Source organism: Pseudomonas sp. (assembly GCF_028293835.1).
In the GTDB taxonomy this organism is placed as follows: Bacteria; Pseudomonadota; Gammaproteobacteria; order Pseudomonadales; family Pseudomonadaceae; genus Aquipseudomonas.
In genome coordinates, this window is record NZ_JAQGNX010000110.1 from 1 (window position 1) to 55,743 (window position 55,743).

Consider the following 55,743-nt stretch of genomic DNA (forward strand, 5'->3'; position numbering starts at 1 on the left):
AAACAGCATCAAGGACCTGTCCGAGCGTTCCGAAACTATTCGGGGGTATCTTTGACTACGATCAAAAGCATGAGCGCCTGACCGAAGTCAATCGCGAGCTTGAAGATCCTGCTGTCTGGAACAACCCTGAATACGCACAGAACCTTGGCCGCGAGCGTGCCTTGCTGGCACAGATCGTCGACACCCTGGACGAAATGTCCTCGGGGCTGAACGACGCCAAAGACCTGCTGCTGATGTCCGCTGAAGAAGAAGACCAGGCCGCCGTGGATGACGTGGCTGCTGAAGTCGAGCGCCTGCGCGAGTCCCTGGAGAAGCTTGAATTCCGCCGGATGTTCAGCGGCGAAATGGACGCCAACAACGCTTATCTCGATATCCAGGCCGGTTCCGGCGGGACCGAGGCCCAGGACTGGGCCAACATCCTGCTGCGCATGTACCTGCGCTGGGCGGATAAACGCGGTTTCGACGCAACCATCATGGAGTTGTCGGCCGGTGAAGTCGCCGGTATCAAAGGCGCGACCCTGCACATCAAAGGCGAATACGTGTTTGGTTGGTTGCGCACCGAGATCGGCGTCCACCGCCTGGTGCGCAAAAGCCCGTTCGACTCCGGCAACCGTCGTCACACCTCGTTCTCAGCCGTGTTCGTGTCGCCGGAAATCGATGACAACATCGAGATCGACATCAACCCGTCGGACCTGCGGATCGACACCTATCGTTCGTCCGGTGCCGGTGGTCAGCACGTAAACACCACTGACTCGGCGGTGCGGATTACCCACGTTCCGACCAATACCGTGGTCAGCTGCCAGAACGAGCGTTCCCAGCACTCCAACAAAGACACCGCGATGAAGATGTTGCGGGCGCGTTTGTATGAGCAGGAAGTGCAGAAGCGCAACGCCGCTTCGCAAGCCCTGGAAGACACCAAGTCGGACATCGGCTGGGGTCATCAGATCCGCTCGTACGTGCTCGACCAGTCGCGGATCAAGGATTTGCGCACCAACATCGAACGAAGCGACTGCAACAACGTACTGGACGGCGATATCGACGAGTACCTTGAAGCCAGCTTGAAGCAAGGGCTGTAAGCAGTTCGTGCAGTCAGAGTCAAGAACAAGCGGCGCAGATCAATAGCCCGATTCAAGTCCCTCGCCCGTGGCGAGGGCACCGAACCTGTGATGGAAATCCAAGACATGAGCGACCAACAACTCGACCCGCAAGACTTGCAACAGGAAGAAAACAGCCTGATCGCCCTGCGCAAGGAAAAACTTGCCGTCGAGCGCGCGAAAGGCCAGGCCTTCCCCAACGACTTCCGCCGCGACAGCTACTGCAATGACCTGCAGAAGCAGTACGCCGACAAGACCAAGGAAGAGCTGTTGGCTGCAGCGATTCCGGTCAAGGTTGCGGGTCGCCTCATGCTTAACCGTGGCTCGTTCATGGTAATCCAAGACATGACCGGTCGGATTCAGGTCTACGTCAACCGCAAGACCCTGTCGGAAGACACCCTGGCCTCGGTCAAAACCTGGGACCTGGGCGACATTATTGCCGCCGAAGGCACCTTGGCCCGTTCTGGCAAAGGCGACCTGTACGTTGAAATGACCACCGTGCGCCTGCTGACGAAATCCTTGCGCCCGCTACCGGACAAGCACCACGGCCTGACCGATACCGAAACCCGTTATCGCCAGCGCTACGTCGACCTGATCGTCAACGAAGAAGTGCGTGACACCTTCCGTATCCGCTCGCAAGTCATCGCGCACATTCGTGCCTTCTTCATGAAGCGCGATTTCCTTGAAGTGGAAACGCCGATGCTGCAGACCATTCCCGGTGGCGCCGCAGCCAAGCCGTTCGAAACGCACCACAACGCCCTCGACCTGGACATGTTCCTGCGTATCGCACCGGAACTGTTCCTCAAGCGTCTGGTTGTGGGTGGCTTTGAGCGCGTGTTCGAGATCAACCGAAACTTCCGCAACGAAGGCGTTTCGACTCGGCACAACCCTGAATTCACCATGCTTGAGTTCTACCAGGCGTACGCCGATTACGAAGACAACATGGACCTCACCGAGGAACTGTTCCGTGAGCTGGCGCAATTAGTGTTGAACAGCACTGACGTGCCGTATCAAGGCAAAGTGTTCCACTTCGGCGAACCGTTCCAACGTATTTCGGTGTTTGCTTCGATTCTCAAGTACAACCCGGACATCACTGCGGCTGACCTTGAAGATATCGATAAGGCACGCGCTATCGCCGAGAAAGCCGGTGCCAAAGTCATTGGCTTCGAAGGCCTGGGCAAACTGCAAACCATGATTTTCGAAGAGCTGGTCGAACATCAGTTGGAGCAACCAACGTTCATCACCGAATACCCGTTCGAAGTGTCGCCGCTTGCACGTCGCAACAATAACAACCCGAACGTCACGGATCGCTTCGAGTTGTTCATCGGTGGTCGTGAAATCGCCAACGCCTATTCCGAGTTGAACGACGCGGAAGACCAGGCCGAGCGCTTCCAGGCCCAGGTTCGCGACAAGGATTCTGGCGATGACGAAGCCATGCATTACGATGCTGACTTCGTACGCGCTCTGGAATACGGCATGCCGCCCACCGCCGGTGAAGGTATCGGCATCGACCGTCTGGTGATGCTACTGACCGATGCACCGTCGATTCGCGACGTGATCCTGTTCCCGCACATGCGGCCTCAGGCGTAAAAAACGATGAAGAAGCCGCCCGATGAGGCGGTTTTTTTATAACTACTGTTTAACGTTAAAGGGGAAACCCGTTGTGAACCGTGGGATCGCTCAGAATTAGTCAGCGCACACCAGCCGATATTGTTGCGGGGAACGTGTCAGTTTCTGCAAGTCATGGGGTCATCTCAGCCGCAACAGGACGCCCAAGTGTTGACGGGGATTATCGGTCGGATGGAGTATCAAGGCCTGCTGGAAGGTCCGCAGCCAAATGCGGACGAAGCAATGCTTGGAATTCTGACCCGCTACATGCATCTGGTATTGGGCTACCCGACACTGACCACACCCTGAGCGAGTGAATATGCGCGTAATCGTGAAAAGCACATGAGGCTATGGCAAGTCCTTATCGTCACGTCGTTTGTTCTATTGAGCGGCTGCCTGGTGACGTTCAAGGACCCTATTCCAGCCAATGAAACAGCGCCTGCTGGCCTACTCGGCACGTGGACGAGTAAAAACGCCTGGGGCGAAGCGCTGGAACTGGAGATAACCCGCTCGGGCGCCCATGCCTACAAGGCCGTCAGCTACCGTAAGGGTGACCGTAAAAATCGCGATGAATACACCTTCACCGTGTCGCGCCATGGCAGCCGCTGGTATTTGTCGGCGGGTTTGCCGGAGAAGTACGGGTCTAATTTTGTTATTGCCGGTTTCGAATTGACCGAAACCAACGAGTTGGTGGTCTACCCCCTCGATATTGATCGAATTAACCAGTTGATCGACCAGAAAATCCTCGCAGGCGACACGCTGGAAACCGAGAAGGGCGACGGTGTACTGGTCACCAGCACGCTGGATCAAGTGTTTAGCTACATCGACGATCCGGCGAATTCCGACGTATTCATCGAAATGGCGCGTTACCAGCGTCTGGCTCCATAGCGGTGCCGTGCAAGCAGTGAGCAGTATTAACCAAGGAGTATCGGGTGGACGATTACCAGCAGACTATTCGCGCCTTGTCAGACCGTATTGTCGTCGCTCAGACGCCGATCCGTGTGCTCGACGCAGTGAAGTGGGACGAAAACGTGCGCAGGGGCTTCCTCGAAGCCAAGGGCAAGAAACTGCCCGCCGTGGACCGTGCCTACTATGACAGCCGGCCGCTGGCTTTCGACTCCAACGCGGTGAAGCTGGAATTCCAGAACATCGAACGCGACATCACCCGTCAACTCGGCCAGTTCAACCCGGTCGGGCAGATTATGCGGCGCATGTGCAAAGAATACCGCATGGTCATTCGCATGCTCGAAGCCCGTGGCACACCGGATTTCGGCCTGATCTCCCAAGAGCTATATGGCGCCGCTTCCGACGCGTTCCATGCTGGCGATCCAACCTTGGCCGATCTGGGCATGATGCTGTCGGATTACCTGGATAACATCGCCGGCCGTGGCGATCTTAAAGACGAGCCCAAAACCCTCACTGCAAAAGATGCAGTGGATATGTTGCAGTCGCGACTGAACAAAACCTTCGGCGAGGCGGAATCGACCATTCGCGTGTTCGAGTCTGATGGCATCGTGGCGGACGCAGCCGCAGGCGCGGATTACATCAAGATCCGCAGCGACGCGATGTTTAACGAGCGGGATGTGCGGGCGCTGGAAGTGCATGAGGGGTTGGTGCATGTAGGGACCACGCTCAATGGACTAAACCAGCCGATCTGCACGTTTCTGTCCAAGGGGCCGCCATCGTCCACCGTGACCCAGGAAGGCTTGGCGATTCTGATGGAAGTCATCGCGTTCGCGTCTTACCCCAGTCGCCTGCGCAAGCTGACCAACCGCACTCGCGCCATCCACATGGCCGAGGAGGGCGCCGATTTCCTCCAGGTGTTTGACTTTTACCGTGAGCAGGGCTTCGAAATGGCCGAAAGCTATGGCAACGCCAGTCGCGTTTTCCGTGGCTCGGTGCCCAATGGCCTGCCTTTCACTAAAGACTTGTCCTACCTCAAGGGCTTCATCATGGTTTACAACTATATTCAGTTGGCCGTGCGTAAGGGCAAGCTTGAGCAAGTACCGTTGTTGTTCTGCGGCAAGACCACGTTGGAAGACATGCGCACAATGCGGCAGTTGGTGGATGAAGGGCTGGTCGTAGCGCCCAAGTACCTGCCCGAGCAGTTCCGCGACATGAATGCACTGTCAGCCTGGATGTGTTTCTCAAACTTCCTCAACCACCTGAGCCTGGATCGGATCGAAGCGGATTATTCGAATATTCTCTAGCCACTGACTTGTAGGAGCGCGCGTGCCCGCGATCGACTGCGCAGCAGTCGTAAACCAGACAATTCAATTCTTGCTGTAGGAATTGAGCTCAGCATTTAGGACCGCTTCGGTCGAGCGCGACCCCGGGCCCATCGCGGGCAAGCGCGCTCCTACAAATATCAAACAATGTAGGGATATCAGGTGAAGATTTTTGCTGCATTGGCCCTGATGCTGGCTCTCATGGGTTGCAGTTCCCTGTTGTTTTATCCTGAGCCGGGCCAACCTTTTACCCCGGAAAAAGCCCACGTTGAATTCCGGGATATCACCCTGGTCGCCGCAGACGGTACGCAATTGCATGCCTGGTGGATGCCGGCCAAAGCCGGGGTGCCGGTCAAAGGTACAGTTCTGCATTTACACGGAAACGGCGGCAATCTGGCGTGGCATCTGGGCGGCAGTTATTGGTTGCCCGCTGAGGGTTATCAGGTACTGCTGCTGGATTATCGTGGCTACGGTTTGTCCCGGGGCGAACCGAGCCTGCCGGCCATTTATCAAGATATCGATGCAGCGTTTGACTGGCTGGACAAGGCGCCAGAAGTGCAAGGCAAACCGTTGGTGGTGCTTGGACAAAGCATCGGTGGTGCATTGGCCGTGCATTACCTGGCGCAACACCCGCACCAACGGGCACGGCTCAAAGCGTTGGTGCTGGACGGCGCGCCCGCCAGCTACCGTGACGCTGCGCGCTATGCCCTGGGCACGTCGTGGCTGTTGTGGCCGTTGCAGACGCCGTTGTCGTGGTTGATTCCAGACTCAGAAAGCGCCATTAAAGGCATGCCGCAGTTGACCGGGACGCCAATTTTAATGTTTCAAAGCATTGACGACCCGGTGATACCGCTTTCCAACGGCATCAGCTTGTATAAAGCTGCGCCACCGCCGCGGGTGCTGCAACTCACCCGCGGTGGGCACGTACAGACGTTTTTTGACCCAACCTGGCGTCAGGTTTTTCTGCATTACCTGCAAGACCCGCGACATTTCAATGGCCTGCGTCGCTTGGCCGAAGTGCCGAACTACCCCGAAGCAAAGCATCCCGAAGCAAACAATCCTGAAGCAAAGCCCGCACCACCGCATTCAGAAAATGAACAATCAGAGAGCCCGCAATGAGCGAAGAACGTAACGCAATCCCCCTGATCCTGACCGGCATCGGCTGCATCCTCGGCACCGTCGGTTGCCTCTGGTATTACGGCTATTTGCACTTTGCCAAGCCTGAGGATGCGCTGTTGTTGAGTGAATTCACGATGCTCAAGACCGTGCCTGGGGAAGATTACAAAATCGCCCTGGAACCCGCGGCCGAAGTGGCGCAGTGCATCGACGGGGTATTAGTGCTGTTCGACACCGAGCAAAAAGGCCTGAGCGGCGTGTTGGTCAATGGTAGCAAGCAAGCCGTGCATTGCATGGGCCAGGAAACCCCGCAGCAGCTACAGCCTTGATTTAGCGGTGGTCTAAGATCCTCTGTAGGAGCCAACTGGTTGGCGAAGCAGGCGACGCGGCGCCTTCTTTAAAGCGGATTTCACCCAATAAAAAGCCCCGCCGTGCTCATCGCAAGGCGAGGCTTTTTGCTGTGGATCAGTTAGTCGATTGCATCGACGAACGTGGCGCCACCGGCTGGTTGTCATTGGAAATGGTCACTTCCACACGACGGTTCTGCGCGCGGCCCGAGTTGCTGGTGTTGTCGGCAACCGGGTATTCCTTGCCGTAACCCTGAGTGACGATACGGGTTGGATCAACGCCCATTTTTACCAGCGCCGCCCGTACCGAGTTGGCCCTGCGGTCAGACAATGACTGGTTGTAGGCGGTAGAACCGCTGGAGTCGGTGTAGCCCTCGACGACTACCTTGCGATCCGGATTCTCTTGCAGGAACTGCGCGAGTTTGTTGACGTCATTCATGCCAGCCGGCTTCAATTCGGCCTTGTTCAGGTCGAACAACACGTCGCCAAAGGTCACCAGCGTGCCGCGGCTAGTTTGCTTGGCGTTAAGGCTGTCCTGAAGCTTTTTGATCTGAGCGTCACGGGCAGCAAGACGTGCTTGGGCGCGCAGGGCGTCGGCGTTCTTCAGTTGATCTTCAGCCGTACGCAAATTGATAGTCTGCTTGGCCAGTTCAATACGTTGAATGGTCAAGTAAGACAACTGATCAACCTTTTTCGCGTCTTCCTTGTTGCGATAGGCCGCATCAGCCTTGTCCATCCAGTCACTGGCGTCTTTGGTTTCCAGCGCCGCCACTTGGCTGGCTTGCGGGTTGGCTTGCAACGCCGCGAAATTGGTCCGGGCTTGTTCCAGACTAGGGTTCGGTGGAGTTGCACAGGCCGCCAAGCCAATGCTCAGGGCCAGAAGAGCAGGGACCATCAATTGTTTGCGCATAATAGTTTAGTCCTTCAATTCAATATCGATCGGCAATACGAGTACACGGTAGAGGAGGCTGCCTGCATTTATTGCAAGGTCTTCATGCCGTCCTGCCGTAACTCATCAGCACCTTTGCGAGCGTCTTGGGCTGCTTTTTGCGCTTTCGCGGCCTGAGCGGTGCGCTCAGCTACGCGGGCGTCCCATTCGGACTGCTCGGCAAGCATCCGGGCTTCGTCGTATTTTTTGTCGTGCATCGCCAGTTCGGCGGCTTTCAACTTATCTTGGGCCGACTTCATTTGCACGGCTGCGTACTCAGTGCCACCGGCACTGACCGCGCTGTTCACTGCCGATTGAGTCACCGCGTATTGCTCGGTCGGTGGGTTGCCCGCGCAACCGGCCAGTACAAAACTGCTGCCGAGGGCCAAGGCAGCCAATTTCAACCCGCGAAGGTGGTTAAAAGAGGTTTTGGCAGTACTGATCTTCATGGTGTCGAACTCCATTGGAAATTTCCTGAATCTAAAGTTTTCCATGACAGTCAGGCCTGAAACAGGACGGCGCTTCACGTCAACAGAGTCAGGGTTTCTTGTGATGGCTAATTTCTGTGACCTGTGGCTTTTTTGAATAGTTCAGTCAGGTTTTTCAAGCGGTTAAAAAAATTTAATCCACGGGAGAAGGCTCTAGGGCGCGACTTAGCGGTCACGCAGAGTGTGCTGGCCGCTGAAAGCGGCCAACCATAGGTCTTAGGAAAGGATTAAACAGCGCGGGGTAAAGCCATACTTTCAGGCGTCAGACTTTTCATCAGAATCGTGCAGATGTTGCCGTGACAGAGCAAGGAAACGCGGGGTGGGGCCGATGTCTTCATACAGCGGATCGCCTTCTTCGTCAGTGGCCACCACATGGCTGCCTTTGACATATGGAAAGCTGGCTTCGAGTTCTTCCAACGCGGCGCCAATCAATTCGCCGAGTAGCTCTTCGGGATGACGTTTGGGGTACATCTCGGCAATCGCCGCCAGGCGTGCAGCGGCTTCGACGTCCAAATGAATCGTATAGCCGGTTTTGCTCAAGCGGCCCTTGGCATTCTGTTCCCAGTGTCTGGCAAGTTCACGAATCTTCATACGGACGGACCTCAGGGTTAGCCCGCGTTGACGGGCGAATCGGGGTGACAAGGCGCGATACGGCTCAATTCACAGGTTAGCTCATGAACGGTAAGCCGCAGTGGCACAGCAAGCGGTTGCGTGCTTGTCATAACTGAGCAGGCTGTGCACTCTTATGGATCAGATTTTTGCGCGCTTGTTCAGTCGTGTCCGTGGAATGACTGAGCGGAGCACCCGTCGAGAAACACTGGAGGGCAGGGTTATGGCCGATATCGATGCACGTTTGCGCGAAGATGTTCACTTGTTGGGTGAGCTGTTGGGCAACACCATTCGTGATCAGCGAGGACCGCAATTCCTCGAAAAGATCGAGCGCATTCGCAAGGGCGCCAAAGCTGGGCGTCGCGGGTCGGCGGCGGGTACTGAGCAGTTGAGTACCAGCCTGGATGAGCTGAGTGAGGACGAGTTGCTGCCAGTGACGCGCGCGTTCAATCAATTCTTGAACCTGGCCAATATCGCTGAGCAATACCAACTTATTCATCGCCGCGAAGATCCTCAGCCGCAACCGTTTGAATCCCGTGTCCTCCCTGAATTACTCGAACGTTTGAAAAAGGCCGGCCATTCGCCTGAAGCATTGGCCAGACAGTTGGGCAAACTGGAAATCGAACTGGTGTTGACAGCGCACCCCACTGAGGTGGCGCGCCGTACGCTGATTCAAAAATACGACGCTATTGCCGCGCAACTGGCGGCCCTGGACCATCGCGACCTCAGCGCCGCCGAGCGCGAAACCATCACCGTACGCTTGCAGCGGCTGATTGCCGAAGCCTGGCACACCGAAGAAATTCGTCGCACCCGTCCGACACCTGTCGACGAGGCTAAATGGGGCTTCGCGGTGATCGAGCATTCACTGTGGCAGGCGATTCCCAACTACCTGCGCAAAGCCGATCATGCCCTGCACGCCGCAACCGGGCTGCACTTGCCCCTGGAGGCGGCGCCGATCCGCTTCGCCTCCTGGATGGGTGGCGACCGCGACGGCAACCCGAATGTGACGGCAGCAATCACCCGCGAAGTGTTGCTGCTGGCGCGGTGGATGGCGGCTGATCTTTATCTGCGCGATGTCGATCAACTGGCGGCTGAACTGTCGATGCAAGAGGCCAGTGACGCGTTGCGCGCCGCTGCCGGTGACAGCGCCGAGCCCTACCGCGCGGTACTCAAACAATTGCGCGAACGCCTGCGAGCGACACGCAACTGGGCACAGTCCTCACTTGCAGTCACGCAACCGGCCCCGGACGCTGTGCTGCAAAATAATCGCGACTTGTTTGAACCGTTGCACCTGTGTTTTCAGTCGCTGCACGACTGTGGGATGGGCGTCATTGCCGATGGGCCGTTACTGGACTGCCTGCGCCGAGCGGTTACGTTTGGTCTGTTTCTGGTGCGTCTGGACGTGCGTCAGGACTCCAGCCGCCACACGGCAGCGATGACCGAGATCACTGATTATCTCGGTGTGGGCCGTTATGAGGAATGGGACGAAGAAACCCGCATTGCCTTCTTGCAGCGTGAGCTGAAAAATCGTCGCCCGTTATTACCCAGCCACTTCAAACCGGCTGCGGACACTGCTGAAGTCCTGGCGACATGCCGCGAAATATCAGCAGCGCCAGCCGCATCTCTGGGTTCCTATGTGATCTCCATGGCGGGCGCGGCTTCGGATGTGCTGGCGGTGCAATTGCTACTCAAGGAAACCGGCCTGCAACGACCTATGCGCGTGGTGCCGTTGTTTGAAACCTTGTCCGATCTGGACAATGCCGGTCCGGCCATCGAACAATTGCTGAGCCTGCCGGGCTACCGTTTGAGTCTGCATGGTCCACAGGAAGTCATGATCGGCTATTCCGATTCTGCCAAAGACGCCGGCACCACAGCCGCCGCCTGGGCGCAATACCGGGCTCAGGAAAGGTTGGTGGATATCTGCCGCGAACAGCAAGTCGAACTGCTGTTGTTTCATGGTCGCGGCGGTACTGTCGGCCGTGGTGGCGGCCCAGCCCACGCGGCCATTCTGTCGCAGCCGCCGGGGTCCGTGGCGGGGCGTTTCAGGACGACTGAGCAAGGCGAGATGATTCGTTTCAAGTTTGGCCTGCCAGACATCGCCGAGCAGAACCTCAACCTGTACCTGGCCGCTGTGCTGGAAGCGACGCTGCAACCGCCGCCGCGTCCTGAACCGGCCTGGCGGGAAATGATGGATCACCTGGCTGCCGACGGGGTCAAGGCTTACCGCGCCGTGGTTCGCGAGCATCCGGAGTTCGTTGAGTATTTCCGTCAGGCTACGCCCGAGCAGGAGCTGGGTCGTTTGCCGTTGGGCAGCCGACCGGCCAAGCGCCGCGAGGGCGGGGTTGAAAGTCTGCGGGCGATCCCGTGGATTTTCGCCTGGACCCAGACGCGCTTGATGTTGCCCGCCTGGCTCGGTTGGGAGGCCGCACTTACCAAAGCACTGGAGCGTGGCGAAGGCGATCTGTTAGGGCAGATGCGCGAGCAGTGGCCGTTCTTTCGCACGCGAATCGACATGCTGGAAATGGTCTTGGCCAAGGCTGATAGCGATATCGCCCGGATGTACGACGAGCGGCTGGTTGAGCCACGTTTGCAACATTTAGGCACGCACTTGCGCGACCTATTGTCGCAGGCATGCAACGTAGTGCTGGGTCTGACGGGACAATCGCAGCTACTGGCACATAGCCCGGAGACGTTGGAATTCATTAGCTTGCGCAACACCTACCTCGATCCGCTGCACTTGTTGCAGGCCGAGCTTCTGGCCCGGTCGCGCAAGCGCGAAGGAACCCTGGACAGTCCTCTGGAACAGGCGTTGTTGGTGTCTGTGGCAGGCATAGCAGCGGGGTTACGTAACACCGGCTGACCGTTTGATTCAGGTGCGGTGCTGCCAGAAAAGGCAACGCCGCGCCATAAATGGCCCTCTTTTGATTGTTAAAGACGCATCCCTGTAAGGTTGCACCAAGTCGAACCTGCCGATCTCCGTTTATTTAAGCGCCGGTGCCTCTTCGGTTACTGCGACTTTTGGCGGCTTGTGTGGGGATAGCCTGCTGTGTATCTTGATCAGCCTTTGGCCGATTGGCTGAATTATTTTTTTGAGATTGGCCCAACGAGGCGAGTCCGACGATTCCATATAAAAATTGAGGAGCACATCGATGCGCGTGATTCTGCTGGGAGCTCCCGGGGCCGGTAAAGGTACTCAGGCAAAATTCATCACCGAGAAATTCGGCATCCCGCAAATCTCCACCGGTGACATGCTGCGCGCAGCCGTCAAAGCCGGCACAGACCTTGGCCTGAAAGCCAAAAGTGTCATGGACAGCGGCGGTCTGGTCTCCGACGACCTGATCATCGGCCTGATCAAAGACCGCCTTGCGGAACCTGACTGCGCCAACGGCGTGCTGTTCGACGGCTTCCCGCGCACCATTCCTCAAGCTGAAGCACTGTTGAACGCCGGTCTGGAAATTGACAACGTAGTGGAGATCGCAGTCGACGACGAAGAAATCGTCAAGCGTATTTCCGGTCGTCGTGTGCACGAGGGTTCTGGCCGCGTTTATCACTTGATCTACAATCCGCCCAAGGTTACGGGTCTGGACGATGTTACTGGCGAGCCACTGGTTCAGCGTAAAGATGACGTGGAGGCCACTGTTCGTCACCGTCTGGAGGTTTACCACGCTCAGACCAAGCCGTTGGTAGCGTTCTACCAGAACCTGGCTACTAAGAACGGCAAACCGAAATTCAGCCACATCGAAGGCGTCGGTTCTGTCGATGACATCACCGCCAAGGTGCTGGCTGCTTTTAGCTGACACGCCTTGCAGTGATGAACTACGGCCCGCTTGCGGGCCGTAGTTGTTTATAATGTGACACTTTTTTCGCTCCCTCGCCTATGGAACCCCCGATGACCACCTTGTTGGCCCTGGATACCGCCACTGAAGCTTGCTCTGTCGCTCTGCTGCACGATGGCAAAGTACTGAGCCACTACGAGGTGATCCCACGCCTGCATGCTCAGCGTGTGTTGCCAATGATCAGGGATTTGCTGGCCGAAGCCGGACTTGCCTTGTCTGCCATTGATGCCATTGCCTTTGGCCGCGGACCGGGGGCGTTCACCGGGGTGCGCATCGCCATTGGTGTGGTGCAAGGCCTGGCGTTTGCCCTGGAGCGCCCGGTATTGCCGGTGTCCAACCTGGCGGTGCTGGCGCAACGTGCCTTTCGTGAGCATGGCGCGAGCCAGGTCGCCTCGGCCATTGATGCGCGAATGGACGAGGTGTATTGGGGCTGCTACCGGGAAGTTGCGGGTGAAATGCGACTGGCCGGTGTTGAAGCCGTGCTGCCCCCCGAACGGGCTGCGTTGCCTGCGGATGCGTCAGGAGAATGGTTTGGTTCCGGCACCGGTTGGGGCTACGCCGACCGCATCGCGGTCAAACTCACCGGGCACGACGCGTTGATGCTGCCCCATGCACAAGACTTGCTGACCTTGGCCACGTTCGCCTGGCAGCGCGGCGAAGCGGTTGTTGCTGACCAAGCGCAGCCGGTTTATCTGCGCGATAAAGTCGCCGTAGCAAAAGCCCGCCCGGTTTAAGGTATTGCCACAGAGATGTCTTGGGTTACCGCAGACTCAGCGAAAAGAGCACATTCCGGTAGGAGATTCCGCCACGTCTCCGACGCCGTGCTGTCGCGCAGCTAACACAAAACCAGTAGGAGCGAACGTGTTCGCGAAGCATGCGCCGCGGTCTGTCTGGAATGCTGCGGTGTCGCCCTCAACACGTTGGCCCCTACACGTCTAAACGCGACAGTTCATCGGGGGTTTTAAACCTTTTGCGTAAACTGTGGTCTAGTTATCGTTCGCACATTTGTGAAGCGTTATCCGTACTGTTAGATTGCCACTACACGATCCTGAGTATGCATTGATGCGCATAGACGGCCCCTCACCACGCTCATACCCCATAAAGCGCAAGGCTCGCAAAGGCCCTGCGACGGTTGATGGCGCGTTTGAGGAAGTCGACAGCGATATCGAAGTACCGCCTCAAGTGTCTGCCAATAGCTCCCGACCGCAAAACGCCCAGGTAGATCCGACGGCGAATGTTCCGGCCCGTCAACAAGACATGATTTTCCCTCGTTCCGTCAGCACCCGCGTTGCCCATGCGTTGGCCAGTTATCTCACCACGGCCAGTTTCGTTGAGTGGGACATGGAAGTGCTGGGCCTCGACCTTCACATTTGAATTCCCAGCGTCCGCCTTATTACCTCGGTTGCCCATCCTGGAGTGACAACGCCTGGCGTGAATCCCTGTATCCGGAGAATGCGCGGTCCAATGAATACCTCGGGCTTTACGCGCGAGTTTTCAACGCGGTCGAAGGCAACACTACGTTCTACGCACGGCCTTCACCTGCAATCGTTGAGCGTTGGGCGCACACCCTTCCTGAGCAGTTCCGCATCACCGCTAAATTTCACCGCGACATCAGCCACGGCGGCGACCTTCGTCAGAAACTGCAAGCGGCTGAGGACTTTATTCAGCTGTTGGCACCCTTGGGCGCTCGGGTGACGCCGTTGTGGCTGCAGTTACCCGCCAGTTTTGGACCCTCCCGGCTGGCTGAGCTGGTCAGTTTTATCGATGCCCTCGACCGGCCAATGGCGGTCGAGGTTCGGAACTCGACTTTTTTTGCCAAAGGTGAAGAAGAGCGCACGCTCAATCGATTGCTGCTAGACCGGGGCGTGGAGCGTATTTGCCTTGATCCGCGAGCGTTGTTCAGCTGCGTATCGACTGATCCCGCCGTGTTGCACGCACAATCGAAAAAACCTAAAGTCCCGCCGCGCCCTGCAGCGCTGACGCAATTTCCCCAAGTGCGTTTTATTGGTCATCCGCTGCTGGAGGCTAACGACCCTTTTCTTGCACCCTGGGTAGAGAAAGTTGCAGGTTGGATCGAGGAAGGGCGCACGCCTTATGTGTTTATGCACACGCCTGACAACCTCCAGGCGCCTGAGTTGGCGTGGCGTTTCCACGGGCAGTTGATGGCGCGGCTGCCGGGTTTGCCAGCATTGGTGGTACTTGAGAGGGAGCCTGCAGCGCAACAGCAATTGGGTTTGTTGTGAAAATCGGCAGCGCTTAAGCAGCCATACGCAGGTTTTGCAGAATGATTGGCCGGGCCCAGCCGTTGTCGTAGTTCAGATGCCGTTGTTGAGCATCAACCGTTTCGGCGTCGTACGGGACGGCGGCTTTGTCAGCCAAGTCCCATTCGAACTCGGCAATCGGCAGGTGCAACGGACGGGGTTGTGGGCCTGGACCCGGGTTTGCATCGGGCTGGTGGGGGTCCAGAACCAAGGGCCGAACCCAGCCGCTGTCGAAATCCAAATGCCGCTGCTGTTCGATCATGTCGCTGATGCTGAACGGCTCGGCAAGCTTGGGCAGCAGGTGCAGTTCGAATTCCGCAATCGGCAAGAACAAGGGCACGGAGGGTTTGCGCGGGACATCGGCAACCGGCAGTTCGCGCTGGTCGACGATTTGCCCCAGTGCGTTGATGCCGCCCAGTGGTTCGCCAGTCGCCGGGTTGGTAGTAGCCACTGCCGGTGCAGCCGAAACATCAGTTTTGTCCGCGGTTTGCTCGGCCATTGCGCGAGCGAACGCATCCGTCCAGAGCTGGGCGACACCGCTCAGGGTTCTGGAGTTGCGAAGACTAAAGTCGCCTGCGTGGGACAAATAGCCTATCGGTGCGGATTCAATGTCAGACATAGCGCTCGTTGGTCGTCCGGCTCTGGCAAAATGCTGGATATTCTCGTTATCGGCCAATTGCGCCGATCATTAACAAAATAGTTGAGCGTGTGGGCAAATGAGTGAGCAACAGACAGGCAGTCGCATTCGAGTCGAAACCCTGATCAGCAACGGACAGGCGCAAGCAGAGCAGTGGTCCCGGCGCCTCGGGTTGCCGTTGGAAGATTCCCAGGCTGAGTTTGCCCTGCAAGTGACCGACGATGGTTTGCAGTTGCAGCAGCTGGGCACCGACACCTCAGGGCCGGTCCGGGTGGATTTTGTTGAAGGTTCTGCAGCGCATCGGCGTCTGTTCGGTGGCGGTAGCGGGCAAATGATTGCCAAGGCCGTGGGTATTCAGCCAGGTGTGCGGCCCCAGGTATTGGACGCCACGGCGGGATTGGGCAAGGACGCCTTTGTGCTGGCCAGCCTTGGTTGCGAAATAAGCTTGATCGAACGTCAGCCGATTATTGCTGCCTTGCTCGAAGACGGCTTGGCCCGCGGACTCAGGGACCGCGAAATCGGCCCCATTATTGCCAGGATGCGCTTGCTGACGGGCAACTCCATCGAGCTGATTCGTGCTTGGGAAGGCGAGCCGCCGCAGGTCATCTACCTGGATCCGATGTTTCCACACCGAGAAAAAACCGCCCTGGTGAAGAAAGAAATGCGCCTGTTCCGTCCTCTGGTAGGAAATGACATGGACGCCCCAGCGTTGCTCGAAGCCGCCCTGGCCCTGGCCACGCACCGGGTAGTGGTCAAGCGTCCGCGCAAAGCGCCGAGTATCGATGGCCCAAAACCTGGCTATGCATTGGATGGGAAATCCAGCCGCTACGATATCTATCCAAAGAAAGCCCTGAAATCCTAGCCTTCTGTAGGGCCCAGCATTGGCTCTTACAGGTTTTGCTTTTCCTGATTGGGCCGGTACGCGCGCATAAACAGGTTCACTACTTCCTTGACATGCTGTTCGTCCGCTACGGGGTCGGGTGAGTCGTCGCAGCCGATCAGCAGGCGGAAGTTGCAGGTGCCCTTAAGCAGACACAGAAAGTGCTCAGCGGCGATACGCGGCTTGTCGATGACCAGGCTGCCGTTACTGTTGATCTGAACCAGCAGCCGTTCCATTTCCTGCAGAATTCTCTCCGGGCCAGCCTCAAAAAATATCAGTGACATCTTCGGGTCCTGAGCGCCCAGGGCCGTCATGAGCCGGTGCAGTTCAATGGAATCCGGGCTGTTGATCAGGGCATGGAAGCCACGGCCAATGGTGGTCAACACGGTTTCAACCGGCGTGCCCACAGGCATTTCGAAAAACAATTCAGGTAACTGCTCTTCGCATCGTGCGATCACGGCCGCCGAGAATAACGTCTCTTTGTCAGTGAAGTGACTGTAGACCGTCAGTTTAGAGACCCCCGCTGCAGCGGCGACAGCGTCCATGCTGGTGCCGGCATAGCCCTTGCTCACGAACAGATTTTTCGCGGCGTCGAGGATGGCCTGGCGTTTTGCCAGGTCCTTGGGTCGGCCCGGGCCGGAAGTGATCAATGAATTATCAGGCATCTTCGTTTTAATAGTGGACTGATGAGTTTGGTATTTCTTACTATACCCAGCGGTACAACAATTAAAACACCCTTTGTCGAAGGTCCGTCACCATGTTTCGCGATGCCTTGTCGTTAACCCTGCCCATCAGTCTGGTTTTGTTGCTGACAGGCTGTGGTCATGAAGAGCCGGTTCAGGCTGTTGTGCGCCCTGCCATGGTGGTTCAGCCGCAGTTGGCGTCACTGTCGATGGACAGCTATCCCGGTGAAGTACGTGCGCGGTTCGAACCAGACCTGGCGTTTCGAATCCCCGGCAAAGTCATCAAACGCCTGGTGGAAGAGGGTGAGCGGGTCAAAGCCAACCAGCCACTGGCCGAACTGGATCCGCAGGATGTCCGCCTGCAACTGGAGGCGAGCCGTGCCCAGGTGACCGCTGCTGAAGCCAATTTGCAGCTGGTGCGTGCCGAGCGTGATCGCTACAAGACCTTGATGGACCGGCAAATGGTCAGCAAGTCCCAGTTCGACAATGCGGAAAACCTGTTCCGCGCCGGTGAGGCGCGGGTCAAACAAATCAAGGCCGAATTTACCGTAGCCGATAATCAGGCGGGTTACTCCGTGCTGCGCGCTTCGCAGGACGGTGTGATTGCCCGGCGTTTGGTGGAAGTCGGTCAAGTGGTGGCTGCGGGGCAAACCGTCTTTACCCTGGCCACCGATGGCGAGCGTGAGGTATTGATCAGCGTACCTGAGCAAAGCATCGGTAGCGTCAAGATCGGCCAGGCAGTTGCCGTCGAATTGTGGGCGCAACCCGATCAGCGTTTTCCTGGGCGCATCCGGGAATTGTCTCCTGCCGCCGATCCGCGCTCGCGAACCTTCGCCGCGAAAGTTACCTTTGCCGCTGGCAAAGTCCCGCCCGTTTTGGGCCAAAGCGCACGGGTATTTGTTCAGGCCGGGGAAACCAGTGCGATGTCGGTGCCTCTGTCGGCATTGACCGCTGAAAACGGCGCCACATACGTCTGGCGCATCGACACGGACAACACGTTAAAACGCACCCCGGTACGCGTCTCGGCGTACGGCCAAGACACCGTTCCAGTCCTGGAAGGCCTCAGCGCCACGGATTGGATCGTCGCTGCCGGTGTGCACGTGCTGCACGAGGGCGAAAAAGTGCGCCCCGTGGATCGCAGTAATCGAGAAGTGAAGCTGGCGGCCAAGGAGTAAGCACGGATGCGTTTCAACCTTTCCGAATGGGCCCTGCATAACCGTCAGATCGTCCTGTTTTTGATGCTGTTATTGGCCATCGTTGGCGCCTTGTCCTACACCAAACTCGGGCAAAGCGAAGACCCACCGTTCACCTTCAAGGCCATGGTGGTTCGCACCCTCTGGCCCGGTGCCAGCGCTGAGGAAGTCGGTCGGCAAGTCACCGACCGCATCGAGAAAAAGCTGATGGAGACCGGTGAGTACGAACGCATCGTCTCGTTTTCGCGGCCGGGCGAGTCTCAGGTCACCTTCTTCGCTCGCGACGCCATGTCCCCCTCCCAGGTGCCCGAGCTGTGGTATCAGGTGCGAAAGAAGATCAGCGACATCCGCCAAACCTTGCCTAGCGGTATTCAGGGTCCGTTTTTCAACGATGAGTTTGGTACTACCTTCGGCAATATTTACGCACTGAGTGGTCAGGGCTTTGACTATGCCGTGCTTAAACATTACGCCGACCGCGTGCAGATTCAACTGCAGCGGGTCAAGGACGTTGGCAAGATCGAACTGCTGGGGTTGCAGGATGAAAAGATCTGGATCGAGCTGTCGAACCTGAAACTTGCGACTTTGGGTCTTTCGTTGCAAGCGGTCCAGCAGGCGTTGGAAGACCAGAATGCGGTGTCCGCGGCCAGCTTCTTCGAAACCCCCACCGATCGAATTCAGCTGCGGGTGACCGGGCGCTTCCAATCCGTCGACGAGATCGGGAATTTTCCCCTTCGGGTGAACGGTCGCAGCTTCCGCATCGGTGATGTCGCGCAGGTTCATCGCGGCTTCAATGATCCACCCGCGCCGCGCATGCGCTTTATGGGTGAAGACGCCATCGGTCTGGCGGTGGCGATGAAAGAGGGCGGTGACATCCTGTCCCTGGGACACTCGCTTGAAGCCGAATTTGCCCATATCCAACAAAATCTCCCGGCCGGCATGCAACTGCGCAAGGTGTCGGACCAACCGGCTGCGGTGAAGACCGGCGTGGGTGAGTTCGTTCGGGTGTTGGCCGAGGCGCTGGTCATCGTCCTGTTAGTCAGTTTTTTCTCCCTGGGTATGCGCACCGGTCTGGTGGTTGCCCTGACCATTCCGCTTGTGTTGGCGATGACCTTCGCCTGCATGTATTACCTGGGCGTTGGCCTGAACAAAATTTCCCTCGGCGCACTGGTGTTAGCGCTGGGCTTGCTGGTGGACGACGCCATTATTGCCGTCGAGATGATGGCGATCAAAATGGAGCAGGGTTATGACCGGCTAAAGGCCGCGAGTTTCGCCTGGACCAGCACCGCATTCCCGATGCTCACGGGCACGCTGATCACCGCTGCAGGCTTCTTACCGATTGCTACCGCGCAGTCCACCACGGGTGAATACACACGCTCGATCTTTCAAGTGGTGACCATCGCCTTGCTCGCGTCCTGGGTCGCCGCCGTGGTCTTCGTGCCGTATTTGGGCGATCGATTGCTACCTGATCTGGCACAAAAACATGCGGACAAGCATGGAGCAAGCGCACCGGATCCTTATGGCACCCGTTTTTATCAACGTGTGCGAGGCTTGGTGGGCTGGTGCGTGCGCCGTCGCAAAACGGTGCTGGTGCTTACGGTTTGCCTGTTCGTACTGTCGGTGGTGATGTTCCGTTTCGTCCCCCAGCAGTTTTTCCCTGCATCGGTCCGACTGGAGCTGATGGTTGATTTGAAATTGGCCGAGGGCGCTTCGCTGACCAATACCACCGAACAGGTCTCGCGGCTGGAACAGATGCTCAAGGACCACCCTGGTGTCGACAGTTACGTGGCTTACATCGGTACCGGCTCACCAAGATTCTATCTGCCGCTGGACCAGCAGTTGCCGGCTGCCAGCTTCGCTCAATTCGTGGTGTTGGCGAAAACCATCGAAGACCGTGAGGCGGTGCGTACCTGGTTGCTGAATACCCTTAACGAGCAGTTTCCGACGTTGCGACCACGTGTTACTCGTCTGGAAAATGGTCCGCCCGTGGGTTATCCAGTGCAGTTTCGAGTGTCCGGTGAACACATTGAAGAGGTCCGTGAACTGGCACGCAAAGTCGCGGACAAGGTACGGGAGAATCCACGGGTGTCTAACGTCCATCTGGATTGGGAAGAGCCCAGCAAGGTGGTTCACCTCAACGTCGATCAGGACCGGGCACGGGCAATGGGCGTCACAACCGCTGACCTGTCGCGCTTCCTGCAGAGTTCCCTGACCGGGGCCAGCGTTAGCCAATACCGCGAAGACGACGAATTGATCGATATTCTGGTGCGCGGAACCTCCGACGCACGTAAAGACTTGGCCTCGCTCTCAAGCCTCGCCATACCGACCTCCAACGGCACCAGCGTGGCACTGTCGCAAGTCGCGACCCTGGAATACGGTTTTGAAGAAGGGGTCATCTGGCACCGCAATCGACTGCCGACGGTGACCGTGCGCGCGGATATCTACGGGAAAGAACAGCCCGCCACGCTGATCCAGCAAATTCAGCCAACGCTGGCCGGCGTCCGGGCTGAATTACCGGACGGTTATCTGCTGGAGGTCGGCGGCACCGTCGAAGAGTCCGAGCGCGGTCAAAAATCCGTGAACGCTGGCGTGCCGCTGTTTATCGTGGTGGTCCTGACCTTGCTGATGCTGCAACTGCGCAGCTTCTCGCGGGTGGCCATGGTGTTCTTGACTGCGCCGCTGGGCTTGATCGGCGTCACCTCATTCCTGATCCTGTTTAACCAGCCGTTTGGTTTTGTCGCCATGCTCGGCACCATCGCCTTGTCCGGGATGATCATGCGCAACTCAGTGATCCTCGTTGACCAGATCGAACAGGACATTGCGGCGGGACTTGATCCCTGGCACGCGATTATCGAAGCCACCGTGCGCCGCTTCCGCCCCATTGTCCTCACTGCCCTGGCGGCCGTGCTGGCAATGATCCCTTTGTCACGCAGCGTATTCTTCGGCCCCATGGCCGTCGCGATCATGGGCGGCCTGATCGTCGCAACGGCATTGACCTTACTGTTCCTGCCAGCGCTATATGCGGCTTGGTTCAAGGTGAAGAAGGTTGAGGTGTAGGGAATTGCAATCGGTCGCCGACGCCACGCTACCCCGGGGCAAACACGCTCACCGTAGCAGGGTCCGCCACGTCTTCGACGCTGCGCTGTCACGCAGCAAACACAAAACCTGTAGGCGCTCCCGAAGGCTGCGACAGGCTAGGGTCACGGGCGACCGGCACCCCTTAAGCGGTATAACGAGGGCGACCGGTTCCCGGTCGAATCGCAGCCTTCGGCGGCTCCTACAGAGGCGTGTCTCAATTCTGGCTAAAATTGAGATAGGGCGGTGGATTTCCGTCCCTCTGTCTCAAATCTAGCTAAAGTTGAGTTATAAAGACCAATCTGCTGTACTGCTATCTCAGTTTTTGCAGAATTTGAGTTAGCGATGATCAAGTCCCCACCCGTTACCGCGAAACTTCCGGAGGATTTTTTTCAGCCCTCTGCTGAAAATCCGCTACGGGACAATGTCGCTGAGTGTCTGGCATTGCATAAGCCGCTGGATGACCAAGGCCGTTATCGGCCTTTTGACGAATTGCGTCATCGCTGGCGCAGCGGGCTGAATCCGGCGACGTGCTGGGCCATCGTTAAATCGGCTCGGGTAAGCCAAGGCTTGCCGATTTTGCCGTTGGGGAGTCTGGATCACTGGTGCAGTTACTTCCTGACACCTATTGCGCACAAGGCCATTTCCGCGGTCGACAGAAACGCCAGCACAGCCGCGCTTGAGTACATGTCCCATAAAATCGGTGAGGGCGCTCATGTCAGTTACCTGCTCAACGATTTAATCGAAGACGAAGCCATTAGCAGCAGCCAGCTTGAAGGCGCCGCGACCACTACCTTGATCGCCAAAGACATGCTTAAGCGCAAGAGGCAGCCTCGTACGCCCGATGAAAGAATGATCATAGGCAACTATCAGTTGATGAAATTCGCCTGGGACAACCGGCTGCAACCGCTGAGCGTTGAGCTGATTGCGCGCCTGCATGAAGTAGGTGTAGCCGGGATTGATGACGATAAATACTCGCCCGGTGTTTTTCGAACCCGCGACGATGTGGTTGTGCAGGACGGGGAGGGCAACACCGTTCATGTCCCGCCGATAGCGCAAGAATTGGCGGCAAGGCTCAAAGTACTCGCCGATTGGACCAACACCCCCCATGACAATGCGGACCGTGAGGATTATCTGCACCCGTTGATCAAAGGTATCGCTTTGCATTTTGCGTTGGGCTACGAGCACCCGTTTCGAGACGGTAATGGGCGTGTGGCGAGAGCGTTGTTCTACTGGTTCATGTTCAAAAACGATTTCTCCGCGTTCCGCTACATCGCCATCAGCGTGTTGCTGCGCAATGCACCGGTCAAATATGGGCGGTCATACCTGTACACAGAAACAGACGCAATGGACCTGACCTACTTTATCGATCACCAGTGTTCGGTGGTGATCCGGGCTGTGAATGACTTCCTGACAGCCTATAAAAAAATGGCGGTTGATACCGTGAGCTTCGACCATTGGCTCGCAGGCTCGGCGTTGTACGACAGGTTCAGCGAGAAACAAAAAACCGTATTTCAGGTGGCGATCAATGGCACGGCAAAGGAATTTACAGCAGTCAACGTGAAGGAAAATCTGGATTGTTCCTACAACACTGCGTCGGCAGTGCTGAACGGCCTGGTCGACCTGAACGTGTTCAAAAAAACCAAAACGGGTCGGGAGTGGGTGTTCAGTCTGCGTGACGAATCCGAAATCAAGCGGGCGTGGCTGTAACCTTCAGCGCAATTGAGCGCTACAGACAAGCCCGGCTTGCTCACATCGCCCCAAACACTTTCTTGGCGAGGCTGGTCGCCGCTTCCGCTGGGTTTTTGCGGATGCTTTCTTCTTGCTCGCCGATCATTTTGAACAGGCCGTTCAGCGCTTGCTCGGTCACGTAGCCTTCGATGTTGGCGTCTTTGCTGTCGACCACACCAAGGGCCGCCGCTTGACCGGCGAATGAATTGTATTTTTGCGCGACGCCGACTTTGTCGGTGGCTTGTTTGACGATGGGCAGGAATTTCGCGCGGATCTGCTCGCGGCTGGTCTTGCTCAGATATTGGGTGGCTGAGTCATTGCCGCCGCTGAGGATGCCCTTGGCATCGGCCACGCTCATTTTCTTCACGGCATCCACCAGCAGCGCCTGTGCTTGCGGCACAGCGGCTTCGGCGGCTTGGTTCATGCTGGCTTCCAGTTGATCGACCTGGGCACCCATGCCGAACTGTTTCATCTTCTTCGCCACCTTGCCAAGGCTGCCGGGTAACTCGATACGTACGTCCTTGTTGTTGCTGAAACCACCGGGAACGCCCAATTCCTTGACGGCAATTTGCGCGCCTTGGGTCAGTGCATCCTTGAGGCCGCCGGTGGCGTCCGATTGGGACAGATCGCTCAACGAAAGAGCGAAAACGTTGGTGGACAGCAACAAGCCCGCACACAGGCCAGCAAAAACAACGGAAGGGCGGAGCATTGATACATCCTTTCAAATATGCGATTTAAGAAACACACGCGCTGGGGTTAAAGTCAGCGCTTGGGTACTACTGAACCGAGTCCAGGCGAATTCGTAGCGGCTGCGGGTCTTGTCCGTCGAATTGCACGTCATGACGTTCGGTGCTGACAAACAGCAGTTTACCGTCGAGCTCAATGTGTGCGCTGACCGAATAACGATGACCGGCCTGCACTTGTTTCGGATCATAAGCCAAGGCAAAGGGCAGAGGAACCTGGCCTGTGACCGGACCGGTTTGCCTGGCCAGTATGACCACAGGGGCATCTGCGCGGGAGATGTCTTGAAGGCTGACAGTCATGGTCGCAGCCGCTGGCAATGCGACGCGTTGCAGGTAGAAAAGCTCACCGTCGAGGCTGGCTTGATGCGTGGATTGAGGAAGGGCACAGGCACCGAGCAATGCGGTCGCGAGTATCAACACTAACTTTTTCATTGGGATCTCCATACAGGTGGCGGCAGAAGAAGCCTGACGCCACCGACAGGAACTTAACGGATTTATGCCGCGGGGTCAGCCTCTGAAACATCTTCGCTGCGGTGCAAGGCCACTTGGCGGATGGATAAACGGATCTCGGCAGGCAGTACGCGCTTGGCTGCGCCCTCCGCCAATTCGCCCAATAACGGGTGATAACTGAGCTTGCCGGCCGTGTCTTTGCGCAATACGCCGAGGTCGAGCATGTTTTGGATAAAGTGCCTGAACAGGCTTTTATCGAAGAATTCCGGTGCATTGAGGCCATGCAAAATCGATAACCGTTGGGCCATGACCGTACACAGATCTTCCAGTTCTTCGGCGCTGATGCTGTTTTGACCGCTGTTGAGCAGCAACGAGATCGCCATGTAAAAGCGCTGTAGCGTCTGGGCAATTATCCGCGACAGCAACGTCAGTTGGACAAAGCTCCGCGAACTCGGTGCCGGGCGCAGGTAAACCTCATTCTCACAGCGCAGCAAGCCTTGTTCGACGAAAGCCTCGAGCCATTGATCAACCACCGCGTCCAGTTCACTCAGTGGCCAGCGAATGAACAGCTCCGATTGCAGGTACGGATACAGTGCCCGGGCGTAACGCAGTATCTGTTCACGGTTCATGCGCGATGAGCTTTGGAACAAGCTTGCCAACAGCGAGGGCAGGGCGAAGATGTGCAGGACGTTGTTGCGGTAATAGGTCATCAAGACCGCGTTTTGCTCATCCAGGTACAACACTTTGCCCAGCGCGTCGTTTTGTTCCGACAGCAGGTTCATGCCCTTCACGTAGTCGATCAGCACCTTGCCGTCGCCCTCGGGCAACGTGGTGTGCGGCGAATAAGGCACACGGCGCAACAGCTTCAGGTACAGGTCTAGCACCCGCGCCATGGCTTGATCGTCCAGCGCTAGCTTGTTGGTGGACAGCAATGCCAGTGCCACCAGGTTGACCGGGTTGATGGCCGCCGCTTCGTTCAAGTGACGGGCCACGCGCTGACCGAGACGGTAGGTGGTGTCGTTCAACCAGGCAGGTCGGAATTGCGGGCCCAATTCCTGTTGGCGCCAGCCGGGTTGTTCATGATCAAGAAATTCCGCGAGTTTGATCGGCTCGCCAAAGTTGACCGACACTTGGCCGAAGCGTTGCTTCCTGAGGGCGCCGATCACTTTGAATATATCGAAAATCGATTCCTTCTTTTTGCTGGCCCCGCGCAGCTCACCCAAGTAGGTGCGGCCTTCAAGTACCCGCTCATAGCCTATGTACACCGGTACAAACACAATCGGCGTGCGGGAGCTGCGCAAAAAGCTGCGCAAGGTAATCGCCAGCATCCCGGTCTTCGGTTGCAGCATGCGCCCGGTCCGGGAGCGGCCGCCTTCGACGAAGTATTCAACCGGAAACCCTTTGGTGAACAAGGTGTGCAAGTATTCGTTAAACACCGAGCTGTACAGCGGGTTGCCCTTGAACGTACGGCGCATGAAAAAGGCGCCACCGCGTCGCAACAGTCCGCCAATGCCTGGCATGTTCAAGTTGATACCTGCAGCCACGTGCGGCGGTGTCAGGCCGTTGCGAAACAGCAGGTAGGACAGCAACAGGTAATCGATGTGGCTGCGATGACAAGGCACATAAATAACTTCATGACCCGGCGAGACCGCTTGCACGCCTTCTAGGTGACTGACCTTGATCCCGTCGTAGATTTTGTTCCAGAACCAACTCAGCACCACTTCCATGAAGCGGATGACGGAATAGCTGTAGTCCGAGGCGATTTCGTTGCCATAGCGCAGCGCTTGAGCCTGAGCTTTGGCCGCCGTGGTGTTTGACCGTTCGGCTTCTTCGAGAATGGCTTGTTTCACTAACGGCTCGTCCAACAGGCCGCGAACCAATGTGCGCCGGTGCGAAAGGTCGGGACCGATGACGGCGGTTTTAAGGTTGCGAAAGTGCACCCGGAAAATCCGCTGAGCCATCCGCAACGTGCGTTCGTGGCCTTTGTTTTCATCGATCAGGTCACGTAGGTGGACCGGCGCTGAAAACTGCACGCGGGTTTTGCGCCCCAGAATCAGGATGCTGACCAACCGCCGCAAGCGCCCCGTAACCGCCCAGCTGTCAGCAAACAGCAGCTTCCACGGGCTCGACTCACTGTCCGGTGACTGACCCCAGAACACACTGACCGGGATAATCTGCGCATCCTCGCCGGCGTTCTGGGTGATGGCGCTGACCAGCCGTTCCAGCGTGGGCGGCGCCCCGCGTTTGTCTTGGCGGCCCAGCCAGTCGGGTTCTGGCGTCAGGTAGAAAAACGCGGCCGGTTCCAGCAAGTTACCAACTGCGACGGGCAGGACCGGACGAGGCAGCCCGGCTTTGCGACACTCAGTGTCGACCACCGCGAGATCACTCAACGATGGCGATTGCAGGACATAAAACACCGGTCGGCTGCGGTCGAGGTTAAGGGTGAACGACGATTGATTGATAGTCTCCGAGCGAACCCAGAGGTACAGCAAGCGGCGCAATGTGCCAAACACAAGACGGCGGAACGGGGAGCGGGTCATACGGCATCTGCTGCTTTGAAAACGAGAGGGACAGTGTGCCGTATCTTTTGATGAACGGCAAAAACATCAGGTCGGGTTGATAGCTACAAAATAATGCGGCTTTTAATAATTGATTTAAAAGGCGGAAAATAAAGGTCGTACTGTAATATTCACTTGCCATAAGCATAAAAAAATCAATAAATTCAAATGATTGATCATAATTTCAATAGTATTAGGAACATTCTTACCAAGGAATAGAAAGTGTGTCTCGTTGTATCCAGTAGGGGCTACTTTATTACAATTTAATGTAAAGAATGGCGGATATCTTAGCGGTGTGCTGGCGTTTTTTTGCAGGTCATGGTTCTGTGGGGGGGCATATAAATGGAGTTAGAGAGGAAGCAAAATGACCGTCAGGGTTTTGATTTTACCGGGGCTGTTCAATTCAGGCGAGACCCATTGGCAGTCGCAGTGGGAGCGGCAGTTTCCAGAGTTGCGCAGGGTTGAACAGCGAGACTGGGAAACGCCAAACGCCAAGGATTGGGTTGAGCACCTGAATCGGGAAGTGGAGGCTGCCGACGGGGATGTCGTGCTGGTAGGCCACAGCCTGGCCTGTACCTTGGTCACCCGCTGGGCGGAGCAATACCCCCAGGCGCGCAAGGTGCGTGGCGCATTGCTGGTGGCTCCGAGTGACACCGAGGCGGACAGCTATCCGCCAGGCACCACTGGGTTTGTGCCGATGTCGACACAACGTCTACCTTTTCCCACGATCATGGTGGCGAGTACGGACGATCCGTACGTTACCCATGACCGGGCCAAAACCTTTAGCCAGGCGTGGGGGAGCGAATTGGTCTGGGTGGAAAATGCTGGCCATATCAACGGCCAATCAGGGTACGGCCGCTGGCCCCAGGGTATCAAGTTACTGTTCACGCTGACGGGCGACCCGCAGTTTCAACTCGAATAGCCTGGAAAAGTACCGGCAGCGAATGCATTCTCTGGAGGAGGGGCCGCCACGTCTTCGACGCCGCGCTGTCGTGCAGCAAACACAAAATCTGTAGGAGCAGCCTTCGGCAGTTCCTACAGATATCTGTGATGTTCAAGCGGCATTACGCCGTGTGCCAGACAATTTCTTCTTCGCCATCGACGCTGATGCGGATCCAGCGGTCGGCGGTTTCGTCGCTTTCTTCTTCGACCCAGGTGCCCGGCGCGCAGCGGACTTCGACGTTCAATGCGGCGAAGGCAGCGCGGGCGCAGGCGATGTCGTCATCCCATGGCGTTTGGTCGCTGTCCAGATGCAGGCTGTTCCATTTGCCCACTGCTTTTGGCAGCCACGTCACCGCGACGCCGCCAGCGACGCATTTGAAGGTCTGGCCTTTCTTTTCCCACTCGCTGCATGAACCCAGTGCAGCACTGAGCCAAGTGGCGACGGCTTTGTAATCGACGTCGTAGTCTTTAAGGTAAATCTCGATATCAGGTTGGCGCATGGATGCCTCGTCAAAAATTGGAAAATCCATTCGCGGATTCTGTATGTCGCGTTAAATGAGTGCTTATAAGCAAATTATTGAAGCACGAAATAATCGTAGCGCATGGAGACCGTCACTTCGAACGGCGCCACTTGCTCAATGACATTGGCCCGGCGCTCGGCGCTGGCTCGCCAGCCATGAGGTGTCATCGCCAGCAGGTTGGCGCGGGACTGGCCGTCAACCAATGTCAGCTTGAATTCCAGGATTTCGCTGTGTTGCAACTGCATGCCTTCCGGGATCAAGGCCAGATGCTTGTCATCGGCATAATCGCGCACTTCGTCGTACAGCCGCTCGCGTAGCTCCATCAAGTGGCCGCTGGTAGGACCGACGCGCATCAGGCCGCCACCGGGCGTCAACAGGCGCTTGGCTTCGTTCCAGTCTAGCGGGCTGAATACGCTGACGAGAAACTGGCAGCTGTCGTTGGGCAAGGGCACGCGCGCCATGCTGGCGATCAACCACGTCAGTGACGGGTCACGACGACAGGCTCGCTTGACTGCCTCGCGGGAAATATCCAACGCATAACCATCAGCCTCGGGCAAGGCCGTGGCAATTTGCGCGGTGTAGTAACCCTCACCGCAGCCAATATCCAGCCAGCGTGCCGGAGCACGTTCTGCGGCCAGTTCGGCCAAACGTTTGGCCACCGGTGCATAGTGCCCGGCGTTGAGAAAGTCCCGGCGGGCTTCGACCATGGCCTGGTTATCCCCAGGGTCACGGCTGTTTTTATGTTGCACCGGCAACAGGTTCAAATAACCCTGTCGCGCGCGGTCGAAGCGGTGCCCGACAGGGCAGACCACACCGTTATCGGCATCGCTGAGCGCGGCTGAGCAGATTGGGCACGTGAGCATCATGCGAGCAATTTGACCAGGGTTTGGTAATAGATCTCGGTCAGCACGTCGAGGTCGGCGGCCAATACACGCTCATTGACCTGATGGATGGTGGCGTTGACCGGGCCCAGCTCGACCACTTGGGTGCCCATGGTCGCAATGAAGCGACCATCTGAGGTGCCGCCGCTGGTGGACGCCTTGGTTTCCCGGCCGGTAACCGCTTTGATGCTGGCCGAAACGGCATTCAACAGATCGCCCGGCTCGGTCAGGAACGGCAGGCCAGACAGCGCCCATTCCACGTGGTAGTCCAAACCGTGTTTGTCTAGCAGGGTCACGACGCGCTGTTGCAGGCCTTCAACGGTGGATTCGGTGGAGAAGCGGAAATTGAATATCGCTACCAGATCGCCGGGGATCACGTTGGTGGCGCCAGTGCCAGAATTAACGTTGGAGATCTGAAAGCTGGTGGGCGGGAAGAACGCGTTACCGTCGTCCCAATGCTCAGCGGTCAGTTCAGCCAATGCCGGAGCGGCCAAATGAATCGGGTTTTTCGCCAAATGCGGATAGGCAACGTGACCTTGTACGCCGCGTACGGTCAGGGTGGCGCCCAGTGAGCCGCGACGGCCATTCTTCACCACATCGCCCACCAGCGTCGTGCTCGACGGTTCACCGACGATGCACCAGTCCATGCGCTCATTACGTGCCATCAGGCGCTCGACCACCGCTTTAGTGCCATGATGCGCCGGGCCTTCTTCGTCGCTGGTGATCAGGAAAGCGACCTTGCCTTTATGGTTCGGGTGTTCGCCGACAAAACGCTCGGCTGCCACTAACATCGAGGCAAGGCTGCCTTTCATGTCGGCTGCGCCACGTCCACAAAGCATGCCGTTTTCATCGATCAATGCATTAAACGGGTCATTCTGCCATGCCTGGACCGGTCCAGTCGGCACGACGTCAGTGTGCCCGGCGAAACACAATACGGGACCGTCCTGCTTGCCGTGAGTGGCCCAAAAGTTATCCACATCCTCAATGCGCATCGGTTCCAGCGCAAAACCGGCATCGCCCAGGCGCTGCATCATCACTGCCTGACAATCTGCGTCGATCGGGGTCACCGAGGGGCGGCGGATCAAGTCGCAAGCGAGTTGAAGGGTGGGCGAAAGTTCGGCTGGGGCCGTCATGTAAATAACTCCGGTGACAACGCGATGAACCTGTAGGAGCCAACTCGTTGGCGAGGCGTCTTGACAGACTGGCCGTGTCAGGCGTCTCGCCAACGAGTTGGCTCCTACAGGGAGTGTGCGAGCATGCTGAAAAGCCGCATAGCTTAAAGCAAAACGGCGACCCGAAGGCCGCCGTTTGTTACACCCGACGTAATCAGGCCGGTGTTGGCTCTACCACCTGGGCCGGTTTTGGCAGTGATGACAGGAAGGCCATGATCAACGCAGCCAAATACGGCAGCGATTGCACCAGCAGCATGGTCACCCAAAACCGCATGTCAGCGCTTGGCAAGCCTTGTACCAGGCAAATGCCTAAAGCGGCGCCCCACAACAGCAGCATGATGAACATCTCTTCCCGTGCTTCGGAGATCGCCACCCACATGCCGTGGCTGTCAGCGTTTTTCGGGGTACGGAAGAACGGGATGCTGGTGGTGAAGAAACCATACAACACGGCTTTGGCGATGGTGTGCGATAACGCCAGCCCGGCCAATGCAGCAGCAAACGCATCCTTGAGATTGACCCCGACGGCGCGACGGTACAGGAAGATGATCTTGCCGACCTTGAACACGAACAGCGCCAATGGTGGAATCGCGAAGATCAGCAACGGTGGATCGACCCGTTGCGGCACGATGATCATCGCGCCAGACCACAGCAGGGCGCCAAAGGTGAAGAAGATGTTCATGCCATCGGCCACCCACGGCAGCCAGCCCGCAAGGAAGTGATAGCGCTGACCACGGGTCAGTTGCGTGTCCTTGCCCCGCAGCAGGCTCGAGGTGTGGCGCTTGATGATCTGGATCGCACCATAGGCCCAACGGAAACGTTGTTTCTTGAAGTCGATAAACGTGTCCGGCATCAAGCCCTTGCCATAGCTGTTATGGGCGTAGGCAGCAGAAAGGCCTTTTTCGAACACGCGCAGACCCAGTTCGGCGTCTTCACAGATGCACCAGTCAGCCCAGCCCAGCTCTTCAAGCACAGAGCGACGGGTCATGGTCATGGTGCCGTGTTGGATAATCGCGTCGCGGTCGTTACGGGTGACCATGCCGATGTGGAAGAAGCCTTTGTACTCCGAGTAGCAAAGCTTCTTGAACGTGCTTTCGTTCTGGTCGCGATAATCTTGCGGCGACTGCACCACGGCGATTTTCGGGTCGGCGAAGTGCGGCACCATGTGCTTGAGCCAGTTGCGATCAACACAATAATCCGAGTCGATTACCGCGATGACTTCCGCGTCAGGCGCGGTGTGGGGGATCAGGTAGTTCAGCGCGCCACCTTTGAAGCCTGCCAGCGGTGCGACGTGGAAGAACTTGAAGCGAGGACCCAGCAGTTCGCAATGCGCCTTGACCGGTTCCCAGACCGCAGGGTCTTTGGTGTTGTTGTCGATGATCAGGACTTCAAAGTCCGGATAGTCGAGAGCGGCCAACGCATTCAGGGTCTGTTTGACCATTTCCGGTGGCTCGTTGTAACACGGTACGTGCACCGAGACTTTCGGTCGGTAGGCGTCGTCGGTTTCCACGGGCAGGAATTCTCGTCGACGCTTGTGGGTCCAGACCGCTTCTGCGAGTTCATGGGCTTCGGCCATCAGGACGATGAACACGCCCAATGCCCCCAGCGCCAGCAAGAATCCAACGGTCAGGCTGAACCAGGTGCTGTATTGCTGGCTGTAGTCGTAACCAATCCACACCAGCACCGACCCACAGAGGAAGGCGGTGAAGGTCAGGAACGTTCGGCCACGTTGACGCAAGGCTGATCCGTCGATGAGCAACAGCGCCAGTGACAGCAACGCCAGGACACCTGAACCAATGGCCAATATGCGCCACTGCGGGATCGCGACCACGGGGCCGGTGAAGTTGAATTTCTGCTGACGATCAGCGTTGTATACGCCCCAGTACGCGCCGACCGAGCCTTCATCGCTGGCTTTCCACGGTTGATCGAATGCTTCAATTACGAAGTAGTTGTAGCCTTGGCGGTTCAGCCTGTTGACCAGCGTACGCAGGTAAATCGCCTGGTCTGCTGGAGTGGCATCCGAACCGCCGCGCATGCGACCGTTACTCGGCCAGCCAACCTCCGAAAGCAGCAGCGGCTTTTTCGGGAACATTTTTTTCAATTCCCGGGCGCGGTCGAGAACGAACTGACCGGCCTTGTCCACCGGGATGAATTCCCAGTACGGCAGAATGTGCGCAGCCACCAGGTCAACGTGTTTACCCAGTTCCGGGTATTTCTCCCAGATGTGCCACTGCTCGGAGGTCGTCACCGGCACTTTGACTGCGGCGCGCACACGGTCGAGCAATACGCTCAGTTGCTTGACGGTGATTTCACGACGGAACAGGGCTTCGTTACCCACGACCACGCGAACGACGCTGCGCGATGTGTTCGCCAGCTCAATGGCCCGGGTGATCTCGCGCTCGTTGCGCTCTTCGTCGGGGCTGATCCAGATACCGAGGGTTACGCGCAGGCCGAACTCTTCTGCCAGTTTGGGAATATCCCCCAACGAGCCGTCGACCGAATAGGTCCGAATGCTGTCGGTTTGCTTACTCATCAACTCCAGGTCCTGACGCATTTCATCGTCGGACGGGTAGATACTTTTCTGCGGGTTCTGTCCCGGTCGGAAAGGTGAGTAAGAGAAGCCTGAAATCTGCTCAGGCCAGTCGGGTGCTGAGACTGGGCGGTTTATCAGCGCCCAGAAACCGGTAAATAGTGCGGCAATTGCCACAACGACCACCAGGTTGAGTCCAAATTTACGCGATGACATAAATACTTCTGGTTCCAAAGGGTGGAACGGGGAATGCCGACGAACGCCGGTCGGCGCGCATCCTACTCTGGGCTTTGTGTGGCTGTACAGCCGGCCGGTCGGCTATTGGTCAACGGCAATGCAACTAAGTTCTGCAACTGTATTAAAGCAGGGGATGCAGTGTCCCGTCATTCGCAAATAAATCAGGGTCAGGGTGCCCGTCGGGTTGCGGCTCATCCGGATAAAGATGCCGCAGATCTGATACGGCCCTATAATACGCGCCGGTTTTTGGGGTTATGGTCATGAACACAGAAGATCCACGGTTTGCTGGCGTCGCACGGTTGTATGGCATTGAAGGCCTGGACCGGTTGCGTACCGCGCATGTGGCCATCGTCGGTGTCGGCGGAGTCGGTTCGTGGGCGGCGGAAGCCATTGCCCGCTGTGGCGTCGGTGAAATCTCGTTGTTCGATATGGACGACGTCTGCCTGAGCAACAGCAACCGCCAATTGCATGCGTTGGACAGCACCATCGGTCGGGACAAAGTCGAGGTCATGGCCGAACGCCTGCGGGGGATCAACCCGGATTGCATCGTTCATGCGGTGAGTGATTTCGTCACTCGCGAGACCATGGCTGAATACATCACCCCAAACATCGATTGCGTGCTCGACTGCATAGACAGCGTCAATGCCAAGGCGGCGTTGATCGCATGGTGCAAGCGCCGCAAGATCCAGATCATTACCACCGGTGGCGCGGGCGGCCAGATTGACCCGACGTTGATCCAGGTCTGCGACCTTAACCGCACCTTCAACGATCCGTTGGCATCTAAAGTGCGCTCGACCTTGCGCCGGGATTACGGTTTTTCCCGCACCATGACGCGTCACTACAGCGTGCCGTGTGTGTTCTCTACCGAGCAGCTGCGCTACCCAAAACCCGACGGCAGCATCTGCCTGCAAAAAAGCTTTGTCGGCGATGGCGTGAAACTCGACTGCTCTGGCGGGTTCGGTGCGGTAATGATGGTGACCGCGACCTTCGGCATGGTTGCGGCGACCAAAGCGGTGGATAAGATTGTGGCCGGCGTACGGCGTCCATCCGAACGTATCAAGCCGGCTCAGGCTGTGCCTGAAGCCAACTGACGCATCCGTTGCAGCACAGCATTCAGGCCATTGCTGCGAGAGGGCGATAGATGACGGCTCAGGCCCAGTTGCTTGAACCAATCGGACAGGTCGACGTGCTGTAGCTCCTGCGCTGACAGGCCGTTGACCCGGGCCAACAACAACGCCACCAACCCCCGAATCAAGCGCGCGTCACTGGCTGCGCGAAACTGCCAGCTCGCCTGTACGACGCTGCCCAGCAGCCAGACTTGGCTCTCACAGCCATGCACGCGATGCTCTTCAGTCTTATCGTCTTCACTCAGGGCTGGCAAGCGTTCGCCCCATTGCATCAACAGTCGTGCGCGCTGTTCCCAGCTTTGCGGCTGGTTGAAGGCGTCCAGTGCCAACTGCGCATCCGGCGGCAGGGTCATTGCAGCAGCTCCACTGCTTGATCCAATGCAGCAAAGAAGCGCTGCAGATCGTCCGAATCGTTATACAGGCTCAGGGAAGCCCGAATCGCGCCGGTCAGGCCGAGGCTATTGATCAGCGGCATTGCGCAATGGTGCCCGGCGCGGACGGCAATGCCTTGCTCGGTCAACAGGTGCGCCAGGTCAGCGCTGTGCACGCCATCGACTACGAAACTGGCCAGGGCAACCTGAGGATCACCCAATACCCGCACGCCCTGACGGCTGTTCAAGCCCTCCAGCAATAACCGGTGCAGCGCAGCTTCATGGGCCAGCACCGCGTGGTGATCGAGACCGCTTAGGTAGTCGAGGGTCGCCCCCAGGCCGATGACTCCGGCAACGGGCGGAGTGCCTGCTTCAAACCCCAGCGGCGCAGGACGAAACGTCGCGCTCTGGTAGTCAGTGGCCAGGACCATTTCTCCGCCAAACTGCCAATGGCGTAGCTGCGCCAACGCCTCGTCGCGACCGTACAACACGCCGACGCCGTCCGGGCCGTAGAGTTTGTGGCTGGAGAACACATAAAAGTCGCAGCCTAAAGCCTTCATATCGTGTCGGCCGTGAACCGCGCCCTGGGCGCCATCGACTACGGTCAATGCGCCTTGAGCTTTGGCCATGCTCAGCAACGCCGGCAGAGGTTGCCAGGCGCCCAGCACATTGGATAACTGGCTGACCGCCAATAAGCGCGTACGAGGACCGATCAGCTCGGCAGCGACCTCAATATCAATCAGGCCGCGCAGATCAAGGGGTAAAATCACCAGCTTGGCACCACGGCGTTGCGCCAGTTGCTGCCAGGGCAAAAGGTTGGCGTGATGTTCCAGCGCAGAAATCACGATTTCATCCCCAGGCTGGAAGCGGTGTTCAAGCCCGTAGGCCAGCAGGTTTAACGCGGAGGTTGCGCCATGGGTGAAGACGATCTGCGAGCCGTCCATGGCGTTAAGCCAGCGGGCAACCTTGCTGCGGCTGTCTTCAAACGCCTGCGTGGCATTGGCCCCCGGCAGGTGTTGTGCCCGATGCACATTGGCCGCGCCGTTGACATAGTAATGGTTCAGCGCGTCGAGCAGGGCTTGGGGTTTTTGCGTTGTAGCGGCGTTGTCCAGATAGGTCTGGCCTTGCCGTTGCAGTGCGGCGATGGCTGGAAAGTCAGCGCGCCAGGGAGAGGGCAAAAGCATAAGGATTCAGCTCGATGGATCAGGGCCGGCAGCGCTCATGCGCTGTCGACCCTGGATGCGGCATCAGATCAGTTGTGAGCGTGCAGTGCTTCGTTCAACTCGATAGCCGACTTGTGGGATTTGCATTCCACTGCGCCCGTTTGCGAGTTGCGACGGAACAACAGGTCAGGCTGGCCGGCCAGTTCGCGGGCCTTGACCACTTTGACCAGCTCATTCTTATCGTCAAGCAGTGCGACTTTGGTGCCGGCTGTGACGTACAGGCCTGCTTCCACGGTATTGCGATCACCCAACGGAAAGCCAATACCCGCGTTAGCACCGATCAGGCAGCCTTCGCCGACCTTGATCACCATGTTGCCGCCGCCAGACAAGGTGCCCATGGTCGAGCAACCGCCGCCCAGGTCGGAACCCTTGCCGACGAATACACCTGCCGAAACGCGACCCTCGATCATGCCCGGGCCTTCGGTGCCGCCGTTGAAATTGACAAAACCTTCGTGCATTACGGTGGTGCCTTCGCCGATGTAAGCGCCCAGACGTACCCGGGCGCTGTCAGCGATACGCACGCCGGTCGGCACCACGTAATCGGTCATTTTCGGGAATTTATCCACCGAGAACACTTCCAGCAGTTCACCCTTGAGGCGTGCTTCCAATTGACGTTCGGCTAACTCAGCCAGGTCCACAGCGCCATGGCTGGTCCAGGCGACGTTAGGCAATAACGGGAAAATGCCTGCCAGGTTCAAACCGTGTGGCTTGACCAGACGGTGCGACAGCAAATGCAGCTTGAGGTAAGCCTCAGGCGTGGTGGTCAACGGGGCGTCTTCAGCGAGGAATGTAACGACCAGCGGTTTGTGGCTTTCTGCCAGACGGGTCAGCAAAGCCGCTTGACCGGCATCGACGTTTTTCAGCGTCTCAGCCAGTTGCGAAGCCTGAGTGGTATTGAATGCAATTGCCTGATTGCCGCCGGTGTAACCCAGCGCTGGCGCGATGGCAGCGACCAGTTCCGATGATGGATTGAGCAGCGGCTGTGCATAGAACACTTCGAGCCAAGAGCCTTGGCGATTTTGCGTGCCGACGCCGAACGCCAGGCTGAACAGGGTCATGGACATGTAAATACCTCTAACTTATTAGAAAGGGGGTTCAAGCAGCGCTTTGGCTTACTTGAAGGCCGCCTCGTACAATTCAGGCTTGAAGCCAACCAGGGTTTTATCGCCAAGATCGAGCACGGGACGCTTGATCATCGACGGTTGTGCGAGCATCAGTTCGATGGCTTTGGCTTGATCGAGATCGGCTTTTTGTCCGTCGTCGAGTTTGCGAAAGGTCGTTCCTGCCCGGTTCAAAACCACTTGCCAACCATGTTCGTTGCACCACTGGGTCAGGTGCTCACGGTCGATACCGACCGCTTTGTAGTCATGAAAATCGTAACTGACGGCTTTATTGTCCAGCCACGTGCGAGCCTTTTTCATCGTGTCGCAGGCTTTGATTCCGTAAAGCGCTACCTGCTTGATGTCATTGGGCATGATTCATCCCCTAAATCTCCCCAATACAGCGCCAAATGCGACCGAGGATTATGCCACGGCAATCCAGACTGTGCTTCGACTGTCTCTACAACGGTCGGCCCATAGGGTGCATGGGTGTTGTGACAAAACGCCATCACGAGACTGTTTTATTAACGAAACGATTACCGGCGATTCAGTGTTATTCGGTGGGTTTTGCTATTTGCGTTCAAGGGGCGCTACATCGGCTGCGCAATGCGTGCACTTCACCGCTGTGATGTTGATTGTTTTGCCGCAGACAGGGCAGGGACGCGTAGCGGTATCAGTCAGCGCCAACCTTTTCCGAATGCCGCTCAAGGCCGCCATGAGCGTGCCCGCGATGATTACAGCGGCAGCACCGAGGATGTAGAGTTGTCGGTCAGCCATGAGACCAAGGTCAGTCACTTTAGCGCCGGCACTGTTGGTAACGGACGTGTCCATGTTCAGCGCCAGCATGATGCCAATGGTACCCAGCACCAATATCAATATCCCGAATCCGCGCACTGACTTCCCTCCGCTAAAATTGAGCGAGGACTTTATCATCCGGACAGCCAGTGGGGCCGAATTCATATCCGCAAACAGGCAGCACGGTGCGTTTAAGCTTCGCGTACCAGCACCATGCGTTGACTCTCAAGGCAACCGAAACAACAAATAATCATCCTTATCAAACCGGCTGCTAAGCAGAACGGGCGATGCAGCCAGACGGGAATCGGGCAACTCCTGATAAACGGTTTTGGCGATTACAACGTAGACCGGGCCCTGTACCGCCGCGAGTTCTGTCGGCGTCTCGAGAAAGGTGGGCTTCAGGTCCTGCGGGAAATTGACCACGAACTTGATGGCCTTGCCGTCTTTGGGCATTGCGTACAGGGCGATAGGTGCGGGGTCGCGCTGGATAATATCCTGGACCGCTGCGGTGAAGCTGCGGGTGTCATACGCTGCTCGTTCTAACGGCTCGTATTCCCAGATGAAGGTCATCCATAGCGCCAGCACCGCACACGCCGCGAGGCTTGCCGCGCGCCATTGTGCTTTGAATAAAACAGCCACAGCGATCACTTGCAGCAGCACCAACACCGAGGTGATCACGCCTATGGACGCCAGGTGTTCGGCGATACGGTGTTGGGCGAACAGGAGCCCGGCGATCAACGCACTCGGTGTCAACAAAAAAAGGCCTTGGAGTAATCCCCGCAGCCAAGCGTACAGGCGTCCATCCAACGCTTGAAAAGGATAGGCGGCAATGATCGCGGCCATAGGCACCATTGGCAGCATGTAACGGGCTTTTTTCGCCTGGGGAATCGACAGGCCGACCATCACAATCAATCCTGCGGCGGCAACGAACATCACCAGCCGCAGTGCGGGGGTCAGCGGTTGCCGACCAAGCAGGGCAATGGCTACCAGCGACACAATGGCCACCGGGTAAGCCAGTGCGTAGTTACCCAGCGAGCTGCTGAAGTAATAAAACAGGCTGCTCTTGCCCTCGCTGCCATCCATGCGCGAAGTGAATTGCATGCGCACCACTTCATTAAGAAAATCCTGGCCGCCGCTGACTTTCGCCAGCAGTAACAGGACCCCGATACACACCGCCAGCAATGCAACGGCCTGCAGACCAAACATAAACATCCGTCGCCATTGGCCGCTCAGCAGGTAATAGCTGCAAAGCATTCCGGTGGGAACCACCAGGCCGATGGGCCCACGAATGGCGAAGCCCAGCACCAACAGCGCCAGCAGCAATCCCGTGCGTCGGCGTGCGCCAAAATGGTCAGCCGCATAACCCAGATAAAACACTGCGAACGACACAGTCGCCAGCATCTGATCCAGCGAGATGGCGCGGGTTTCAGTGATGAAAGTACTACTCAGCAGCAGCAGCGCCACACTGAGCAATGCCCATTGCCGTGAATAAGCAGCAACCAATCGATACATCAGCCCGACCAATACTGCCGAAGCAATGGCGGTGGGCAGCCATGCGGTCAGACTGGTTACTCGGCCTAATGGCAGGGAGAGCAAATAAACAAAGAAAGTCGAAGTGGCGGAGTAATCGGGATATGGCTCGCCATACGTTGTCGGGAAAAAGCTCGGGCCATGGCGGAGCATTTCTTGAGCGAACACCATGAAGCGCGAGTCGAAACCGATCGTGGTCTGATCAACGTTGCCGAGGGTGAACAGCACCAGTGCCAGCACCGCCAAGCCAATAGACTGTCGACGCACGGTTGCCAAAGAGGCCGCTGAGGGCAGGTTTAGAGGTAGGGAAAGCAACGTATTTCTCCATGGCAAAACATAACGGTGTGCGCTCGCAAATCAGCGTTAACAAACGCCGGATAGATGCGAGGCCTGAGCCCGCGCGCCATGACGCGGCGGCAGGCTCAGACTTCGGTCGGATTACAGTGCGTCAGCGTCCGAAACGCTTTGAGCAGTCCATTGCTGAAACGGGATCGGCAGTGCGCGGGAATCGCCACGGCCCATGGGGAAGTATTTGAAACCTTTGCGCGCCAGACGCTCAGTGTCGTACAGGTTACGGCCGTCAAAAATCACTGGCGCCTTGAGGCGCTCCTGGATCAAATCGAAGTCAGGGGCCTTGAACTGCTGCCACTCGGTGCAAACGATCAGGGCATCGGCGCCGCCCAGTACCGACTCAGGTGTGCCCATCAGGGCCAGGCCCGGATGGTTGCCGTAAATGCGTTGGGTTTCTTGCATGGCTTCCGGATCGAACGCCCGAACCGTAGCGCCAGCGGCCCACAGCGCTTCCATCAATATGCGACTCGGTGCGTCACGCATGTCATCGGTATTAGGCTTGAACGCCAGACCCCAGACGGCAAAAGTCTTGCCGCGCAAATCGCCTTTGTAGAACGCATTAACGCGTTCAAACAGCTTGGTTTTCTGCCGTTGGTTAATCGCTTCCACTGCTTGCAACAAGTCGCTGGAGCATTGCGCTTCTTTAGCGCTGTGGATCAAGGCGCGCATGTCTTTGGGGAAGCACGAACCGCCGTAACCCGCGCCTGGGTAGATAAAGTGGTAACCGATACGTGAATCGGCGCCAATACCCAGACGGACGGATTCGATGTCCGCACCCAAGTGCTCGGCCAGTTCTGCAATCTGGTTGATGAAACTGATCTTGGTCGCCAGCATGCAGTTGGCCGCGTATTTAGTCAGCTCGGCGCTGCGCAGGTCCATGAAAATAATGCGGTCATGGTTGCGGTTGAACGGGGCGTACAAATCGCGCATTACGTCGCGCACGTCTTCGCGCTCGCAACCAATCACGATGCGGTCCGGGCGACGGCAGTCGGAAACCGCCGAACCTTCCTTGAGGAATTCCGGGTTGGAGACGATATCGAACTCCAGCGGACGACCGGCCAAGGCTTTTTCAGTGTGCAGGCGCAACGCGTCGCCGGTACCCACCGGCACGGTAGATTTCTCCACCAGAATCAGCGGTTCGACCCGATGCCGGGCGACCATGTCACCGACTGCGAACACGGCTTTCAAGTCAGCCGAACCGTCATCACTGGACGGTGTGCCGACCGCGATAAACAGTACTTGGCCGTGCTCGATGGCGAGTTTTTCATCATTAGTAAAATGCAGGCGTCCGCTTTCCAGGTTTTCCCGCACCAGCGCGGCCAGGCCTGGCTCGAAAATGCTGACGTGGCCCTGCTGCAGCTGTTTCACTTTTTCTGCATCAATGTCCATGCAGATAACATCGTGGCCCACTTCAGCCAGGACAGTCGCCTGCACAAGGCCTACATAGCCACTGCCTAATACTGTAATTTTCATGCCGAATTCCTGGATTTTGTCACAGAGCTATTTGGTAAAGAGCTGTGTGATGAAGAGCTGCGTTGAGAGTTGATGGTGATAACGCCGAGGATAACCAGGGTCACACCCAAAGATTTGGAGACGCTGAATTGTTCGTGGAACGCCGGCAAACTGGCTGCCAGCAGATAAACCAATGCGTAACTGATGCTGAGTAATGAGTAGGCCCGGCCCAATGGCAGGTCGCGTAAAGCAATTAGCCAACACAGCATCGACAGGGCATAGGCCAGGATTGCTGCAGAGACGACGCCGACAGCCAGCAAATCAATGCTGCCATTCACCACGGCGTCCATCCATTGGCTAGGGTAGGGCAGGCGCGTCATGCTCCAGCGCATGCCCAGTTGCGCGCCGCTGACCAACAGCACACTGCCCATGGCGAACGTAACGCCGCGTCGCAAGTTCATGCGTGTTGCCCCAGTAAAATAACGCCACCCATGACCAGCGCGATGCCAAACCAATGTCGGCGGTCGATGGATTCCTTGAACAGGAAGTGCGCCACCAGCGTAATGACCACGAAGTTAATGCTCAGCATCGGGTAGGCGATACCTACTTCCATGCGCTGTAGCACCAGTAGCCACAACAGTAATCCGAAACCGAGGCTGGCCAGCGCCAGCCACAACCACGGCGAGCGAATCGCGCGGACGATGCCGACACTCTGTCCGCGCCAGCCTTCAACGGCAAACTTCTGCGCGACCTGGCCCAGGCAACTTAACAGGCAGGCAGCCAGCAACAGCAGCAGCGTCATGTCGCGGACTGTCCGAAGATCAAGATCACGATATTCCCTTCCTCATATCGCTGGCCGTCTTTGGGCAGCAGATCGACTTCATCTCGATCCTCTTGGCTGTTGACCCGCATGACCACCCCGACCTGGCCCTCACTACGCGCCACACTCATCCATTGCTGCACCTTGGCAACGTCGACCTTTCGCTCAGCGGAATCCGGGTAAGTCAGGCCGTATTTTACCTCGCCCACGGTGTTGTATAGCGCGATATCAGGTCGCCGTATGCGCCATGACAGCGCCGACGCAGCACCCAAGTCATTGCTCAGCAGCCGTTTGCTTTGGCTGAGGGCAGCGGCATGCCGGGCGATAAAGCCGTCAGGTGTTTTATTGAACACCGTGCTGTTGGGCAGCCCCATGGGGATTAGCGCGATAAACAGCCAGGCACCGACCGCGGGCATTACCCACAGCGTGAGTGGTCTGACTACCTGAAGGGCATTGGCCGCGATCCAGCCAGCGGCGGCGACCACGGCCAGCGTCAGGTGCAGCGGTTCGTTTTCATAGATCGGATTTTTGCGTTGCAGGTAGGCCAAGGTGGCTAGAACGATCACGCCGAGCGCAATGTTTAACAGCCCGTTAAGGCGTAGCGCGCGAAAACTGGCACGTTCGAGTCGATCAATCAGCGCCGGACCCATGAGTAGCGCCAGCGGCAACATGCATGGCATCACGTAGGTCGGCAGCTTGCCCCTGCTCAGGCTAAGAAATGCCAGCGGCAGCAACATCCACAGCAGCACGAATACTGTGTTCGGTTGGCTTTTGTTCTTCCACGCTTGGCTGAAGGTGGCCGGCAACAGTGCTGCCCACGGCAGGCTGGCCATCACCAGCACCGGCAAATAAAACCACCAGGGGCGAAGGTGTTGGGCGTCCTCACCTGCAAAGCGTCGAATGTGTTCATGCCAGAAAAAGAAGCTCCAGAAATCCGGCTCACGCTGTTGCACCGCCAACGCCCACGGTAAGCACACCAGCACTGCCACCAGAACCGCCAGCGGGCCGTACCTCAACAGTTCACGAAAGCGTTTTTGCCACACCATATAAGGCAGGGCGATCAGCGCGGGCAGGAGCCAGGCGAGGAAGCCTTTGGTCATGAAACCCATGCCGCAGGCGAAACCCAACAACAGCCAAGCGGCGATACGCTCGCGGCCGCTGCTGTTTACCGCGAACCACAGGGCCGCGATGCTCAGGTTGACCCACAGGGTGAATTGCGGATCGAGGTTGGCGTAACCGGCTTGTGCCGCGATCAGGCCAAAGCTCAAGAAAATCAGGGCGCAAGTAAAGCTCTTGCGCGGGTCTTTCCATAAACGACGTGCGACGGCGTAGGTCAGCAGTGCACTGAACCCGACGCTAAGCGCTGAGGCAATGCGTACACCAAACAGATTTTCGCCGAAAATGGCCTGGCCCACAGCGATTAGCCAATAACCGCCCACGGGCTTTTCGAAGTAACGCAGGCCCATGAAATGCGGGGACACCCAATTGCCGGTCAGCAGCATCTCCTGGCTGACTTGCGCATAGCGGCTTTCGTCTGGAATCCACAGGCCATGAGTGCCCATGGGTAAAAGAAAAGCCAGGCAAAACGCACACAGCAGAAAAGCTAACGCCCAACGCCCCGTCATGTGCGCTGCACCCCTAGCCAGCCTTCACGGCCGCTCAGGGTGCCACGGACTAATTGTCCTGCTGGCAGGGAATCGATCCGGGCCGGCAACAGGTTGCCAAGGGGTTGAAACTGGATATCGCGTGTCTTTGCCTCAGCCAGCAATTGCCGGAAGTCATTGGCCATTAGAATCCCTTCTACTTCTGCGTGAATCGTATAAATGTTCAGTTTCTCGGCGCCGAAGCGATCAAGAATGAAGGCGTTGAAATCTTTGGCGCTGACGTCTGGCCCGACTACTTCATCGAAGGTCGGAAGATCAACCGGAATCTGTGGTGCGCCCAGACTGCCGTCCAGCAGCGTGGGGCGAAACAGACTCTGCCCGCGACAGTCACTGTTGTAACGGAAACCGAACTGCTGCTTGGCCTCCACCACACGCTCATCGGCGCGCCAGCCAGCCGTGGCCGAACAGTCCACACGTTGACCGGTGATGTCACTTAAACACTCCACACCGCGACGAATCTGCTCGATCAGCTGCGCCTCGCTCCAACGCCCGGCGTTGGCTTGCCAGCCGTGGTGATCCCACGCGTGCAAACCCACTTCATGCCCGGCGTCGACCGCTTGGCGCATCAGGTGACCCAAGTCGCGGCCGATGGGCTTTCCTGGCCAGGCGGTGCCGGCCAGTAAAATGTCCCAGCCGTACAAACTGGCCGCCTTGGAACGAAGCATTTTCCAGAAGAACTGAGGACGGATAAGGCGCCATAAATGGCGCCCCATGTTGTCCGGTCCGACACTGAAAAAAAACGTCGCCTTGACCTGTGCTTCGTCGAGCATCTCCAACAACCGTGGCACCCCTTCTCGGGTGCCACGGTAGGTGTCAACGTCAATCCGCAGTCCTGCCTGCATCAGCGCTTATCCGCGATTTCAACCATGGCTTCACGTAAGAAAAAGTCCAGAGTGTTGCCGATGGTTTCGCTCATTTCTACCGTAGGTTCCCAATTCAGCAGGCGCTTGGCATTTTTGATGCTCGGCTTGCGGTGGGACACGTCCTGATAGCCAGTGCCGTAGAACGCCTTGCTCTCCACGTCGCGGAAACCGGCGAACGGAGGGAAGTTGGCGCGCAGCGGGTGAGCTTCGAACTGACGCAGCAGTTCTTCGCCCAACTGACGAATACTGGCTTCGTTGTCCGGGTTGCCAATGTTGATGATCTGACCGTTACACGCGTCTTTTTCGTTGTCGATGATGCGTGCCAGCGCTTCGATGCCGTCGGCGATGTCAGTGAAGCAGCGTTTCTGCTCGCCGCCGTCGAACAGGCGGATCGGCGTACCTTCCACCAGGTTCAGGATCAGCTGGGTGATTGCACGGGAGCTGCCGATACGCGCCGAATCCAGACGGTCCAGTCGCGGGCCCATCCAGTTGAACGGACGGAACAGGGTGAAATTCAAGCCCTTCTGGCCGTAAGCCCAGATCACCCGGTCCAGCAGTTGCTTGGAAACCGAGTAAATCCAGCGCTGCTTGTTGATCGGACCGACCACCAGGTTCGAAGTGTCTTCGTCGAAGTTCTGATCCTGGCACATGCCATAGACTTCGGACGTCGACGGGAAAATTACGCGCTTGTTGTACTTCACGCAGTAACGAACCAGCTTCAGGTTCTCTTCGAAATCCAGTTCGAATACACGCAGCGGGTTGCGGGTGTATTCGATTGGGGTGGCGATGGCCACCAGCGGCAGAACCACATCGCACTTCTTGATGTGATATTCGATCCACTCGGAGTGGATGCTGATATCGCCTTCGACGAAGTGGAAGTTCGGATGGCTGCGCAGGCGCTCGACGGCGTCGGAGCCGATGTCCAGACCATAGACGTCGTATTTGTCGTCACGCAGCAGGCGCTCGGACAAGTGGTTACCGATGAAGCCGTTGACGCCGAGGATCAAGACACGTGTACGACGTGGCTTACGGCCCGATTCGGCACCGCGCAGCACAGAGCCGTCAACCAGGCCCAACTCATTGGCCAATTGCGGGCCGCTCAGGTACAGGCCGTTCTCATTGCGCTGACCGGCTTTGACCACCAGAGAGTCTTCACCGCAGGCGATGCGCAATGGATCGACACTGATCACTCGGCCTGGCTCAACACCCTCGTTGCCTTTGACGACGTCGGCATCCCACACGATCAGCTTGTGCTCGCCCACCGCGCAAAAGGCGCCTGGGTAAGGCTGGGTGACGGCGCGAACCAGGTTGAACAGGTCTTCAGCCGAGCGCTTCCACACCAGTTTGCCGTCCGCTGGGGTGCGACGTCCGAAGTAAGTGGCTTTGGATTCGTCCTGCGGTGTTTCGCTCAGTTTGCCCTGGGCCAATTGCGGCAGTGCATCGCTCAACAGGCTGGCTGCGGATTCGCGCAGTTTGCTGTGCAAGCTGAGTGCGGTATCGGAGCGTTCGATGGTGACCCGTTGTTGGGCCAGAATGCCACCGGCGTCAGCGCGCTTGACCATGCGGTGCAGGGTAACGCCGGTTTCGGTTTCGCCGTTGACCAGCACCCAGTTAGCCGGAGCGCGACCACGGTACTGCGGCAGCAGGGAGCCGTGCAGATTGAACGCGCCCTTGCCGGCGCAGGCCAGCAGTTCGTCGCTCAACAGGTTGCGGTAGTAAAAAGAGAAAATGAAATCAGGTTTGAGCTTGGCGATGCGCTCGATCCACAGCGGGTGGTTAGCATCTTCAGGGGCGTGAACCGGAATGCCTTTACGTGCACACAACTGCGCGACTGAACCGTAGAAGGTATTTTCCTTCGGGTCGTCGGCATGGGTAAACACTGCGGCGATTTCATAACCTGCGCTCAACAGTGACTCAATGCCGGTGCAGCCGATATCGTGGTAAGCAAAGACAACAACTTTCGGATTCATAACGTGACCTGAGTGGAAGATGAAGATTCTTGTGATTCGTTGACGCTAACCGCAGACGCGACAGGCTGACTGCGAAGCACTTTCTCGATGAAAAAGCGCGGGCGGGCCCTGACGTCGCTGTACATGCGGCCAAGGTACTCACCGAGCAACCCCATGCCGATGAACTGGCCACCGGTAAACACGAACAACACTGCGAACAAAACGAAGGTGCCGTCACCGGCCCAGACTGCGCCGAAGATCAGGCGCAAGACGATCAGCATAATGGCGAAGAACCCACCGACTAACGCCATGCTGAAACCGATAATGCTCAGCAAGCGCAGGGGCGTGGTGGTCATGCAGGTGATCAGATCGAACATCAGATTGACCAGGCGCATCGGGCTGTATTTCGAATCGCCGTGTTCACGTTCCGCGTGCTGGACCAGCACTTCGGTGGTGTGGCGGGCAAAGCTGTTGGCCAGGATCGGGATAAACGTGCTGCGTTCGCGGCAGGCAAGCATGGCGTCGACGATAGTCCGGCGATACGCCCGCAGCATGCAGCCATAATCGCTCATGGCAACGCCGGTTGAGCGCTGCACGGCCAGGTTGATCAACCGTGACGGCCAACGGCGCCAGGCAGAATCCTGACGGTTGTTACGCACGGTGCCGACGACGTCATAACCCAGAGCGGCCTGTTCTACCAGGCGCGGAATCTCTTCCGGCGGGTTTTGCAGGTCGGCGTCCAGGGTAATGACGACATCGCCCTTGGACTGTTCGAAGCCCGCCATGATGGCGGCGTGTTGGCCGTAGTTGCGGTTAAGGATCACCGCAACGATATGGCTGCCTTCGCGCTCTGACGCGTCTTGCAGAATTTGCGCGGAGTCGTCGCGGCTGCCGTCATCGACCAGCACGATTTCGAACGGGAACGGCAATTTTGCGCAGGCGGCTTCGGTTCGGCGCAGCAGTTCAGGCAGGCTTTCCTGTTCGTTGTAGACCGGTATGACGATCGATACGAACTGAATCGGATAAGGTCTCACAGGCGCTTCCTAAGAGTAGTTTCAATGGCGCTGGCAACCCGCTCGACGTCGTCGAGCGTCATGTCAGGGAACAGCGGGATTGAGCACAGACGTGCGGAGTTCCACTCGGTGTCAGGCAGATGGACATCCGGGAAACGTTGACGGTAATAGGTGTGCATGTGGGTGGCGACAAAATGAATGCCGCTGCCGATGTTCTGTTCCTGCAGGCCTTTCATGAACGCTTCGCGGTCAATACCGCATTGCTCGGCGTCAATGCGCACGATAAACAAGTGCCAGGCATGTTGCTGCGGATACTGCGGCAACACCAAGGGTTGTATCGGCAAGCCCGCCAGACGCTTCAGGTAGGCCTGGGCCAATACTTCGCGCTTGGCGTTGATCTCGTCCAGACGCTGCAATTGCACCAGCGCGATGGCAGCGTTGATGTCGGCCAGGTTGTACTTGAAGCCAGGCTCAATAACCATCGCCTGGGGTTTGCGGCCATGGGTCATACGGTCATAAGCGTCTACGCCCAGACCGTGAAACTTCAGCATTCGTACGCGATTGGCAAGGTTCTCGTCATCGCTGACGAACATTGCGCCTTCCGCGCAGGTCATGTTCTTGATGGCGTGAAACGAGAAGATCGCCGTGCCTTTAGCGCCCACCGGACGGCCGCGATAGGCGGTGCCCGCCGCGTGGGCAGCGTCTTCGATCACGGTGATGCCATGGCGGTCGGCCAAGGCGTAAAGCGGGTCGAGATCAAACGCGGCGCCAGCGTAATGCACCGGAATGATTGCTTTGGTCCGTGGCGTGATCGCCGCTTCGATGGCTGCAACGTCGCTCATCAGTGTGTCGCGGTCTACGTCGACAAACACCGGAGTTGCGCCGAGCAGGCAAATCATGTTGGCGGTGGACACCCATGTTTGCGATGGCGTGATGACTTCATCGCCTGGGCCAATGCCCAGCGCCAGCAACGTGACATGCATCGCGCCCGTAGCGGAGGACAGCGCCACGGCGTGCAGTGCCCCTACGCGCTCTGCAAATTGCTGCTCAAGTTCCTGACTTTTTGGGCCAGTGGTGATCCATCCCGAGCGCAAAACCTGCTCTACAGCGGCTATTTCCTCGTCGCCAATACTTGGGCGGGAAAACGGAAGGAAACTTTGATTCATGGAATCCTCTGGTGCAGGGAGGCAGGGCGGCCGTACATACATGCCGTGCGCAATGCCAAGTGATCGATTGTCTATTTACTGAAAAACGAGGCCAATATTAACAGAGACGGTAACCGGCCCTCGAAATGCCGGTGCAGTGAAGCATAGTTCTGCGCTAGTGAAAATTGCGTTTACATTCGCCGCGCTCAATACGCCTAGATGCAGTGACCTGCGAATGGCTTATTGACCCAGTATTTATTGCTGGTTCGGCCTGCGAGCGGTTGGAAGGCGCAGATTTCATATAGTTGAGGCCCCCTACATGAGCTTGTTTTGCTCACGGTTTGCCTCTGCTGACACTAACAGTTCGAACCTGAACAGTAACTGTCAGCGCAAAGACTAGTGGCCGTTGCGCCTGTAGCGAGTAGCGGCCTAGAGGCAACGGCCGGTTTAAACAGTGGGTTTAATAGCTTGCTATGTAGTGCTTAAAGATACTCGTTCCTGTTCGTACGCCGTTAGCCCATGGGTGCAAGGCTTGTTGCTGGTGGGTATGCTGGCCATGCAAGAGTGTGATTATCGAAGCAAAGGTGTCCATAGTTAGTTAACCGAATCAGGAGCCGATTAATGCAAACAGCCTACACCGTCCTGATTTTGCTGATGCTAGTGGGTATTTCTCGCTTGGTCGCGCGCGTGGTGCCGGTGCCAGTTCCCTTGCTGCAAATCGTAGCAGGCGCATTGGTGGCATGGCCTACGCTGGGTTTGCATGTGGCGTTAGACCCTGAGTTATTTTTGTTTCTGTTTTTGCCACCATTGTTGTTTTCCGATGGCTGGCGTATGCCCAAGCGCGAACTGTGGCGGTTTCGCGGCGCGATCTTTACTCTGGCCGTAGGATTGGTCCTGTTCACTGTGTTGGGCGCCGGGTTCTTTATTCACTGGTTGTTGCCGACAATCCCTTTGCCGGTGGCCTTTGCGCTGGCAGCGGTGCTATCGCCTACCGATGCCGTGGCGGTCTCGGCGATTGCTCAGGATCGGTTGCCAGGACCAATCATGCGCATGTTGCAAGGTGAGGCGTTACTCAATGATGCGTCGGGCCTGGTGACCTTCAAATTCGCCTTGGCAGCGGCAGTCACCGGGGTATTTTCGCTGGCCGACGCCAGCGTGGTATTTGTGTTGGTGGCCTGCGGCGGCCTGGCCATTGGCGTAGCGCTAAGCTGGTTGGTGGGCCGGTTGCGTGGCTGGATGGTTGCCCGGGGCTGGGACGATCCGGCCACCCACGTGGTGTTCATGTTGCTGCTGCCGTTTGCGGCGTATGTGCTGGCCGAGCGGCTGGGCGCTTCCGGGATTCTGTCAGCCGTTGCTGCCGGGATGATGCAGAGTTGGGTCGATCTGCTGCCACGCCAAACTAGTACCCGTCTGCTTAACCGCAGCGTTTGGGCGCTGCTGGAGTTTGCCTTCAACGGCCTGATTTTTCTGCTGTTGGGCCTGCAATTGCCGGACATTGTCAAGGCGGTTGCCAGTCACGAAGTGTCGCTGTGGCCGACATTGCTATGGCGTTGTCTCGACGTGCTGCTGATTTTCCTGGTGCTGCTGGCGCTGCGCTATGTCTGGGTCCAGAGCGTATGGCGGCTGATGATTGGCATCCGGCGTTGGCGTGGTCACTACCATTCAGTGCTTGATTTGACCGCTCGCTCGTCGTGGCTGCTGACCGTGGGCGGGATTCGCGGTGCGGTGACCTTGGCCGGCGTGTTATCGGTGCCGCTGTTTATTAGTCCAGGCGTGGATTTTCCAGAGCGGGATGTGCTGATCTTTATTGCGGCGGGGGTGATTTTGCTCTCGCTGATTTCGTCCTGTATCGCCTTGCCGTTTTTGCTGCGCGGTGTGGTCAAAAGTCCCGATCACGCCATGAAACGTGAGGTTCGCGAGGCTTGGAAGCAAACGGCCGAAGCGGCTATCCATGCATTGGAGGCGCATGAGCCGCCAGACACCGGCAGCCCGCCCGACGCGGCGCAGGCGGCGCTGGCCATGGAGGTCAAAGCGCGGATCATGACCGAATATCGCCATCAACTTGAGGTGTTCAACGACACCTCTGAGGCCCAGGCGTTGGCGTGGCAAATGGATCAGTTGGAACGACGCTTGCGGCTGCACGCCCTGCGCGCGCAGCGATTGGAACTCTACAGCCTGCGTCGTCATCACCGCATCGGCGATGAGGTGCTGCGTCAGGTACTGGGGGAATTGGACCTGAGTGAGGCGAATCTAGGACCTTTGTAGGCGCCAACTTGTTGGCGAGGCCAGCGGCGCGGTGTATCTGCGGAACGGCGGTGCTGCCTATATCGCTAACACGTTGGCTCCTACAAAGATCTGTGCATCACCTGGCATCGGTGGGCGCGGCGCGGTGTTAATGGTTACACCGCGCAACCGCCTGTTAGCCCTTGATAAAGTCCCGAATCCGCTCGGCCGCTTCGACGCACTCAGCCAGTGGCGCAACCAGGGCCATGCGAACGCGTCCGGCGCCGGGGTTGAAACCGTCGACTTCACGGGACAGGTATGACCCCGGTACAACGGTCACGTGTTGGGCGACAAACAGGTCCCGGCAAAACTCGGCATCATCGGTGCCGACATTGGGCCACAGGTAAAAGCCTCCGTCCGGGCGCTTTACATCCATCACCGGAGCCAGTATTTCCAATACCGCATCAAACTTCTCGCGATACAACGTGCGGTTGGCGCGAACGTGGCCTTCATCATTCCAGGCGGCAATGCTCGCCAGTTGGGTTTGCACGGGCATCGCGCAGCCGTGGTAGGTCCGATACAGCAGAAACGCTTTGAGAATGTCGGCATCGCCAGCTACGAAGCCCGAACGCAGGCCCGGCAAGTTTGAACGTTTCGACAAGCTGTGGAACACCACGCAGCGTTTAAAGTCTGTGCGTCCCAGCGCAACGCATGCGCTCAACAAACCCGCCGGTGGCGTCCCTTCGTCAAAGTACAGCTCGCTGTAGCATTCATCGGCAGCGATCACAAAGTCGTATTCATCTGCCAGCGCGATCAGCTGCTTCAGGGTTTCCAGGGGCACCAGCGCGCCAGTCGGGTTGCCGGGCGAACACAGGAACAAAACCTGGCAGCGCTTCCAGACGTCGGCGCTCACTGAGTCGAAATCCGGGTTGAAACCGTTTTCTTCCAGGCACGGCAGATAATGTGGCTGCGCACCGGCAAGAAAGGCTGCGCCTTCATAGATTTGATAGAACGGATTAGGACTAATCACCAGGCCATCGGAGCTGCGATTGACCACGGTCTGGGTGAACGCGAACAGTGCCTCGCGGGTGCCGTTGACCGGCAGCACGTGGCGCGCCGGGTCTAGCCAGCCAGCGGGAACACCAAAGCGGCGTTCACACCAGGCGGTGATGGCTTCGCGCAGTGCAGGAATGCCGAGGGTGGTCGGATAAACCGCCATCTGGTCAAGATTAGCGGCCAATGCCTCAGCGACGAACGCCGGGGAGCGATGTTTGGGTTCGCCAATGGACAGCGCAACCGGGCGCTTGTCCGGGTTGGGAGTTACGCTGCCGAGCAGGACGCGGAGCTTTTCGAAAGGGTAGGGCTGGAGCTGCTGCAGGGCATCATTCATGGGTGGTTGAATCTCGGTAAGCGTGGCGCCTTACTGGCGCCCTTGAGTCTGGTCATAGGGGTTGGATTCAGATGCTGATACGTATATCGCCCTGGGGTTCGTAGCTAACGTTGAGCTGCTCGACGATGGCCGCCTGCAGTCGAATACACAGCTGCGGGTCCGACAGCGGCTGGTTATTCGCGTCGGTCAGAAAGAACACGTCTTCTACCCGCTCGCCCAACGTGGCGATTTTGGCGTTCTGCAGCGACAGGTCGAACTCCAGGAATATCTTGCCGATCCGTGCCAGCAGGCCTGGACGGTCCGGTGCGCTCAATTCCAGAATCGTCACCGGGCGCTGAGCGTCAGTGAGGATCGTGACTTGCGGCGGAAACGCGAAATGCTTGAGCTGACGCGGTACCCGACGCTTGATGATGGTCGGGTAATCGTCCGGGTTACGCAGGGCCTCGGTCAGGCCGTCGCGGATTTCCTTGATCCGCACCGGGTTATCGCCAATCGAGCCACCGTCGGTGTCCAGCACGATGTAGGTGTCGAGGGTGAACTGGCTGCTGGAGGTAATAACCCGGGCGTCATGGATGTTCAGGTTGAGCTGATCCATCGCGGCCACGGTCACGGCAAAGAAATCATGCTGATCGGGGGCATAGATGAAAATCTGTGTGCCGCCTTCAAACTCCCGTTGTGTCGTTTCCCGGATCAGCACCAGCGGACCACCGTCGGCAGGTTGCTGCAAAATCGCATCGCTGTGCCACGCCACGTCACCTGCGGTGTGGCGCAGAAAGTAGTCGTCGCCTAGCTGCGACCAGAGCTGCTCGACGTCATCCGGGTCAGTGCCGCTGCGCACCAGAATATCCAGCGCTGCACTTTGCGTGCGACGAATCTGTTCTTCGCGGTCGACCGGATTTTCCAGGCCGCGACGCAATGCCCGCTTGGTCTCGGTATAGAGTTGACGCAACAGGCTGGCGCGCCAGGAGTTCCACAACGTTGGGTTGGTAGCGTTGATATCGGCCACGGTCAACACATACAGGTAGTCCAGGTGCGTTTCGTCGCCCACCAGCAGTCCGAAGTCATGAATCACCTGCGGGTCCGACAAGTCCTTGCGCTGGGCGGTAGTCGACATCACCAGATGGTTCTGCACCAGCCAGACAATCAGGCGTGTGTCCCAAACCGGCAGGTGATGACGGATACCAAAGGCCTCGGCATCTACTGAGCCAAGGTCGGAGTGATCGCCGCCACGGCCTTTGCCGATGTCGTGGTACAGGCCAGCCAGGTAGATCAGCTCAGGCTTGGGCAGTTTGCCCATGATCTTGCTGGCCAACTGAAATTTGTCCGAAGACTGGGTGTACTGCAGCTTGCGCAAGTGCTTGATCAGGTTGAGCGTGTGCGCGTCCACGGTATAGATGTGGAACAGGTCGTGTTGCATCTGGCCGACAATATGGCCGAACTCGGGCAAGTAAAGACCCAGGATGCCGTAGCGGTTCATCCGTCGCAGGTTGCGATGGATGCCGAACTCAGACTTGAACAGCTCGATGAACAGGCTGGTGTTGCGAATGTCGTTGCGGAATTCGTCGTCAATCAGGTGCCGGTGTTCGCGCAGCAAACGAATGGTGTCGGCGCGAACCCCTTTGATTTCGGGGCGCTGGGCCATCAGTACAAAAATTTCCAGCATTGCGAACGGCGTGCGCTTGAACACCTGCGGATGGGTCGCTTCGATGTAGCCATCGTGCAACTGGAACCGCGAATTGATCGGTACGGTGTTGCCGCCTTCGTCCGGCGAAAGAATGACTTCTTCAAAGTGCTGAATAATCAGGTCGCTGAGTTCCGCGATGCGCATGACCACGCGGTAATACTTTTGCATGAAGCGTTCGATGGCCAGCTTTGCATCATTGTCTTCGTAACCCAGCAAGCCAGCGATGCTGCCTTGATAGTCAAACAGCAGCCGGTCCTCTGAACGTCCGGCTAGCATGTGCAGGGCGTAGCGTACCTTCCACAGGAAATCCTGGGACGACGCCAGTAGGTTGTTTTCGCTTTCCAGCAAAAAGCCTTCGCCAGCCAGGGCATGCAGGTTCAGGGTGCCGTATTGACGACGGGCGACCCAGAGAATGGTCTGGATATCCCGAAGGCCACCCGGCGAGCCTTTAACGTTGGGCTCCAGGTTATATTCGGTGTCGTTGTACTTGTGATGGCGGGTTTTCTGCTCGGCGCGTTTGGCCAGGAAAAACTCTTTGCTGGGCCACATTTTTTCCGGGCTGGTCACGTCAAGCATGCGCCGACGCAGGCGTTCGGGCCCGGCAATGGTGCGGCTTTCCATCAAGTTGGTGATCACCGTAAGATCGGCCAGTCCCTCTTGGGCGCATTCATCCACTGATCGAACACTCTGACCCACTTCCAGGCCGATATCCCACAGAAGGGTAAGAAAGCGCTCTATGGGCTCGCGAAATACTTCATGGTCGGCACTGTCGAGCAGGATCAGCAGGTCGATGTCCGAGTAGGGGTGCAGTTCGCCGCGCCCGTAGCCGCCTACCGCCAGTAAGGCGATATCAGCTTCTTCGCTCCAATCGAAATGGTCCCAGGCCTGTTGCAGAATGTTGTCGACGAACCAGGCGCGATCTTCGATCAGGCGCCGTATTTCACGGCCCGAACGGAAACGCGCGTCAAGCACCTCGCGGGCCTGACGAATGGCTTTCTTGAACGCGGCAATAGGGCTTGCCTTCAAAGCCAGTTCGGCCTGGAACTGGCCGCGGTCGAATAACTCTGGGTCCACCTGCGGCATCGAACAGCTTTCCTTGTTTCTAACGGGTTAAGGGGCGAACGGGCCAGTTTTTTCGATGATCTTTTCCGGGTCTGTCAACTATGCGGATGCCGACGTACCCGCGATCGTGTCGTCGCTGCGCAGGGTAAAGATTTCATAGCCGTCAGCCGTTACCAGAATAGTATGTTCCCATTGTGCGGACAGCTTGCGGTCCTTGGTGATCGCAGTCCAGCCGTCACCCAGCAGGCGGGTTTCGGCGCGGCCCTGGTTGATCATCGGTTCGATGGTGAAGGTCATGCCTTCCTTTAATTCCATGCCGGTGCCCGCTTGGCCATAGTGCAGCACTTGCGGTTCTTCATGGAAGACTTTGCCGATGCCGTGGCCACAGTACTCACGGACCACGGAAAAACCGTTCTTTTCCGCATGTTTCTGGATGACTTCACCGATGTCGCCAAGGCGGGTGCCCGGACGGACGATCCCGATGCCTTTGTACATGCATTCTTGGGTGATTTTCGACAAGCGCTCGGCCCACTCAGGCACTTTGCCAACGTGAAACATTTTGCTGGTGTCGCCGTGGTAGCCATCTTTGATGACCGTGACGTCGATGTTCAGCACGTCGCCATCCTTGAGCGGCTTCTCATTAGGGATGCCATGGCACACGACGTGGTTGATCGAGGTGCAGATGGATTTTGGGAAGCCTCTGTAATTCAGGGGGGCCGGGATCGCTTTCTGCTCGTTGACGATAAAGTCATGGCAGATGCGGTCCAGCTCATCGGTGGTCACGCCAGGCTTGACGTAGCTGCCGATCATTTCAAGTACGTCGGCGGCGAGGCGGCCGGCGATTCGCATCTTTTCGATGTCCTCAGGGGTCTTGATGGTGACAGTCATAAGATTCTCTCGGCGCGGCGGGCGCGCGGCTATACCGGGTAAAAACGCGATTCTAACAGACCGTCAGGTTCGTGGTGTCTTCGCCTTTTTTCTCCCTATAGAAGGAAGAACATCTACGGCCTGAAGGTCCTTCGCAATGCAGGTTTTCAGCGATGCTTATTTCGGGTTTCGTTATCCGGCCTTTTATGATATAAAATGCGCCGCTTTCCGGGGTCTGTCCCGGGAGCTTAAACCCACACACGTGTCGACACGATGACCTGGGTGCCCTCAGCTTGAAGCTGTTGGTTGGTCATTGGGATACGTGGAGGCCTAACCCGACTTATCAAGGAACTATCATGTCCCAAGTCAACA

The 55,743-nt window shown here is 57.6% G+C and carries 47 protein-coding genes and 1 pseudogene; 19 read left to right on the plus strand and 29 right to left on the minus strand.

Going from position 1 to position 55,743, the window contains the following annotated elements:
• The 7 genes and pseudogenes from prfB to JWR17_RS15940 form a co-directional block, all read left to right on the plus strand.
• Window positions 1-1,076, plus strand: a protein-coding gene (prfB, locus tag JWR17_RS15910) for a peptide chain release factor 2 (RefSeq protein ID WP_299832893.1) whose coding sequence is annotated in 2 segments (ribosomal slippage) — window positions 1-52 and window positions 54-1,076 — 1,075 coding nt annotated over the 2 segments. Because the reading frame shifts where the segments join, the coding sequence is not laid out codon by codon here. This gene is flagged as partial in the annotation.
• Window positions 1,077-1,181: 105 nt separating this feature from the next.
• Window positions 1,182-2,684, plus strand: a complete 1,503-nt coding sequence (gene lysS, locus JWR17_RS15915) for a lysine--tRNA ligase (protein ID WP_299832894.1) — start codon at window positions 1,182-1,184, stop codon at window positions 2,682-2,684.
• Between the two features lie 96 nt (window positions 2,685-2,780).
• Window positions 2,781-3,011 (plus strand): annotated as a pseudogene (locus JWR17_RS15920) (TetR family transcriptional regulator); the annotation flags it as partial.
• 33 nt (window positions 3,012-3,044) lie between these two features.
• Window positions 3,045-3,590 carry a hypothetical protein gene (locus JWR17_RS15925; RefSeq protein WP_299832895.1) on the plus strand — a complete coding sequence of 182 codons (546 nt, stop codon included), beginning with the start codon at window positions 3,045-3,047 and terminating at the stop codon, window positions 3,588-3,590.
• Window positions 3,591-3,634: 44 nt separating this feature from the next.
• Window positions 3,635-4,912, plus strand: a complete 1,278-nt coding sequence (locus JWR17_RS15930; RefSeq protein WP_299832896.1) for a flavohemoglobin expression-modulating QEGLA motif protein — start codon at window positions 3,635-3,637, stop codon at window positions 4,910-4,912.
• 180 nt (window positions 4,913-5,092) lie between these two features.
• Window positions 5,093-6,049 carry an alpha/beta hydrolase gene (locus tag JWR17_RS15935; RefSeq protein ID WP_299832897.1) on the plus strand — a complete coding sequence of 319 codons (957 nt, stop codon included), beginning with the start codon at window positions 5,093-5,095 and terminating at the stop codon, window positions 6,047-6,049.
• On the plus strand, window positions 6,046-6,375 hold the full coding sequence (locus JWR17_RS15940; protein WP_297840816.1) for a hypothetical protein: 330 nt from the start codon (window positions 6,046-6,048) through the stop codon (window positions 6,373-6,375). Before JWR17_RS15935 ends, JWR17_RS15940 begins: the two co-directional genes overlap by 4 nt.
• A gap of 136 nt (window positions 6,376-6,511) precedes the next feature.
• Here JWR17_RS15940 and JWR17_RS15945 read toward each other — a convergent pair whose 3' ends face one another.
• The 3 genes from JWR17_RS15945 to JWR17_RS15955 form a co-directional block, all read right to left on the minus strand.
• Window positions 6,512-7,303, minus strand: coding sequence for an OmpA family protein (locus JWR17_RS15945; RefSeq protein WP_299832898.1), 792 nt, complete (start codon window positions 7,301-7,303; stop codon window positions 6,512-6,514).
• 68 nt (window positions 7,304-7,371) lie between these two features.
• On the minus strand, window positions 7,372-7,785 hold the full coding sequence (locus JWR17_RS15950) for a DUF4398 domain-containing protein (protein WP_299832899.1): 414 nt from the start codon (window positions 7,783-7,785) through the stop codon (window positions 7,372-7,374).
• A 279-nt stretch (window positions 7,786-8,064) separates the two neighbouring features.
• Window positions 8,065-8,400 carry a pilin assembly protein gene (locus JWR17_RS15955; RefSeq protein ID WP_299832900.1) on the minus strand — a complete coding sequence of 112 codons (336 nt, stop codon included), beginning with the start codon at window positions 8,398-8,400 and terminating at the stop codon, window positions 8,065-8,067.
• A gap of 241 nt (window positions 8,401-8,641) precedes the next feature.
• On the opposite strand from JWR17_RS15955, the gene ppc reads away from it, so the two are divergent.
• The 5 genes from ppc to JWR17_RS15980 all read left to right on the plus strand — a co-directional run bounded on the left by ppc (window position 8,642) and on the right by JWR17_RS15980 (window position 14,497).
• On the plus strand, window positions 8,642-11,278 hold the full coding sequence (gene ppc / locus JWR17_RS15960) for a phosphoenolpyruvate carboxylase (protein ID WP_299832901.1): 2,637 nt from the start codon (window positions 8,642-8,644) through the stop codon (window positions 11,276-11,278).
• A 289-nt stretch (window positions 11,279-11,567) separates the two neighbouring features.
• Window positions 11,568-12,215, plus strand: coding sequence for an adenylate kinase (gene adk / locus JWR17_RS15965; protein WP_299832902.1), 648 nt, complete (start codon window positions 11,568-11,570; stop codon window positions 12,213-12,215).
• 92 nt (window positions 12,216-12,307) lie between these two features.
• Window positions 12,308-12,988, plus strand: coding sequence for a tRNA (adenosine(37)-N6)-threonylcarbamoyltransferase complex dimerization subunit type 1 TsaB (gene tsaB / locus JWR17_RS15970; RefSeq protein ID WP_299832903.1), 681 nt, complete (start codon window positions 12,308-12,310; stop codon window positions 12,986-12,988).
• Window positions 12,989-13,316: 328 nt separating this feature from the next.
• Window positions 13,317-13,628 carry a hypothetical protein gene (locus JWR17_RS15975; RefSeq protein ID WP_299832904.1) on the plus strand — a complete coding sequence of 104 codons (312 nt, stop codon included), beginning with the start codon at window positions 13,317-13,319 and terminating at the stop codon, window positions 13,626-13,628.
• Window positions 13,625-14,497 (plus strand): DUF72 domain-containing protein, encoded by an 873-nt coding sequence (locus tag JWR17_RS15980; RefSeq protein WP_299832905.1) that lies wholly within the window; start codon window positions 13,625-13,627, stop codon window positions 14,495-14,497. The genes JWR17_RS15975 and JWR17_RS15980 overlap by 4 nt, the downstream gene beginning before the upstream one ends.
• A gap of 13 nt (window positions 14,498-14,510) precedes the next feature.
• Here the strand turns inward: JWR17_RS15980 and JWR17_RS15985 are convergent, their stop codons facing one another.
• Window positions 14,511-15,134 carry an energy transducer TonB gene (locus JWR17_RS15985; RefSeq protein WP_299832906.1) on the minus strand — a complete coding sequence of 208 codons (624 nt, stop codon included), beginning with the start codon at window positions 15,132-15,134 and terminating at the stop codon, window positions 14,511-14,513.
• Window positions 15,135-15,231: 97 nt separating this feature from the next.
• On the opposite strand from JWR17_RS15985, the gene JWR17_RS15990 reads away from it, so the two are divergent.
• Window positions 15,232-16,014, plus strand: a complete 783-nt coding sequence (locus tag JWR17_RS15990; protein WP_299832907.1) for a class I SAM-dependent methyltransferase — start codon at window positions 15,232-15,234, stop codon at window positions 16,012-16,014.
• 26 nt (window positions 16,015-16,040) lie between these two features.
• On the opposite strand, the gene JWR17_RS15995 is transcribed toward JWR17_RS15990, so the two are convergent.
• On the minus strand, window positions 16,041-16,697 hold the full coding sequence (locus tag JWR17_RS15995; protein WP_299832908.1) for a TetR/AcrR family transcriptional regulator: 657 nt from the start codon (window positions 16,695-16,697) through the stop codon (window positions 16,041-16,043).
• A 92-nt stretch (window positions 16,698-16,789) separates the two neighbouring features.
• Between JWR17_RS15995 and JWR17_RS16000 the strand changes: the two genes are divergently transcribed.
• From JWR17_RS16000 to JWR17_RS16010, 3 genes are all read left to right on the plus strand, one after another.
• Window positions 16,790-17,890 (plus strand): efflux RND transporter periplasmic adaptor subunit, encoded by a 1,101-nt coding sequence (locus JWR17_RS16000; RefSeq protein ID WP_299832909.1) that lies wholly within the window; start codon window positions 16,790-16,792, stop codon window positions 17,888-17,890.
• A gap of 6 nt (window positions 17,891-17,896) precedes the next feature.
• A complete protein-coding gene (locus tag JWR17_RS16005) occupies window positions 17,897-20,962 on the plus strand; it encodes an efflux RND transporter permease subunit (RefSeq protein ID WP_299832910.1) in 3,066 nt (1,021 codons plus the stop codon).
• Between the two features lie 363 nt (window positions 20,963-21,325).
• Entirely contained in the window at window positions 21,326-22,690 is a 1,365-nt protein-coding gene (locus JWR17_RS16010) for a Fic family protein (RefSeq protein ID WP_299832911.1), read from the plus strand.
• Between the two features lie 40 nt (window positions 22,691-22,730).
• On the opposite strand, the gene JWR17_RS16015 is transcribed toward JWR17_RS16010, so the two are convergent.
• The 3 genes from JWR17_RS16015 to plsB all read right to left on the minus strand — a co-directional run bounded on the left by JWR17_RS16015 (window position 22,731) and on the right by plsB (window position 26,444).
• The gene (locus JWR17_RS16015) at window positions 22,731-23,420 is read right to left on the minus strand and encodes a DUF4197 domain-containing protein (protein ID WP_299832912.1); all 690 of its coding nucleotides are present in this window, start codon (window positions 23,418-23,420) and stop codon (window positions 22,731-22,733) included.
• A 67-nt stretch (window positions 23,421-23,487) separates the two neighbouring features.
• Window positions 23,488-23,886 (minus strand): YbaY family lipoprotein, encoded by a 399-nt coding sequence (locus JWR17_RS16020; protein WP_299832913.1) that lies wholly within the window; start codon window positions 23,884-23,886, stop codon window positions 23,488-23,490.
• Window positions 23,887-23,948: 62 nt separating this feature from the next.
• A complete protein-coding gene (plsB, locus tag JWR17_RS16025) occupies window positions 23,949-26,444 on the minus strand; it encodes a glycerol-3-phosphate 1-O-acyltransferase PlsB (protein ID WP_299832914.1) in 2,496 nt (831 codons plus the stop codon).
• Window positions 26,445-26,826: 382 nt separating this feature from the next.
• Between plsB and JWR17_RS16030 the strand changes: the two genes are divergently transcribed.
• A complete protein-coding gene (locus JWR17_RS16030) occupies window positions 26,827-27,384 on the plus strand; it encodes an alpha/beta hydrolase (protein WP_299832915.1) in 558 nt (185 codons plus the stop codon).
• Window positions 27,385-27,526: 142 nt separating this feature from the next.
• On the opposite strand, the gene JWR17_RS16035 is transcribed toward JWR17_RS16030, so the two are convergent.
• From JWR17_RS16035 to JWR17_RS16050, 4 genes are all read right to left on the minus strand, one after another.
• Window positions 27,527-27,904 (minus strand): hypothetical protein, encoded by a 378-nt coding sequence (locus JWR17_RS16035; protein WP_299832916.1) that lies wholly within the window; start codon window positions 27,902-27,904, stop codon window positions 27,527-27,529.
• Window positions 27,905-27,978: 74 nt separating this feature from the next.
• Window positions 27,979-28,788, minus strand: a complete 810-nt coding sequence (locus JWR17_RS16040; RefSeq protein WP_299832940.1) for a putative RNA methyltransferase — start codon at window positions 28,786-28,788, stop codon at window positions 27,979-27,981.
• Window positions 28,788-29,939 (minus strand): succinyl-diaminopimelate desuccinylase, encoded by a 1,152-nt coding sequence (gene dapE / locus JWR17_RS16045; RefSeq protein WP_299832917.1) that lies wholly within the window; start codon window positions 29,937-29,939, stop codon window positions 28,788-28,790. Before dapE ends, JWR17_RS16040 begins: the two co-directional genes overlap by 1 nt.
• A 193-nt stretch (window positions 29,940-30,132) precedes the next feature.
• On the minus strand, window positions 30,133-32,721 hold the full coding sequence (locus JWR17_RS16050) for a glycosyltransferase (protein WP_299832919.1): 2,589 nt from the start codon (window positions 32,719-32,721) through the stop codon (window positions 30,133-30,135).
• A gap of 275 nt (window positions 32,722-32,996) precedes the next feature.
• Here JWR17_RS16050 and tcdA point away from each other — a divergent pair, with 275 nt between their 5' ends.
• Entirely contained in the window at window positions 32,997-33,833 is an 837-nt protein-coding gene (gene tcdA / locus JWR17_RS16055) for a tRNA cyclic N6-threonylcarbamoyladenosine(37) synthase TcdA (protein WP_299832920.1), read from the plus strand.
• Here tcdA and JWR17_RS16060 read toward each other — a convergent pair.
• From JWR17_RS16060 to arnB, 14 genes are all read right to left on the minus strand, one after another.
• Window positions 33,809-34,222 (minus strand): SufE family protein, encoded by a 414-nt coding sequence (locus tag JWR17_RS16060; protein WP_299832921.1) that lies wholly within the window; start codon window positions 34,220-34,222, stop codon window positions 33,809-33,811. The genes tcdA and JWR17_RS16060 overlap by 25 nt on opposite strands.
• Complete coding sequence (locus tag JWR17_RS16065; protein WP_299832922.1) at window positions 34,219-35,424, minus strand: aminotransferase class V-fold PLP-dependent enzyme; 1,206 nt, start codon at window positions 35,422-35,424, stop codon at window positions 34,219-34,221. The genes JWR17_RS16060 and JWR17_RS16065 overlap by 4 nt, the downstream gene beginning before the upstream one ends.
• A gap of 68 nt (window positions 35,425-35,492) precedes the next feature.
• A complete protein-coding gene (gene dapD / locus JWR17_RS16070; protein ID WP_299832923.1) occupies window positions 35,493-36,527 on the minus strand; it encodes a 2,3,4,5-tetrahydropyridine-2,6-dicarboxylate N-succinyltransferase in 1,035 nt (344 codons plus the stop codon).
• A gap of 48 nt (window positions 36,528-36,575) precedes the next feature.
• A complete protein-coding gene (locus JWR17_RS16075) occupies window positions 36,576-36,938 on the minus strand; it encodes an ArsC family reductase (protein ID WP_299832924.1) in 363 nt (120 codons plus the stop codon).
• A gap of 195 nt (window positions 36,939-37,133) precedes the next feature.
• On the minus strand, window positions 37,134-37,457 hold the full coding sequence (locus tag JWR17_RS16080) for a hypothetical protein (RefSeq protein WP_299832925.1): 324 nt from the start codon (window positions 37,455-37,457) through the stop codon (window positions 37,134-37,136).
• A gap of 126 nt (window positions 37,458-37,583) precedes the next feature.
• Window positions 37,584-39,203 carry a phospholipid carrier-dependent glycosyltransferase gene (locus JWR17_RS16085; protein ID WP_299832926.1) on the minus strand — a complete coding sequence of 540 codons (1,620 nt, stop codon included), beginning with the start codon at window positions 39,201-39,203 and terminating at the stop codon, window positions 37,584-37,586.
• A gap of 123 nt (window positions 39,204-39,326) precedes the next feature.
• On the minus strand, window positions 39,327-40,712 hold the full coding sequence (locus tag JWR17_RS16090) for a UDP-glucose/GDP-mannose dehydrogenase family protein (RefSeq protein ID WP_299832928.1): 1,386 nt from the start codon (window positions 40,710-40,712) through the stop codon (window positions 39,327-39,329).
• Window positions 40,709-41,152 carry a 4-amino-4-deoxy-L-arabinose-phosphoundecaprenol flippase subunit ArnF gene (gene arnF / locus JWR17_RS16095; protein WP_299832929.1) on the minus strand — a complete coding sequence of 148 codons (444 nt, stop codon included), beginning with the start codon at window positions 41,150-41,152 and terminating at the stop codon, window positions 40,709-40,711. Before arnF ends, JWR17_RS16090 begins: the two co-directional genes overlap by 4 nt.
• Window positions 41,149-41,493, minus strand: coding sequence for a 4-amino-4-deoxy-L-arabinose-phosphoundecaprenol flippase subunit ArnE (gene arnE / locus JWR17_RS16100; protein ID WP_299832930.1), 345 nt, complete (start codon window positions 41,491-41,493; stop codon window positions 41,149-41,151). Before arnE ends, arnF begins: the two co-directional genes overlap by 4 nt.
• Window positions 41,490-43,136: a lipid IV(A) 4-amino-4-deoxy-L-arabinosyltransferase gene (gene arnT / locus JWR17_RS16105; RefSeq protein ID WP_299832931.1), complete on the minus strand. Its 1,647-nt coding sequence runs from the start codon at window positions 43,134-43,136 to the stop codon at window positions 41,490-41,492. The genes arnE and arnT overlap by 4 nt, the downstream gene beginning before the upstream one ends.
• Window positions 43,133-44,017: a 4-deoxy-4-formamido-L-arabinose-phosphoundecaprenol deformylase gene (arnD, locus tag JWR17_RS16110; protein WP_299832932.1), complete on the minus strand. Its 885-nt coding sequence runs from the start codon at window positions 44,015-44,017 to the stop codon at window positions 43,133-43,135. The genes arnT and arnD overlap by 4 nt, the downstream gene beginning before the upstream one ends.
• Window positions 44,017-46,008, minus strand: coding sequence for a bifunctional UDP-4-amino-4-deoxy-L-arabinose formyltransferase/UDP-glucuronic acid oxidase ArnA (gene arnA, locus JWR17_RS16115; protein ID WP_299832933.1), 1,992 nt, complete (start codon window positions 46,006-46,008; stop codon window positions 44,017-44,019). The genes arnD and arnA overlap by 1 nt, the downstream gene beginning before the upstream one ends.
• Window positions 46,005-47,021, minus strand: coding sequence for an undecaprenyl-phosphate 4-deoxy-4-formamido-L-arabinose transferase (gene arnC / locus JWR17_RS16120; protein ID WP_299832934.1), 1,017 nt, complete (start codon window positions 47,019-47,021; stop codon window positions 46,005-46,007). Before arnC ends, arnA begins: the two co-directional genes overlap by 4 nt.
• Window positions 47,018-48,166, minus strand: coding sequence for a UDP-4-amino-4-deoxy-L-arabinose aminotransferase (gene arnB, locus JWR17_RS16125; RefSeq protein ID WP_299832935.1), 1,149 nt, complete (start codon window positions 48,164-48,166; stop codon window positions 47,018-47,020). The genes arnC and arnB overlap by 4 nt, the downstream gene beginning before the upstream one ends.
• Window positions 48,167-48,766: 600 nt before the next feature.
• On the opposite strand from arnB, the gene JWR17_RS16130 reads away from it, so the two are divergent.
• Window positions 48,767-50,410 (plus strand): Na+/H+ antiporter, encoded by a 1,644-nt coding sequence (locus tag JWR17_RS16130; RefSeq protein ID WP_299832936.1) that lies wholly within the window; start codon window positions 48,767-48,769, stop codon window positions 50,408-50,410.
• A gap of 154 nt (window positions 50,411-50,564) precedes the next feature.
• Here the strand turns inward: JWR17_RS16130 and dapC are convergent, their stop codons facing one another.
• The 3 genes from dapC to map all read right to left on the minus strand — a co-directional run bounded on the left by dapC (window position 50,565) and on the right by map (window position 55,392).
• Window positions 50,565-51,758: a succinyldiaminopimelate transaminase gene (gene dapC / locus JWR17_RS16135; protein WP_299832937.1), complete on the minus strand. Its 1,194-nt coding sequence runs from the start codon at window positions 51,756-51,758 to the stop codon at window positions 50,565-50,567.
• A gap of 67 nt (window positions 51,759-51,825) precedes the next feature.
• Window positions 51,826-54,525: a [protein-PII] uridylyltransferase gene (locus JWR17_RS16140; RefSeq protein WP_299832938.1), complete on the minus strand. Its 2,700-nt coding sequence runs from the start codon at window positions 54,523-54,525 to the stop codon at window positions 51,826-51,828.
• Window positions 54,526-54,603: 78 nt separating this feature from the next.
• On the minus strand, window positions 54,604-55,392 hold the full coding sequence (gene map / locus JWR17_RS16145; protein WP_299832939.1) for a type I methionyl aminopeptidase: 789 nt from the start codon (window positions 55,390-55,392) through the stop codon (window positions 54,604-54,606).
• Window positions 55,393-55,743: the final 351 nt, after the last annotated feature.

Coding starts and splice junctions, on each gene's coding strand:
- arnB (WP_299832935.1), bottom strand. CDS start 48,166: ATGAATCAAAGTTTCCTTCCGTTTTCCCGCCCAAGTATTGGCGACGAG.
- JWR17_RS16010 (WP_299832911.1), top strand. CDS start 21,326: ATGATCAAGTCCCCACCCGTTACCGCGAAACTTCCGGAGGATTTTTTT.
- ppc (WP_299832901.1), top strand. CDS start 8,642: ATGGCCGATATCGATGCACGTTTGCGCGAAGATGTTCACTTGTTGGGT.
- arnA (WP_299832933.1), bottom strand. CDS start 46,008: ATGAATCCGAAAGTTGTTGTCTTTGCTTACCACGATATCGGCTGCACC.
- JWR17_RS15990 (WP_299832907.1), top strand. CDS start 15,232: ATGAGTGAGCAACAGACAGGCAGTCGCATTCGAGTCGAAACCCTGATC.
- JWR17_RS16065 (WP_299832922.1), bottom strand. CDS start 35,424: ATGCTTTTGCCCTCTCCCTGGCGCGCTGACTTTCCAGCCATCGCCGCA.
- JWR17_RS16020 (WP_299832913.1), bottom strand. CDS start 23,886: ATGAAAAAGTTAGTGTTGATACTCGCGACCGCATTGCTCGGTGCCTGT.
- arnE (WP_299832930.1), bottom strand. CDS start 41,493: ATGACGCTGCTGCTGTTGCTGGCTGCCTGCCTGTTAAGTTGCCTGGGC.
- JWR17_RS16140 (WP_299832938.1), bottom strand. CDS start 54,525: ATGCCGCAGGTGGACCCAGAGTTATTCGACCGCGGCCAGTTCCAGGCC.
- JWR17_RS15985 (WP_299832906.1), bottom strand. CDS start 15,134: ATGTCTGACATTGAATCCGCACCGATAGGCTATTTGTCCCACGCAGGC.
- JWR17_RS16005 (WP_299832910.1), top strand. CDS start 17,897: ATGCGTTTCAACCTTTCCGAATGGGCCCTGCATAACCGTCAGATCGTC.
- arnD (WP_299832932.1), bottom strand. CDS start 44,017: ATGCAGGCAGGACTGCGGATTGACGTTGACACCTACCGTGGCACCCGA.
- tcdA (WP_299832920.1), top strand. CDS start 32,997: ATGGTCATGAACACAGAAGATCCACGGTTTGCTGGCGTCGCACGGTTG.
- JWR17_RS16000 (WP_299832909.1), top strand. CDS start 16,790: ATGTTTCGCGATGCCTTGTCGTTAACCCTGCCCATCAGTCTGGTTTTG.
- JWR17_RS16090 (WP_299832928.1), bottom strand. CDS start 40,712: ATGAAAATTACAGTATTAGGCAGTGGCTATGTAGGCCTTGTGCAGGCG.
- dapC (WP_299832937.1), bottom strand. CDS start 51,758: ATGAATGATGCCCTGCAGCAGCTCCAGCCCTACCCTTTCGAAAAGCTC.
- arnF (WP_299832929.1), bottom strand. CDS start 41,152: ATGAACTTGCGACGCGGCGTTACGTTCGCCATGGGCAGTGTGCTGTTG.
- plsB (WP_299832914.1), bottom strand. CDS start 26,444: ATGACCCGCTCCCCGTTCCGCCGTCTTGTGTTTGGCACATTGCGCCGC.
- JWR17_RS16035 (WP_299832916.1), bottom strand. CDS start 27,904: ATGCGCCAACCTGATATCGAGATTTACCTTAAAGACTACGACGTCGAT.
- arnT (WP_299832931.1), bottom strand. CDS start 43,136: ATGACGGGGCGTTGGGCGTTAGCTTTTCTGCTGTGTGCGTTTTGCCTG.
- JWR17_RS15995 (WP_299832908.1), bottom strand. CDS start 16,697: ATGCCTGATAATTCATTGATCACTTCCGGCCCGGGCCGACCCAAGGAC.
- JWR17_RS16015 (WP_299832912.1), bottom strand. CDS start 23,420: ATGCTCCGCCCTTCCGTTGTTTTTGCTGGCCTGTGTGCGGGCTTGTTG.
- lysS (WP_299832894.1), top strand. CDS start 1,182: ATGAGCGACCAACAACTCGACCCGCAAGACTTGCAACAGGAAGAAAAC.
- JWR17_RS16075 (WP_299832924.1), bottom strand. CDS start 36,938: ATGCCCAATGACATCAAGCAGGTAGCGCTTTACGGAATCAAAGCCTGC.
- map (WP_299832939.1), bottom strand. CDS start 55,392: ATGACTGTCACCATCAAGACCCCTGAGGACATCGAAAAGATGCGAATC.
- JWR17_RS15940 (WP_297840816.1), top strand. CDS start 6,046: ATGAGCGAAGAACGTAACGCAATCCCCCTGATCCTGACCGGCATCGGC.
- JWR17_RS15925 (WP_299832895.1), top strand. CDS start 3,045: ATGAGGCTATGGCAAGTCCTTATCGTCACGTCGTTTGTTCTATTGAGC.
- JWR17_RS16040 (WP_299832940.1), bottom strand. CDS start 28,788: ATGCTCACGTGCCCAATCTGCTCAGCCGCGCTCAGCGATGCCGATAAC.
- JWR17_RS15945 (WP_299832898.1), bottom strand. CDS start 7,303: ATGCGCAAACAATTGATGGTCCCTGCTCTTCTGGCCCTGAGCATTGGC.
- dapD (WP_299832923.1), bottom strand. CDS start 36,527: ATGTCCATGACCCTGTTCAGCCTGGCGTTCGGCGTCGGCACGCAAAAT.
- JWR17_RS16030 (WP_299832915.1), top strand. CDS start 26,827: ATGACCGTCAGGGTTTTGATTTTACCGGGGCTGTTCAATTCAGGCGAG.
- JWR17_RS15955 (WP_299832900.1), bottom strand. CDS start 8,400: ATGAAGATTCGTGAACTTGCCAGACACTGGGAACAGAATGCCAAGGGC.
- JWR17_RS15950 (WP_299832899.1), bottom strand. CDS start 7,785: ATGGAGTTCGACACCATGAAGATCAGTACTGCCAAAACCTCTTTTAAC.
- adk (WP_299832902.1), top strand. CDS start 11,568: ATGCGCGTGATTCTGCTGGGAGCTCCCGGGGCCGGTAAAGGTACTCAG.
- dapE (WP_299832917.1), bottom strand. CDS start 29,939: ATGACGGCCCCAGCCGAACTTTCGCCCACCCTTCAACTCGCTTGCGAC.
- tsaB (WP_299832903.1), top strand. CDS start 12,308: ATGACCACCTTGTTGGCCCTGGATACCGCCACTGAAGCTTGCTCTGTC.
- JWR17_RS15975 (WP_299832904.1), top strand. CDS start 13,317: ATGCGCATAGACGGCCCCTCACCACGCTCATACCCCATAAAGCGCAAG.
- JWR17_RS16060 (WP_299832921.1), bottom strand. CDS start 34,222: ATGACCCTGCCGCCGGATGCGCAGTTGGCACTGGACGCCTTCAACCAG.
- JWR17_RS16130 (WP_299832936.1), top strand. CDS start 48,767: ATGCAAACAGCCTACACCGTCCTGATTTTGCTGATGCTAGTGGGTATT.
- JWR17_RS16050 (WP_299832919.1), bottom strand. CDS start 32,721: ATGTCATCGCGTAAATTTGGACTCAACCTGGTGGTCGTTGTGGCAATT.